The organism is Kribbella sp. NPDC050124 (genome assembly GCF_044460355.1).
GTDB lineage: Bacteria > Actinomycetota > Actinomycetes > Propionibacteriales > Kribbellaceae > Kribbella.
This window is the reverse complement of sequence record NZ_JBITJU010000019.1, coordinates 112,484-166,824: the sequence shown is the minus strand read 5'-3', so window position 1 is coordinate 166,824 and position 54,341 is coordinate 112,484. Positions and strand designations below refer to the sequence as shown.

The window sequence follows — 54,341 nt, the reverse complement described above, 5'->3', positions numbered from 1 at the left end:
GCTGGCCGCTGCTCTCTCCCGGATCCTCAGATCGACCACGGCCGCGGACGGCGCGGTCTTCTGGGACGCGATCGTCCGGTGGTCTGCCAGATCGCCTCAAGAGGCGCGCTACTGGGCCTGGTCCGCAAACCAGAGCCTCGGCGACGGAGTCCGCCCGCCGTCGGCTCTGTGGGCGGTAGTCACGGCGGCCGACGTGACCGCGAAGACCCACAAGACCTTGTGCGACAAGATCGTGAACGGCGTACAGGCGCCGACGGACTGGGATATCACCCGCCTGCCCCTGACCGGCGCGGTCCACGAGATCTTCGCGAGCGAGACAACCCTGAGACTCGGCACGATCCCGTACCTGCTGAGCACCCCGACACAGTGGAACGGCCTACTCGCCTTCGACACCCTCGTGGACCGTCTCAGAGGCTACGGCCGCACGTCGGCAGGCCCGACGGATCTCTTCCTCGCACTACTCCGCCTCGAACCCACTCCACCCGACCGCACGCCCCAACTCGACGGATTGTCACTCGACCTGTGGTCTCCGGGATCCGGGTCGCGTACGGCGAAACACCCCGGAGATGCGGTCGACCTGCTGCGACAGTGGATCGAAGGCGGCGGACTCCCGGAGCTCGTCACTCGCCATGACGGAGCAACTGTGACCGTCGAACCGGTCCGCCTTCCGATCGACATCAGCCTCATCCCAGGCATCCCGGCTGGGCTCCTCGCCGGTCACACGAGCGGTACCCACCGCGAGTACTACGAGTGGTCGATCAGAGCCGAAACCGCATTCGGGATCGTGCCGGCCTGGCCGGACCTGTTGGCCGCCAAGACACAGACGCAGTACGACCAAGCCGCGCGGCGCCCACCACGCTGGTTGCCGATGATGGCATACGCGCCCGGCCCCGGCCTCCGCCGTCCAGCATGACATCGCGGCCACGCTGTGCCACGCCGACGAGGATCAACGGCTCCTCGCCGTGGAAGCAGCGCTGGCGCTGATGGGCCGCGGTCGGTGGGACAGCACGGCGTACACCGAGTGCTGTCTGCATCTCCTCACTGACGGCGTGCTGCGTCTCGGTCGCCTTGGCCACTCGTGGGAGCAGCTGATTCTCGCGGGTGGGCTGCAACCACTCTGGCCGACCGCGATGACCGTGCTCGGCAAGGCTTCGGTGCTCGAGCGGAAACCCGCTGGGCTGGCCGAGCTGTACGGCGTACTGCGTCGCTACGTCAGCGCGGTCCCCGATCCACAGATCCCCGAATCCGTCCTGGAGCTGGCGGGGTCGAAGGGTAGTAGCAAGGCACGGGTGGGGGCGGCCGCCTTCGTGGCAGCAGCCGCACAGGAAGAAGGCAGAGCGTGACGATCGAGGCCGGTTATCGCACTGATTCGACACTCGTACGGCGTACCGATCGCAGCGCACTGCTGGAGCTCGAGACAGCGCTCGGTGCGACTCCCGGCGGACTCGTCGAGCAGCCGCGATTCTTCAGCGGAATGCTGGCGCGGCCGGACGTGACCGCGGCCGGCATCCTGGCGGTCGCCGACGTGGCCAACAGCCGGTACTTCGACGCGGGTCTCGTCCACCGCCTCAGCAACCTCGATCCCGTGGTCACCGCCTCGGGCGACCGGCTGCGGTTCGAGTCGTTCTCACTCTGCAACGGAGTCCACGCCCGACTCGATCTGCTTGCCGACGGCATCGACTCGGGCGAGGTCGCGCACGGGACCACCAACGTGGACATCAACCAGCCGCTGCGCACCGCACTCGCCGGAGTCGGCGGCGCCGAGCTCGTCCACCTCGACGTCGGAACCGAAGGCCTCTCGGTGGCCACGCTCGACGAGACCCACCACGAACGGAAGGTCGATCTCCCGGACCGCTGGATCAGGGGCTTCGCCGAGACGCCCGTGCTCGCCGCGCGGATGACGCAGCGGGCAGAGCTCGCCGGACCGGCGGCGGCTCGATGGCTCGCCGCGCTGCCCAAGTCTGCGCCGGGTCCGTCGTACCACCTGCTCCCGGCGCCAGGCGGACTGCGACAGTCGACCCGGCCATCGCCTGGGTCCGTGCATCTTGCCGGAGCCGCGCGGCTGGCAGCGGCGGCGCGGGTCGCGCGCTTCACGCACCGCCTGCGCGTGTTCGGTTCCGACGATCACGCCAGCGCGTGGGTGTTCGAACTGCCGGGCGCGCGGTTGACGCTGCTGCTTTCCCCAGAGCCGTACCGAGGCTTCTCGGGTGAAGGCGGCCTGCTGACCACCTTGACGGCGTCTTCGGCCGAGTCCGCTGCCGCCCGACTACTCGAACATCTCGCCTGGCAGCCGGTCATCGATCGCGATCGGCTGGCCACGACGACTGACCTTCCCCTCGCGGACGTCGACGCGGGCATCGGCTACCTGGCCGTGTCCGGCAAGGTGGGCTACGACCTCCACGAGAGCACCTGGTTCCACCGGGAGTTGCCGTGGAACAGCGAACGGATCGAGCGTGACAACCCTCGACTGAAGGACGCCCGCCAACTACTGCAGGACCGAGCGGTCGCACCATCCGTCGACGGCTGGTCGATCACCTCCGGCAACCACCGCCATTGGGTCAAAGGCGATCCCTACACCTGCACCTGTCTGTGGTGGGCCAAGTACCACGGCCAACGCGGCCCCTGCAAACACGTCCTGGCAGTCACCCTGTACGTCCAGGCACAGCACTAGCAGACCTTTCGGTACGGATATGGCGGGGCGCGTTGTGCCGGGAGATGAAGTCGGCGATTGGGGCGGCTACGGCTGCCGGGTGCGTGGTGACTGAGAAGTGGTTTCCGTCGGCGAGGATGGCCTCCTCGCGGTGTGGGAAGAGGTTGTAGAGGAAGGCTCGGGTTGCGGGGTTGATCGGGTTTTCCGAGGCGGCGCACCAGGAGAGCACCGGGCTGTTGATGGTTGCGGCCTGCTCGGGCCCGAAGGTCCAGTCGACCAAGGCGGAGGCTTCTACCTCGATGAAGGTTGCCGCGTCCTTGATGCCCTGGTCGGCGACGCCGGGGCCCACGGCTTTCGACGCCGTGCGCCAGTCCAGGCCGGTTGGGTCGAAGAGTGCATCGAAGGCGCCTGCGACGTCCCCCGCCTGGTAGTGACCCACCATCGCCTCGAACGCGGGTCCCAGGATGCCCAGCAAGTCCGCGAAGTCGCTCGTGGCCAGCCAGTCGCTCGACGGCAGCGGCTCGAGAAGGGCCAGGGATCGCACCCGGTCGGGGTAGGAGGCTGCGAGTACGAGCGCGATCATCGCGCCCTCGGAGTGGCCGACGAGGTGTGCCCGGTCCAGCTCGAGGTGGTCCAGCAGGGCAACGATGTCGGCCGCCTGAAGGTCGAATCCACCGGCCGGTCCGCCGCTCTCGCCGTACCCGCGTCGGTGGTAGCGGATCCGCTGGAATTCGCTGAAGGCCGGCTGTTCGGCCAACGGGCGAAGGAAGTCGGCCCAGATGGCGCCGTGGATGAACAGCACCGGTTCCCCCTCGCCCTGGACCTGGTAGGCCAACTCGATGCCGTTCACGGTTGTCGTCTTCATCAGAACCCCCTGGTTTCGTCGGACGGCTTCTGATTCGAGACTGGCCGACCGTGCCGCCGGGGGGATCGGCAATGGCTGCCACCCTGGATCCGAGGGCGTGGGTACAACTACCCAACTCCGATCCGCCGGGCCATGCTGAAGCCATGGAAGCCGTCGCCACGGCACACCTGGCCCGCGCACGGGAGCTTCACCGGGCCTCCCGGTGGGAGGATGCGTGCGTCGAGTACGCCGCAGCAGACGCCGAAGAGCCGCTCGCGGTCGAGGATCTGGAAGCGTTCGCCGAGGCGGCCCAGGTCTCTGCCCGCGGCGACGAGGCGGTCGCCCTCCTGCACCGGGTCTTCGACCTCCGAGTCAGTGCCGGCGAACTCGATGCCGCAGCGCAGGTCGCGTTCTGGCTGTGGTGGGTGCTCCTGAACACCAACCAGGTCGTCCAGGCGAACGGCTGGCTGAAGCAGGCGGCCCGCACCTTGGGGCCCGCTATGGCCACCAGCCTGTGGCTCAGGATCCCCGAGGCGATGTTCCAAGCGACGACGGGCCACCGCTCTCGCGCTGAAGAGCTGCTGGGCGCCATCGTCGACGAAGGTCGGGGCGAGGTGGTCCCCTGGGCCTTGAGCATGTGGGGTCAGTCATTGATCGACGAGGGGCGGCTCCAGGACGGGCTCGATCGCCTGGAGGAGGCGATGGCGATCCTCCTCGACAAGGGGCTGTCGCCACGCGTCACCCCATGGGTCTACTGCGCCGCCGTCCGCGGGTGCTGTCTGGCACGCGACTTCGCTCGCGCCCGCGCCTGGAACCGGTCGATGGCCAGGTGGCTCGATTCGCTGACCAGTCTGGGCGGCGCGTACCTCGGGAACTGCCGCATCTACCGATCCCGGTTGATGTGTCTCAATGGCGCCTGGCCTGAGGCCCTCGACGAGATCGCCGAGGTCTGTGACGATCTCGACGGCTACACCGGTTGGGTCTGCGGCCACGCGTACTACCAGCTCGGTGAGGTACGGCGGCTACGTGGCGAGTGGGATGCCGCCGAAGCTGCCTACCGCCGCGCGGCAGAACATGGCTGCCCGACCCAGCCGGGACTCGCCCTCCTCAGACTCGCCGAAGGTGACGTCGACGCCGCGTCGGCCGGGGTACGTCGAGCGCTGACCGAGGTGACTGCGAGACCCGACCGCCTAGACCTGTTGAAGGCCGCGGTCACCATCCACCTCGAGCAAGGAAACATCGAGGCGGCCCGGGATGCCGTGACCGAGTTCGAGGAGCTCACGAGGGGACTGACGACGGCCGTCATCGAGGCCGAGACGTCCGCCGTCAGAGGCGCGCTGGCGCTCTCCGAGGGTGATCCCGCAAGCGCGCTGCCACTCCTCCGGCTGGCTGCCGGAATCTGGCAGGAGCAGGATGCCCCGCACGAGAGAGCCAAGCTGAACGTCCTGATTGGGCAGGCCTGCCGCGCGCTAACTGACCACGATGGCGCACGGCTCGAGTTCTCAGCGGCCCGGGAGACCTTCGAACGGCTCGGCGCCGTTCCGGATCTGGCCCAGCTGGACCGGAGCCTCGCGACCGCGGAGGTCGCCTCCGGCACACACGGGCTCACTCCACGCGAGATCGAGGTCCTCTGCCTCATCGCCCGAGGCAAGGCGAACCGTGCGATCGCCAACGAGCTGCACCTCAGCGAGCGCACGGTCCATCGCCACGTGTCGAACATCTTCACCAAGCTCGACGTCGACTCGCGGACTGCCGCCGTCGCCTACGGAATCAGCCACCGCATCGTCGAGGCGGGCACCCTCTGAGCGAAGGCAAGGCGTGCCGTCTTGTGAGTTCGAGGGGTACGGGCGGGGTACGGGCAGTGGTGTGCGGGTGGGGATTCGTAGGGTCCGGGGTGTGAAAAATCGATTGCTTCGTAAGGCTGCTGTGCCCGTGTTGGGCGCGGCGTTGGTGTTCGGGGTTGCGACGCCGGCTGCGGCAAGCGGGTCGTATTCCGGGCTGTCGTTCGTCTACGGGAGCGGTGGGGTGTCGGACGACTTCGATGACGAGGGCGTCGTCAACGTGTCCACGCACCGCTCGTCGAATGTCACCTGTCTTTGGCAGACCATTCTGTGGGCCAACGGCTACCTGCCCTCGTCCGGGATCGATGGGGTCTTCGGCGACCAGACCGATGCCGCGACGAGGAACTTCCAGCGCGACAAGGGCCTTAGTGCGGACGGCTCCGCCGGTCGGAACAGTTGGACCAAGGCCGGCGACCGGCTCGTGCAGCACGACAACCTGCAGGGGTGGCTGCACACACCCCTACCTGCTGACCGCCCGAGCCTCGGCAATCCGGACGTCACGGGCTGAGGCCCGCGACGTCCGGATGCGGGGCCTTTTCGGGTGGTTGGGGGCGTGAGACGGTGGGGTGGTGGGTAGCGCGCTGCTGATCTTGGGTGGGTTGGTGGGGTTGCTGGGTGGGGCTGAGTTGGTGGTTCGGGGTGGGACAGGGCTGGCGCTGCGGTTGGGGATCGCGCCGATTGTGGTCGGGGTGACGGTGGTGTCGCTGGGCACCAGCATGCCGGAGTTGGCGATCGGGATTGATGCCGCGCGGCAGGGCAGTGCCGGTCTGGCCGTCGGAAACATCGTCGGGACGAACCTGGTCAACCTGCTGTTGATCCTCGGGTTGAGTGCGTTGATCGCGCCGATCGCGCTCGACACCCGGACGGTGCGGTTCGATCTGCCGAGTATGACGGCGGTGTCGGTGGTGCTACTGCTCGTGGCACTCGACGGGACTCTCGGCGCGCTCGACGGCCTCGTACTCCTCCTGCTCGGAATCGCTTACACAGTGGGAGTACTGCGCACCAGCCAGCGGGAATCGCCGACCGTGCAGGAGGAGTACGAGGCCGACTACGAGACAAAGAAGACGCGCCCGTGGGTGCACGTGGTGAGCCTCCTCGTCGGGATCGCCGTGATCGTGGTCGGCGCGACGTTGCTCGTCGACGGCGCCGTCGACGCCGCCCGGGCGTTCGGGGTGAGCGATGCGGTCATCGGACTGACGATCATCGCGATCGGTACGTCGGCCCCCGAACTCGTCACCACCCTCCTCTCGACGATCCGCGGGAACCGGGACATCGCCCTGGGCAACCTGCTGGGATCGAGCGTCTACAACATCGCGATCATCCTCGGAATCACGATCCTCGCCGCCCCCGGCGTCGTCCCGGTGCCCGACGAAATCCTCCGCGGCGACCTCCTGCTGATGGTCGGCGCGGCGATCGCCTGTGTGCCGGTGTTCGTGTCGGGCCGCCGGATCACCCGCATCGAAGGTGGCGCGTTCGTGGCGGCGTACGTCGTCTACCTCACCTGGCTACTCATCTCCCAGTAGTCCCCGGCAGGACCGCGCGGTCTGGTGCTGGGCAGGGCTCGGCGCAGACAACTCGGTGCGGACGGTGGTCGCCCAGTACGAGGACAAGGCAACGTCCAGGGGGCTGATGGGCGACCTGCTCACCCGCATCTACTTCGACGTACGCCGGTCCTGACTCAGGCAGGTACGGCGATGGTCGCGAGCGCAGCCGTCAGTCGTTGCAGGTGGGATTCGGGCGCCTCGAGGAGCGGGCGACGTACTGTCGCGGAAGGGATGATGCCCAGCTCGGCGAGGGCTGCCTTGGCCATGACGGCGCCTCCGGACGTGCGCATGATGGCGTCTGCCAACGGGAGCAGCTCACGCTGGATCGCCTGCGCCACGTCGAGGTTGCCGGTGCGGATCGCCCGGATCAGGTCGGCGTTGCGGTTGGCAACGATATTGCCGACGACGCTGACCACGCCGGTCGCTCCGGACGCGAGGTAGGGCAGGTTGAGCTCATCGATACCGCAGTAGTAGGCCAGCGACGTACGGGCCATCACGTTCATCGCCTCGAACAGGTCGCCCTTGGCGTCCTTGACCGCCCGGATCTGCGGGTGCCCGGCCAACTCGATCAGCGTTGGCGCCTCCATCGCGAGGCCTGTTCGCGCGGGTACGTCGTACAGCATGACGGGCAGCGCGGTCGCGTCGGCCACGGCTACGCAGTGGGCGACCACACCGGCTTGGCTGGGCCTGGAGTAGTAGGGGCAGACGAGCAGGAGTGCGTCCGCACCGGCAGCCTCGGCAGCACGGGCGCGGTCGATGCTGGCGGCCGTGTCGTAGGTGCCGACGCCGGCGATGACCTTGGCCCGCTTGTCGGTCTGGGTCGCCACGGCTCGGACGAGTTCAGCCGCCTCGGTGTCGGTCAGTGTGGGGGCTTCGCCAGTGGTGCCGCCGACGACGAGGCCATCGCAGCCGGTGGCCAGGAGGTGGTCGACCAGGCTGGTCAGGCCGGGCTGGCTGATCGCGCCGTTGGGGTCCATCGGGGTCACCAGGGCGACGAGGTTCGCGCCGAAGAGTTGGTCGGTCATGGTTCGATCCTGGCGGGCACGATTGGTACGGTCCAGCGATGCTTTTTTGGCGATATTGCTTAGCCTGTCTTCATGATTGATGTGGGAGCCTTGCAGGCGTTGCGGTCGGTGGCAGCGCTCGGGACCCTGGCGCGCGCGGCCGACGAGCTCGGGTTCACGGCGTCGGCGGTGTCGCAGCAGATCAAGCGGCTGGAGCGCCAGGTCGGCGTACCGGTGCTCGCGCCGGCCGGTCGCGGGGTCGTGCTGACTCCGGCCGGACAGGCAATCGTCGACTCGGCGCCGGACGTATTCCAGGCGTTGGAGCGCTGTGCCGAGGCGGCTCAGTCGGTCGCGGAGGGCTCGCCGCGGGGCATGCTCCGAGTGGTCGCGTTCTCGACGGCGATCCGTGGTCTCCTCGCGCCCACGCTCCGGCGACTGTCAGCGCGCTGCCCTGATCTCCTCGTGCACATCACCGAGCAGGACCCGGACGAGGCCCTTCGCAGCGTCGATGCCGGGACCGCCGACCTGGCTCTCATCCACGACGCTGACGGAATCCCGGCCGTCATGCCGCCCGCGCTGACCCAGCGCCGGCTGCACACCGACGTCGGCGACGTGGTCATGCACCGGACGCATCCGCTCGCCAGTCTGGACGCACCACTCACCGGCGCCAACCTTGCCGGTCAGGCGTGGGTGACCAGCCCGCCTGGGACGGTGTGCCACCAGTGGTTCCGGCGCCTGTTCGCCGACGTCCCCGAAGAACCCGACGTACGGCACCTCGTCGACGACTTCGCCACCCAACTCGCACTCATTGCCTCAGGCAACGTCATCGCCCTGATCCCCCGCCTCGCCCGCCCACCGCTCGGCGCCGACCTAGTGGCCCTCCCCCTCCGCCGCCCACCCAAGCGCGAAGTCCACGCCGCCTGGCGCCGCAGCGCCAACACCAGCCCGGCAATCCAGGCGGCGCTCGCCGAGCTGTCCGCCTAGTGCCACGCGGGGCACTAGGACCGGTTCGTGGCGATGGCGGCGTCGATCGAGGTACGGGCGCGATCGAGAACCTTGGGGTCGCCGAACAGGACGTGGTAGTAGTTCGCCAGCTCGACGGCCGCGGTCAGGTCGAAGACAAGTTGGGGTACGTCGGTGGCGCGCTTGAGCTGCCCGAGATCCCGAGCTTCGGCGGCGAAGGATTCGAGCAGCTCCGTCCAGCCCTGCTGGTCCGAGGCGACCGCGTCGTGGGCCGCCGTACCGGAGCGGGCGTCGAACTCCGCGAGCATCCCGGCGAAGAAGCAGCCGCCCGGGAAGACGCGTCGCTCGATGTAGGACAGGTAGGACGCGCAGATCTGCTCGAGCCGCGGCAGACCTTCTTCGGCAGCCAGGGCCGGCTGGATCACCTCGCGCTCGAAGATGTCCCGGGCCGCCTGGATGATGTCCAGCTCGAGCTGCTGCTTCGACCCGAAGTGCGCGTACAGGCCGCTCTTGCTCACCCCGGCCTCCTCGGCGAGCCGGCCGATGGTGAGGCTGCTCAGGCCCTCGATCGAGGCGAGGCGAACGGCCGTCTCGAGGATGGCGGCGTACGTCTGCTCGCCGTCGGAGCGCCGGAGGCGGTTCACCCTTGACAAGATAGCACGACCGTGCCATCTATGAAGATAGATAGCACGGTCGTGCTGTCTGTCGGGAGGGGTCGCAGATGTACGACGTGATCGTGGTCGGGGCGAGTATCGCGGGATCGACGGCGGCGACCCTGCTCGGACAGGCGGGGTTGCGGGTCGCGCTCGTCGAGAAGCATCACCGCATCGACACCTTCAAGGTGCTGTGCACGCATCACGTGATGGCCTGTGCGACGCCGACGATCCGGCGGCTCGGTCTGGACCGGACGATCGAGGCGGCGGGCGGGATCCGGAACGGGCTCGACTGCTACACGCCGTGGGGGTGGGTGGCGAGTCCGCCCGGCAGTCCGCACGGGTACAGCATTCGCCGGGCCAAGCTCGATCCGATGGTCCGGGAGCTGGCCGCCGGGACGAGCGGCGTCGATCTGATGCTGGGGCACCGGGTGATCGGGCTGCTGGACAACGGTGGTGTCCGGGTTCGGGGCGAGGACGGGAGCGAGCGGTCTGTGCACGGGCGGCTCGTGGTCGGCGCGGACGGCGTGAACTCGGTCGTAGCGCAACTCGCCGGCGCCGAGCAGCGGGTGGCGCCGAACGAGCGGTTCATCTACTTCGCCGAGTTCACGGGTGTTCGGCAGACGTCGGGCTCGAAGACCCAGATCTGGCTGCACGAGCCCGGGATCGCGTACGCCATGCCCAACGACGACGGCATCACCGTGCTGGCGTCGATGCCGGTCAAGGCAGCACTTCCGGCGTACCGATCGGACCGGGAGTCCGCGCTCCTGGCCGATCTGCGACGGCTGCCGGACGGCCCGGTGTTCGATGCGGCCGACCGCAACTCACCGATCGTCGGGGCCACCGACTGTCCGCTCATCACCCGATCCTCGGTGCCGCGTGCTGATGTTGCGCTGATCGGCGATGCGGCGATGACTTCGGACCCGTCGCAGGGTGTCGGTTGTGGGTGGGCGTTCCAGACCGCCGAGTGGTTGGCCGATGCGGTCGCGCCGGCTTTGCTTGCAGACCGTCCGCTCGAGCCGGCGCTTCGGCAGTACGTACGGCGTCGCAAGGCGCTCACCGGACACCAGTCGACGATCGAGGATCAGGCGAAGGCCGGTCCGCCGACACCTGTCGACCGGCTGCTGCTCGGTGCCGCCGTACGTGACGAGCGGACCGCGGCTCACATGCTTGCCTTCGTCAACCGAACCATCGGTCTCCGCCAGTTGCTGGCGCCGGCGGCCATCGCGCGGGCTGCTTGGGTGATGCTCCGACGGAACTGGCTAGTGGTAGGTGAGGTTCGTGATCAGAGCCGCTAGGGAGGTGGTGAAGTAGAGGGTCCAGGCGGCTAGTTGGTGGTCGTGGGCTTTGAGGTGTACGGCGAGGGCGGCCAGGAAGTAGAGGACGAGGCCGGCGCCGGCGAGGAAGCCCAGAGGTGGGATGGCCAGGCCGGCCAGGAGGCCTAGGGAACCTGCGGCCAGGAGGGTGCCGAGGGGGCGCATCCAGGTGTGGGGGACGTTGAGCTTGTCGGCTTGCGCCTTGGGGTAGGCGTGGCCGATGAAGTTGGCCACGGCGGCTGAGGCGGTCAGGGTTGCGGCGAGGAGGGTGGCTGCGAGGTAGACGGCGTACATGAGGTTCCGTTTCGTCCGCTGGTGGGTGGGCGCCTCACGGACGAGACAGGTGGCTGGAGCGTGACAGGTCTGGTTTGGTGAGTCAGATCACAACACCTGTGAGCTTCTCCGGGTTGCTGACGACGTGGATGGTCTCGATGGCGCCGTCGACGAGGTGGAAGGTGGCTGCGATCACCGGGGTGGCGCCGGAGTAGATGACCAGGCCTGGAGCGCCGTTGACGTGCCGCAGTACGACGTTGGAGTCGGCGGGGCGGCGTTGGGACAGCAGGATGATCGCCTGGGCGACGTATTGCGGGCCGTGGATCGGCTTGCGCGGGGCACCGGTCAGGCCGCCGCCGTCGCTGATCAGGGTGACGTCTGGCGCGAGTACGTCCATGAGCGCCTTCAGTTCTCCGCCCAGGCAGGCGTCCAGGAATCGCTCGGTGACTTGCTGCTGCGTTGACGGGTCTGCGTCGTACTTGCGGCGGCGGTTCGCGACTGCCGTGCGGGCACGGTGGGCCAGTTGGCGGACGTCTGCGTCGCGTCGGCCGAGGATGGTCGCGATCTCCGTGAGGTTGTAGCCGAAGGCCTCGTTGAGGACGAAGACTGCGCGTTCGGTGGGCGACAACGCCTGCAGGACAAGGAGCATCGCGGTCGAAACCGAGTCGGCGCGGACGACGTCGTCGGCTGCGTCCGGGGTGGTGAGCATCGGCTCGGGCAACCACGGGCCGACGTAGGACTCACGCCGTACGGCGGCGCTGCGGACTCGGTCGATCGAGAGCCGGATGGTGACTTTGACGAGGTAGGCCTCGGGGTCGTCGATTGTTGCCTGATCCACTTTGTTCCAGCGGATCCAGGCGTCCTGTACGACGTCCTCCGCGTCGGCGACGCTGCCGAGCATGCGGTAGGCGACGGCGTACAGGAGTCCTTTGTGCTCGGTGAAGCGCGTCACTTGGGCAGACCGGCGAGGTCGGCCATCAGGATCATGTGGTGGTCGAAGTACTCGGCGCGGGCCTCGATCATGTCGTCGAGGCGGCCGAAGACCTCGAAGTTGAGGACGCCGAACAGGTGCGTCCACGCGACCAGAACGCGGTCGAGCCGCTCCTCGAGCAGGTCGCCCTGGCGCTCGTCGATCAGACGGCGGAGGTCGGCGCGCAGCGGCATGGTCAACGGTGAGGCCTTGATCGAGTCGAGCCGGCCGAGGCCGTCGGTGACGATGCCGACGAGCAGCAGGATCACCTTCGAGGCCGGCTCGACGGTGTCCTGCGGGGCGGCGTAGTCCGGGACCGGGGCGCCGTAGATCAGGCCGTACTCGGCGGGGTGGGCGAGGGCCCAGGTGCGTACGGCCCGGCAGACAGCCAGCCAGCGGTCGCGGAGGTCGTCGCGGGGTACGGCGGACTCCGCCTCGGTCGCGGCGGCGGCGAGGGCCTCGTAGGCGTCGATGATCAGGGCGGTGAGCAGGGCGTCGCGGCTCGGGAAGTAGCGATAGAGGGCGGAGGCGACGATGTCCAGGTCGCGGGCGACTGCTCTTAGGGAGAGGTTCGCGCCGTCGCTCGCCAGGTGCCGGCGGGCGACGGCCTTGATCTCCTGGCTCATCTCCGAGCGGACGCGGGCGCGGACCGATGGTGCGGACATGGGGTCAGTCTGACACAGGACCGAGAACACTGGAACGTTTCGAGAACAGTGTTCTTGACCGGGGCTGCGCGGCCTGAGTACAGTGAACCTATTCGAGAACACTGTTCTCTCACCCGAATTCCAGGAGAGGTCGCCCACCATGTCCCTGCACGTCGTCGTCGGAGCCGGCCCGGTCGGATCAGCCACCGCCCACCTCCTCGCCGCTCGCGGCGAGCAGGTCCGCCTGATCACCCGCACCGGCCGCGGCCCCCAACCCCTCCCGCAGCAGCCCCACCCCCAGCAATCCCTCCCGCAGCAATCCCTCGTGCAGCCAGATGGGGCGGACGGGATTGAGTGTGTGGCGGGGGATGCTTCGGATGGGGAGTGGTTGGCGGGGGCGGTCAAGGGGGCGGCGGGGTTGTACTCCTGTGCGGGGCCTGCTTACCACCGGTGGGTTACGGACTGGCCGCCGATTGGGGCGGCGTTGGTGCGGGCGGCTGAGGAGACGGGCGCCGTACTGGTGACGACGGGGAACTTGTACGGGTACGGCGACGTGGACGGGCCGATGACCGAGGAGACGCCGTTGCGGCCGAACTCGGTGAAGGGTGAGGTGCGCGCGAAACTGTGGACTGATGCGCTGGCCGCCCACGAGGCTGGGCGGATTCGGACGGCTGAGGTGCGAGGGTCGGATTATCTGGGCGCGCACGCGGTGACGCCGTTCAGCGTGATGGTTCTGCCGAAGGTGATCAAAGGGGGGCGCGCTACGGCGCCTGCTGATCTGGACGCACCGCACAGTTGGACGTACGTCGGTGATGTTGCGCGCACGCTGGTTGCAGTTGCAGCGGATGAGAAGGCGTGGGGGCGGCCGTGGCATGTGCCTACTCCCCCGCCGCAGTCGGTCCGCGAGCTGGCCACCCGCGCGGCTGAGCTCGCGGGAGCGCCAACCGCGCGGGTCGGCAAGATGCCTGGGTTTGCGTTGCGGCTTGCCGGGCTGTTCAACCCGACCGCGCGGGCGATGGTCGAGACGCAGTACCAGTGGCACCGCCCGTTCGTGATCGACTCCACCGCCGCAACCGTTGCCTTTGGCATCGAACCCACCCCCACCGACGAAGCCCTCCGCGAAACCATCGCCGCCCTCCGCTGATCCGAGACCGCCAGGGGGTGGTTTGGGGGGCTGGCCTAGGCTGTGCGGGTCTACGGGGGCCGCCAGGGCCTTGTGGGCCGGGATTGCCAGGAAGGGCTGGAATGGGTTTGAGGAGACCGCGTCGGTGGTTGCGGCGTTTGGTGGTCACCGTTGTGGTTCTGGGGTGTCTTGTGGTGGGCGCTGATCGGGCGGCGGCGTGGGTGGCCGAGGATCGGCTGGCGACGATGGCGGCTGACGAGGCTGCGAAGTACGACGTGCAGGCTGCGGACACCAGCGTCCGGATCGGTGGGTTCGGGTTCCTGCCGCAGGTCGCGCGGGAGGAGTTCAAATCGGTCACGCTGACGATGCAGCAGCCGACGTTCTCGGACGTCCCCGCCGAGGACCTCACGGTGACGATGACCGGCGTACACGTGCCGCGCGCGTTGGTGACGGGCGGTTCCGGCGCAGCGGTCACCATCGACTCGACGGACATGAAACTCCGGTTGTCACCGGCAGAGCTGACCAAGCTCGCCGCCCGGGCGACCGGCGTCGACGACCTGACCCTGCGCGTCGTGGACGAGAAACTGCACGCGCAACTGGCGGTTCGCGGTGTCGACGTCGACGCGACACTCGTCCCGAAGGTCGAGAAGGGTCGCATAGTGCTCGCCGTCGACCAGCTCTCCGACGCAGTCCCGTCAGCCCTCCGCACCGTCGTCAGCCGGTTGCTCGCCCGAGGCATCACCCTCCCCGAGCTCCCGTTCGGCGCCTCCCTCAAGCAGGTCGCCGTCGAAGGCAGTTCCGTCGTCCTCGTCGCCACCGCTGACGACATGAAGTTCGCTGCCTGACGGGCGATCAGGAGTTGCGCAGTTCAGTCGGTGGTACGCCGTACGTCGCACGGAACACCCGCGTGAAGTGAGCGGCGCTGGTGAAACCCCAGCGGGCGGCGATCGCACTGACCGGTACGGCGCGCAGACCTCGGTCGACCAGGTCGCGGTGACAGCGGGCCAGCCGGCGCCGCCGGATCGAGGCGACCACAGTCGTCTGCTCGGCTTCGAACAGCTTGTGGAGATAGCGGACCGAGATGTAGTTGGCGGCCGCGATGCTCCGCGGCGACAGCGCCGGATCCGACAGGTGTTGCTCGATGAACGCGTGGATCTGGACCAGCAGCGCTCGCCGCCGCGTAGCGGGCGGGACGCTGCGACCGTCGCCGAGCCGTTCGGCCAGGACCACGGTCAGCAGGTCGAGCATCGCCGTACCGAGTCGTCCGCCGTCGGCGTCGTCGAGGTGCTTCGGAAGCCGAAGCGCCAGCGAGGGCACGAGCGCACCAAGCCCGTCGTCGCCCGCGATCCGGACACCTGTCAGCGAGTCCAGATCCCAAGCAGGCAACAGAGATCGCGGAAACGCCACCGCCACGAGACCAGCCGCCGGGCTGTTCGCCCACCCACAAGGCCGCGACAAATCGACAAGAATGAAGTCACCCGGCGCACAGCGAGCCTCCCGCCCGCCGTGCGCGATCAGACCGTGGCCGCGAGCCTGGACGTCGATCTTGAACAGCTCAGGATCCGAGCTGCTGATATGCGTACGACGACGAGTCGCCCGGCTCGACTCGCCCGTCGACAACTCGACCACCCGCACCGGACCGAGTTCGCCGACCCGCAGGCGATCCCGGGCGTCCAGCGACGGTGGAGCCGCCAGGTCCAGGCGCGCGAGCGTGTCGCCGACCACCTGATGCCAGTAGTCGGCTCGTGCGTTCACCGGCTGGTCGTCGGCCCGGAACACGACGCTCATCCGCCCACCGTAACCACCCACCAGCGACCAGTACACCGATCCTCAACACCTGTGCACTCCTGGTCATGTCCACGCCGCGCAACCGGTGTGAACGTGGCCGAATGACCACGAACCAAGACCAGCTGCTCTTCGGCGCAACCGTGACGAAGGTCGTCAGCGCGGCCGCCGAGCTCAACCTGGCGGACCTGCTCGAGGACGGCCCACGGTCCAGCGCCGACCTGGCGAAGATGCTCGACGCCGACCAGCAATCCCTCCGCCGCCTGCTGCGCGCCTTGGCCGGACTGGGCCTCACTCAGCAGACGGACACCGACCAATTCGAGCTCACCGAGGCCGGTGGATGCTTGCGCAGCACAACCGACGACTCGATCCAGGCGCTGTCCGCGATGCTGTGGGACAAGGCGTCCTGGCTCAGCTGGGGTGAACTGGTTACTGCGATCCGAACCGGCGTCCCCGGCTGGTTGCAGGCCCACGGCATGTTCTGGATCGACTACTACACAAGCCATCCGAAAGCATCGGCCACCTTCAACAAGGCGATGTCGCAACACTCCCGCGCGGCCGCACCCGGCCTGGTCGACGCCATCCGCCCACAGCGCTTCAACACCATCCTCGACGTCGGCGGCGGTGACGGCACCCTGATCGCCGAGCTGCTCACCGCTCAGCCAACCCTGCAAGGCATCGTCTTCGACCTCTCGTCCGGCCTCGAGGACGCTGCGACGACACTAGAAGCACGAGCTGTCGCGGACCGCTGCCGCCTGGAGCCCGGCAACTTCTTCGACGAGGTGCCCAAGGGGGCGGACGCTTACCTGCTCAAGCAGATCCTGCACGACTGGGACGACGCCGCCGCCCTGCAGATACTCCGCAACTGCCGGGCCGCGATGCCGCCGACCGCACACCTGCTGATCCTCGAACGAATGCTCCCCGAGCTCGCCAGTCCGAAGGACGTGCCGACACTGCTGGTCGATATCCACATGCTTGTCGTGACCGGTGGCCGTGAGCGCACCGAGGCCGAGTTCCGCAGCCTCCTGTCCCAGGCAGGCTTCACACTGACTGCCGTCAGCGATGCGATCCCGCCGTACGACTACCGGGTGATCGAAGCGACCTGAGGGTGGTACTCACAGGGCACCCCTGACCTGGAACGCCCGCGCTAGCCTCGAAAGCGTGGACAACCGCAGTGAGATCCGCGAGTTCCTGGCCAGCCGGCGCGCGAAGGTCACGCCGGAGCAGGCCGGACTCGGCGGCCTGCACTCGGGGCACCGCAGGGTGCCGGGTCTGCGTCGCGAGGAGGTCGCGCTGCTCGCAGGGGTGAGTGTCGAGTACTACGCCCGCCTAGAGCGCGGCCAGCTCGGCGGAGTGTCCGACAGCGTGCTCAACGCGATCGCCGACGCCCTCCAACTCAACGAGGCCGAGCGCCAGCACCTGTCCGACCTGGCCCGCACCGCCGGGGCATCCCCGCGTACGGCGCGACGTCGCCGTACCACTGAGGAAGTCCGTCCCGGCATCCTGGCGATCCTGGAGTCGCTGACCGAGTCGCCGGCGTTCGTACGCAACGGCCGGCTCGACCTGCTCGCTACGAACGAGCTCGGCCGGGCGATGTTCGCCCCGGTGTTCGCCGAAGCCGCTCGCCCGGCCAATCTGGCCCGCTTCAACTTCCTCGACCCGGCCGCGCAGACGTTCTACCCGGACTGGAACCGCTCGGCGAACACCACAGTCGCTCTGCTGCGCACCGAGGCCGGTCGCGACCCCTACAACAGCAAGCTGACCGAGCTGATCGGCGAGCTCACTACTCGCAGCGAGGAGTTCAGCAGGCGCTGGGCCGCGCACGACGTCCGCCTGCACCACACCGGCGTCAAGCACTTCCAGCACCCGGAGGTCGGCCCGCTGGAGCTGCGGTTCGAGGCGATGCCGCTGCCCGCCGATCCGGGTCTCACCCTGACCGTCTACACGGCCGAGCAGGGCTCACCGACGTACGACGCGCTCCGGCTGCTCGCGAGCTGGCGGGCGACCATGGAGGCGGCCGAGGAGTCAGCCGGCTGAATCCCTTGGGTTGCGATCGTTCGCGATATATCGTCGAACTATCGCATTCTCAGCCGAGGGACGGGTGGTCGGGATGACCGGATCGACGTACGCGGCGGGGTGGCCCTGGCAGCACCTCGCCCGGCACTGTTCAGCGTTCGAGGACCTGAAGGAAGAGTTGTGGGCCGCGATGAGCGGCGGCCGCAAGACCCATCACGGACATCAGCACCCGTTCGGGGGCCAGTGGGGCATGTTCGGTGGGCAGTTCTTCGGGCCGCCGTGGGGTGGGCCGCCGCCCCGCTGGCGCGGACCCAAGGCCCGGCGCGGTGACGTCCGCGCGGCGATCCTCGCCGTACTGGCCGAGCAGCCGATGAACGGCTACCAGCTGATCCAGGAGATCGCCGAACGCAGCGGTGGCGTGTGGAAGCCGAGCCCCGGCTCGATCTACCCGACCCTGCAGCAGCTCGAGGACGAGGGCCTGGTCACGGCCGACGCCGAGGTCGGCCGCCGGACCTTCACGCTGACCGACGAGGGCCGGACGTACGTCGCCGAGCACGCCGACGAGGTCCGGGCGCCGTGGGAGGCCATGGGCGCGCCGCGGTCGGACGACGACGAGAACGGGCTGAAACCGATGCTCGGCCAGGCCGCGGCGGCGATGTGGCAGATCCTCGCGACCGGTACGCCGGAGCAGCAGGCGCAGGCCAAGGACGCGCTGGCCGAGCTGCGGCGCAAGCTGTACGGCATCCTGGCCGACGACGAGCCGCAGGACCGGTCATGAACCCGTACCTCCCCGAGCGCCATGGCCCGGTCCGGATCGGCGACGCCGAGCGCGACCAGGCCGTGGCGATGCTCAGCGACCACTTCGTCGCCGGCCGGCTGACGCAGGAGGAGTTCGAGGACCGCAGCGAGCACGCGACTCGCGCCCGGTACGCCGACGACCTCGTGCCACTGTTCGACGACCTCCCGGACCCGGCCGAGCTCCAACTCGTCCGCGGGCCCTGGTCACCGGCCGGGAAGCCGGTTCGGCAGCGGCAACGGCAAGGCCCGCCGCCGTTCGTGATGCTTGCGCCGGTCCTGATGATCGGCCTCGTCGTCACGGCGGTCCTGCTGACCGCGCCGTGGCTGTTGTGGGGGCTGTTCTGGATCGCCTTGTTCAGCGGGGCGCACCGCCACCGCTGGCAGCATCAGCAGCACTACCACCGTCGCCGCTGACCCGCCGTCCCCGCTGCCGCGGGATCTCCTGAGCCAACTCGACCACGAACCCGTCGGGATCGGCCACGTGCACCGTCCGGTGTCCCCACGGACGGTCGGCCGGCCCGCTGAGCACCGTCACGCCCAAGCCGGCGAGGCGATCGGCGCACGCGTCCACGTCGCCGACCATCAGCACGATCTCCGCGGCCGGGCCGGGCGTCACCGCCCGCCCGGTCAGCCACTCCGCGCGCCGCCGCTCGTACAGCGCGAACCGCGTCGCGCCGGTCCCGAACTCCGCGTACCCCGCGTCGGTGAACTTGTACGGCAACCCGAGCACGTCCCGGTAGAACTCCACCGAGACGTCGAGGTCCTCGACGTACAGGATCACGTATCCAAGCTCCACGGCCCCACGGTATGTCGGCGCGGGGCACTAGCGTCGAGGGCGAGGAGAGGAGATCGGCATGTACGAGGGTGTGTTGATCCTGGAGAGTCTCCGGGTGGGGACCGAGTTGACGGAGATCCCGCTGTCGGTGCGGAAGATCAGCCGGTACGACGTGAGCAGCGCGTCGACCGACCAGCCGCCGGTGTGGTCGGTGCTGGAGTTCGAGGTGGAGGACTGGCACACCGAGACGCTGGCCAGAGAGCTGGCGGGCAGCCTGGACTCCCCCGGCTGGTACGCCGACTTCCACAGCGCCAAGGAGATCTTCGTGGTGTTCCCGGACCGCGTGTTCCGGTATCCGCGCGGTGACGCGGCAGCCCGGGCCGACGCGCAGGCGTTCGGGCGACGGCTGGGAATCCCCGAACCACAGCTGGACTGGACCGAGTAGTCGTGTCAAAGCAGCCGGATCGGCTCCGACCAGCGGGTGCAAGCACAACCTGAGGAGACTGCGATGGCCAAGGTTCGGGTCCACAACTTCACGATCACGGCGGACGGGTTCAGCGCCGGGGTGAACCAGCGCGAGGAGGCGCCGTTCGGGGACGGCATGGACGGGCTGCACGACTGGATGTTCGCTGCGCAGGAGCCCGGCGCGACCGGCATCGACGCCGAGCGGGTCGCCCGGTGGGACCAGGAGGTCGGCGCGACGATCATGGGCCGGAACATGTTCGGCCCGATCCGCGGTCCGTGGCAGGACGACTCGTGGAAGGGCTGGTGGGGTGACAATCCGCCGTACCACCACGACGTCTTCGTGCACACGCACCACCCGCGGGAGTCGCAGCCGATGGACGGCGGTACGACGTTCCACTTCACCGACGAGCCGGTCGAGATCGTGCTCGAGCGGGCGTTCGCGGCGGCCAAGGGCCAGGACGTGGTGATCGGGGGCGGCGCCGCAACGGTCCAGCAGTACCTGCGGGCCGGGCTGATCGACGAGCTGCACCTGGTTCAGGTCCCGCTGCTGGCCGGGGCCGGTGAGCGGCTGTTCGACAACGTCGCCGACGCTCTGAAGAACTACGAGGTGACTGAGATGATCAGCTCACCTGCTGCCACCCATCTCACCCTGAGGCGCCGATGACCGAGGTACTCCGCTACACGGCTTTCACCACCGACCCGACCGGCGGCAACCCCGCCGGCGTCGTACTCGACGCGAGCGGTCTGGACGACGCCGCGATGCAGGCGATCGCCACCGACGTCGGCTACTCCGAGACCGCCTTCGTGACCGGCGAGTATCAGGTGCGGTACTTCTCCCCCAAGGCGGAAGTCCCGTTCTGCGGGCACGCCACCGTGGCCACCGCGGTGGCGCTCGCCGAACGGATCGGCCCGGGTGAGCTGGTCTTCTCGACACCTGCCGGCGAGGTGCCGGTCGCTGTCGACGAAGGCTTGCGGGCGACGCTGACGAGTGTCGAGCCGTACGTCGAGGAGGTCGGCGACGTCAGCGAGGTCCTCGACATCCTCGGCTGGCGTGCCGACGAACTCGATCCCGCCCTACCGCCGGCCATCGGGTACGCCGGCGCCCGCCACCTCGTCCTGAGTACGTCGACCCGGCAACGGCTCGCGGACCTCGAGTACGACTTCGACCGCCTGCTCGCGTACATGCTCGAACGCGATCTCACCACCCTGCAGTTGGTCTGGCGGGAGTCCGCTACGACCTTCCACGTGCGCGATCCGTTCCCGGTCGGCGGGGTGGTCGAGGATCCGGCGACCGGCGCGGCGGCGGCAGCGTTCGGCGCCTACCTGCGCGACCGCGGTGTCGTCCAGGCGCCGGTCACGCTCACACTGCACCAAGGGGAGGACCTTGGCCGGCCGAGCTTGATCCACGTCGAGCTGCGGGCCGACGACACCAGGGTCCGGGTGAGCGGCAACGCCGTACCGATCACGGAACCCGGGTGAGCCAGTCCTCGGTGCCGAACTTGGTCGTCACGCGGTCCTCGGCGAGCTCGATGGTGGCGGGGTCGATGGAGCCGGGCTTGAGGCCGTAGCGGCCGGCGAACGACGCGGCCATCCGGTCGATCACCTCGGCGCGGTCGAGCCCAGTCTGGCTGCGCAGCGGGTCGACGCGCTTGTTCGCGCTAGTGGTGCCCTTGTCGGACAGCTTCTCCCGGCCGATCCGCAGCACCTCGAGCATCTTGGCGGCGTCCATGTCGTAGGCCATCGTGACGTGGTGCAGGACGGCGCCGCCTGCCAGCCGTTTCTGAGCGGCACCGGCGATCTTGCCCGCCGGCGAGGTGATGTCGTTGATCGGCTGGTACGTCGCCGCGATCCCGAGGTCATTGAGCGCGCCGATCACCCAGTCGTCCAGGAACGCGTACGACTCGACGAACGACAGCCCGGACACCAGCGACTCGGGGACGTAGAGCGAGTAGGTGATGGTGTTTCCCGGCTCGACGAACATGGCTCCACCGCCGCTGATCCGCCGTACCACTGTCACGTCGTGCTTGGCGGCGCCGTCGAGGTCGACCTCGTTGCTCAGCGACTGGAAGCTTCCGATGATGACCGCGTTCGACGCCCACTCCCAGACCCGGAGCGTCGGCGCGCGCTCACCGGAGCCGACCTGCTCGGTCAGCACCTCGTCGAGCGCCATCTGCAACGCCGGCTCCCGCGGTGCGTCGTGCACGAACTCCCACTCGTGGTCGCGCCAACCGGTTGCCCCGGTCAACGCACGCCGTACGGCGACCGCCACGGCGTCCGGTGAGAACCCGAGCATCTCGACGCCGTCGCCCAGCACGCCACGGACCCGGGCAGCCACCTGAGCCGCCGGTGTGGCCACCGGAAGACCGGCGAGTGCCCCGTTGATCCGCTCCAGCGCATCGTCCGGTTCCAGGAAGAAGTCCCCACTGATCTGCGCCCGTCGCACGTGCTCATCGACCACGTCGAGATCGGCGACAACCAACTTCCCACCGGGCACCTTGTACTCACCATGCACGTTCTGCTCAACCATCCGAGTGCACGGGATGTTCCCGCGGTCACGGCTGCAGAACGACCTCGATCCGGTCGCCGACCGCGGCGCCCGCGGATTTCAGCGCGGCTTTGCTGACGCCGACACAAAAGCCGCCGCCGGCCTCCAGCATGGTGCTGGCGGTGAATTCCGCACCGTTCAGCGTGCCGCTGATTCGTCGCTGTTTGCGTCCGCCCAGTTCCGCTACGAATTCGGCCGGTACGTCGACCACGGCAAGCCCGCCCGGCTTGTCGTCGCGCCATTGGCGCACGGTCCCGCGAAACGCAACTGCCATGTTCTCTCCGAATTCTGGTCTTTCAGCCTACACTCCGGATTCATGGTGGAAATGAGCATGAACCGGGCGATTCACGCGGCGATCCGGCGGGACCTGCGGCGATTCACCGAGGCGTTGAGCACATTCCCCGCGGGGGATCGGCAGCGGGCCGAGCAGTTGGCGACGGCCTGGGCGAACTTCGAGGAGCAACTGACGCACCATCACGAGGGGGAGCACGACATCGCCTGGCCGGCGCTGGAGTCGGTCGGGGTGAGCCACGAACTGCTCCTGCAGATGGATGCCGAGCACGAGACGATGACCACCGCGCTGAACGCGGCCCACACGTCGATCGCGACCTTGCGCACGACAGCGACGTCCGAGGACGCGGCGTTCGCGCTGGCGGCGATGCGGGAGCTGGAACGGGTGACGGTGCAGCACCTGGAGCACGAGGAAGCCGAGATCGAAGCGGTGTACCTGGAGAAGAAGAACTCGGCCGAGCTGAAGGCGATGGGGCGGGAGTTCGCGAAGATCGGGCCGTCGCAGGGCGGCACGTTCTTCGCCTGGGTCACCGACGGCGCCGGGCCGGAGGAGATGACCGCGATCACCAGCGGCATCCCGAAGCCGGTCTTCACCGTGATCACCGGGATCTTCGGCCGCCACTACCGCAAGACCGTCGCTCCCGTCTGGCGCAGCTGAGCCCCAAGCAGCCACCTGGGGCTCAGCACGGATCACGCCACCGGGGTCGCGCTCGGCGGTGTACCGGTGGGTGGCGTACCGGTGGGCGGCGTCCCCGTCGGCGGGGTGCCACCACCTCCGCCCGGCATGCTGAACGCGTCGTCGGCGCCGACCCCGGTGTCGGAGAGGTCGAGCGCGATGGCGAACGCCGCCTCGTAGCCGTTGCGGGTCTGCTTCGCTTGTAGCAGCATCTGGTCGCCGATGTCGGCGTAGTGAATATCGGCGTCGTTGGTGGTGTCCGGCGTGCCCTCGGCGGCGTACGGCGCCGTGGCCAGGTAGCCGGCCTTGAATTCCTCGGTGAAGAAGAGCTGCGAGGTGAACTCGTACGGGTTGCCGTCGGTGCCGGTGGTGCGCACCTTTACGTGGGTGTGGACGGTCCGGCCCTGGTACCAACCGGGCAGGATCGTGGTGAACTTGACGATCCCGCCGGAGTTGGTGACCTGGTAACCGCGGAGGAAGTTCTTGCCGGTGGTGCCTTCGGCCGCGATGTCGGAGTAGACCCCGGCCGCGTCACAGTGCCAGAGGTCGACAGTTGCGCCAGGCAACGGAGTGCAGGCCTTGCTGCCCACCTGCAGGATGTGCAGCACCAGCGTGAACGTCGTCCCGGCGACCCTGGACCCGTCCGAGGTGTCCACCCGCAGGTCCGACCGGTTGAGGCCTTCGTCCACGAAGTACGGGCCTTCGGTCATCTCCGGCTTCGCCACGCAGTCGACGGCCTTCGTCGTACTCGTCGACGCGTCGGCGGCGATCGCCGTACCCACCGCGGTGAACGTCACTCCGGCCGCACCGAACACGGCCAACGCCTTCCGCCGGGTCAGCACCCGGCCGACCGGCTTGTCGTCGTCTTCCACTGTCCTTCTCCTTCGTCGGTTCCGATCCCCGTGCGAAGGCAATGACGTTAGAAAGACCCGCTGGGAGAGCCCCTGGACTTTCCTGGCAGTACGCCGTGAAGGTCAGGTCACTCGGCCGGGGTGAGGTCGAAGGCTACGTTGAGGACTCGTTGGCGGACCTCGTGGATCTCGCCGGAGCCGTCGACCTCGCGGAGCAGGCCGCGCTCGTCGTACAGGTTGATCAGCGGGACTGTCTGGTCGCCGTACACCTGGAGGCGGCGGCGGATGACGTCCTCGGTGTCGTCCGAGCGGTGCTCGATCTCGGCCCGCCGGAGCAGCCGCGCCACCAGGGCCTCCTGGTCGACCCGCAGGATGACGGCCGCGACCAGGCCGCGGCCCTGGCCACCAAGCACCTCGTCCAGTACGGCGGCCTGCTCGAGCGTGCGCGGATAGCCGTCGAGCAGGAAGCCGGGACGGCAGTCGGCGGCGGCCAGGCGCTCGCGGACCATCGCGTTGGTCACCTCGTCCGGGACGTACTCCCCCGCGTCGAGGTAGCGCTGCGCCGTCCGGCCCAGGTCGGTCCCCTCGGCGACCTGGGCCCGGAAGATGTCGCCGGTCGAGATGACCGGCACCCCGAGACGGCCGGCGAGCAACTCGGCATGGGTTCCCTTGCCGGCTCCAGGCGGCCCCATCAGGATGACGGTGGTCACAGGCGGTGCTCCTGACTCTCGGTAGTCGATTCAGAGTAGGAGAACTTCCGCACCGGCGGTACGGCGTACATCACTTGATTTGCGGGGCCCTGATCACATCATCACGGGCCGTAGCTCCACCGTGTCACCAGGACCGGCGAACTGGGTGGCGATCTCCTCGGCGCGCTCCCGGGTGGCGAAGTCGAACAGGAAGAACCCGGCCAGCTGCTCCTTCGCCTCGGCGTAGGGCCCGTCGGTGCTGACCGGCCGCTTGCCCTGCCACCGGTAGACGGTCGACGAGCCCGGGGCACCGAGCGCCGCCGCGGACAGCAACTCCCCCGAGGCGTGCAACTCGGCCAGCAACGCGTCGAACTCCTCGTACATCCGCTTGCGCTCCTCCGCCGGGATCGCCCGCCCCACCTCGGTGTAGTCCACGGTCGGGTGCCCCCACGGCTGCGGGTTGGAGTGGATCAGAATCACGTACTTCACGACAACCTCCTGGATTTCAGAGCCAGTACGCCGGAGACGTCGGACCGGGCCCACCCCCTTCGACATTCTTCACCAGCCCACACCCCCGCCGTCCCAGCCCACCAGCCAGACCCCGGGTCGGCATTGGCAGTGTCCCCAGCCGGAAAGCGTGGGCTTGACCATCAACCGGTGGGCCCGGACAGGCAATTGCGGCTCTTGTGCTGGATGTGTGGGTGCTGCGGGCGCGTCGGGTCAGCGTGCAGCTCGACAGGTAGTGCACCGCGTGACGCCGTACACCCCGCCGACACCCACGCTCAGGTGCACTACCCGGGCCCGGACACCACCTGTCCAACTGCCCCCTTGCCCGATGCCGGGCCCGGTGCTGCGACAGTCACCGGGGGCTTGGACAGGAAGCCGTGGGAGCGGACCTGCTATGTCCTGTCCCCACCCACCAAACGGTGTTCAAGCCCCCGTCTTCCCCCGCCCTCTCCGCCGGCATCGGCCAGCATCCGGACTGACCGGCCGCCCCGGCAGGTTCACGCGGTGCCCGTCCAGCTCACACCCCTCGGCTGACACGCGAGCCGAACGCGGCCAGCGGCTGCGGCCGGCGGCTCCAGCTGCGGCTGGTGGGTTGGGTGGTGCCCGGCTGCGATGGCCGGGAGGACGGTGCCCGGTTGCCGGGGGCGCCCCGGGTGGGTGGTGGCCGGCGGCTGGCGCCTCGGCTAGGTGGTGGGTGGTGGGCGGGTGGGTGGTCACACTCGGGGGTTGGGGTCCGTCAGGAGGGTGAGAGGCAGATTCTGCGGATGAGTGGAGGAAACGTGGGGACGATGTTGGTGACCGGTGGAACGGGCACGCTGGGGCGGCAGGTGGTGCCGCTGGTGCAGGACGCGGGGTGGAAGGTGCGGGTGCTTAGCCGGCACGCGCAGGACCGGGGTGACGACGTCGAGTACGTCGCGGCAGATCTGATGCAGGGTGACGGTCTCGACACGGCTCTCGAGGGTGCCGAGGTGGTCGTGCATCTGGCGGGTGGGCCGAAGGGTGACGACGTCGCGACGCGGAATCTGGTTCAGGCGGCCGAGGGTACCGGCGTAAAAAACTTGGTGCACGTCTCGGTGACCGCGGTGGATCAGTTGCCGTTGACGTACTTCAAGTCGAAGCTCGGCGCCGAGCAAGCCGTACGGCGGTCGTCGGTGCCGTGGACCGTACTGCGACCAGCACAGTTCCACGACTTCGCCTTGAAGACCGTGCAGGCGATGGCAAAGCTGCCGGTGCTCCCTGTTCCGGGTGGGGTGCGGTTCCAGCCGGTGGATGCCCGGGACGTCGCCGAGCGGCTCGTCGAGCTCGCACTGGGCGAACCGGCCGGCTTGGTGCCCGACCTGGTCGGGCCGAAGGTCTACACCTTGGGCGAGTTGGCCCGTGACTACCTGAAGGCGACCGGCAAGCGCCGGCTGTCGCTCCCGGTCCGCGTGCCGGGCAAGATCGGCAAGGTGTACCGGTCCGGCGGCAACCTAACGCTCAGCGGGGCGGACGTCGGCACCCGCACCTGGGAGGACTTCCTCGCCGCGCAAACTTCCGTCAAACCCATCGGAGAGTAATGCTTGCCCCATGGCGATGGTGGGACGCCGGGGGGAACTGCGGGCGCTGCAGGGCTGGGTGGACGACGCACGCGCGGGACGCGGGCGCCTGGTCCTGTGCACCGGCGAGGCGGGGATCGGGAAGACCCGGCTGGCGCAGGAAGTCGCCGGCGTAGCCCTCGCCCAGGGAGCCGCTGTCGCCTGGGGACGATGCGCCGAGACCGAGGGTGCACCCGCCTACTGGCCCTGGCGGCAGGTACTGCGATCACTCGACCTGGACGCGGACGAGGTCTTCAGCGGAGACGACCGCTTCAGGCTCTTCGAGCAAGTCGCCGACGAGGTACGGCAAGCCGCCGGCGACCACGGTCTGGTCATCATCCTCGACGACGTCCACCGCGGCGACGAGCCCTCCCTGCTGGTGCTGCGCCAACTCGCCGGCCACCTTGCGAACCTCCGCGTCCTGGTCCTCGCCACCGCCCGCGAGACCACCGGACTCGGCGACCTCTCCACGGCCGAACGCCTGGACCTGCACGCGTTGGCTGCGCCCGAGGTCGCCGAACAGTTGTCACTGGCAACCACCGATCCCGGGCTCGCGGCAACGGTGTACGACGTCACCGGCGGCAACCCGCTCTTCGTCCGTGAGCTCGCCCGCGCGATCGCCGACGGCTCCTGGCGTCCGAACGAGCCACCACCCCGATCGGTCCGGGAGATCGTCCGCACCCGGCTCGACCGGGCCTCGGACGACTGCCGCCACCTGGTCCAGGCAGCAGCCATCGTCGGCCGCGACTTCCGCCTCCAAACGGTTGCCGCGACGCTGCAACGATCGGTCGACGACTGCCTGCCGCTGATCGACGAGGCCACCACGCTGGGCTTCGTGGACCGCCTCGACAACGACTTCCGGTTCGTCCACGCCCTCACGCGCGACGCGGTCGAGGCATCCCTGTCGACCACCGAACGGACGACGCTCCATCGTGCGGTCGCCACCGCGCTGGAGGCCGATCCCGGGGACCAGTTGGCCACGATCGCCAGTCACTACGCGGTCCTGGCGCAGTACGGCGATGGCGCGACGGCCCGGATGTGGATGGTCCGCGCGGCCGAGGACGCCGTACGTCGATTGGCCTATGAGGACGGTGTCCGGCTCTACCGGCAGGCGTTGACGACTCGGCCGCTCGACCCACCGGAGTGCTGCGAGATCTTGATTGCCCTGGGCAAGGCGGCGTACCTGGCCGGTGACCTCCAAGGGTGTTGTGCGGCGGCGGTCGACGCGGCGGCAGCGGCGCAGAGTCCGGAGCAGGCGGCCGAGGCGGCGTTGGTGCTCGAAGCCGTACCCGATCCGACCATCAACGCGACCGCGAAGCGACTGTGCGAGGAAGCACTGGCCCGCATTGGAGATCCTGCGCTGCGAGCGAGACTGCTGTCGCTGCGCAGCCATCTGGCCTTCTACGACGGTGAACAGACGCGGCTGGACGCGATCAGTTCGGAGGCGCTCGACCTGGCTCGGGCCGCCAAGGACGACCGGGCGCTGTCGGATGCGCTGCGTGCGCGGCAGGAGGCCTGCCCAGGTCCCGAAGGTCGAGCCGAGCGGTTGCAGCTCGCGGCCGAGATGCTCGAACTGGCCAAGCGGACCGGCAGTCCGCGGGCCGAGATGTGGGGCGAGATCTGGCGGCTCGACGCGCTGATCGAGAGCGGTCGGCTGGCCGCCGCAGCCGAGGAACTCCCCCGGCTCCGCGTTGCCGTCGATCGTCTCGGCGGTCCGGTCGCAGCCTGGCACCACGACCGGATCGCCGCTTGTATCGCGCAGGCTCGCGGCCTCTACACCGAAGCGGCCATCATTGCCCGGCGTGGGTTCGACCGGATGCGTCCGATCGAGCCGGCTCCGGCGACCGGCGCGTACTTCGCCCTGCAGATCGCCTTGGCCGGACACGTCGGCCCTAGCGAGGAGAGTCGTCGCTTCGCCGAGCAGCCGTTCACACCGCCACCGCGGTTCGTCACGCTGTCACTGCTGTCCCGGGCCCACCTCTTGCTCTGCACGAACTCGCCCGAGCAGGCGGCCGCGTCGTACCGGCAGGCAGGGCCGATCGACACGTGGTCACTGCCCGCGTTCTTTGTGCTCCCGGCGTACGTCTACGCGACGCTCGCCTGCCTCGGACTCGGCCGGTACGACGACCTCGCCGTACTGCTGGACCTGCTGCAACCGTTCCGCGGGGAACATGCCGTCGGCAACGGTGTCGCCTACATGGGACCGGCCGAGCTCGCGATCGGCCGGGCCGCCGCGGCCCTCGGGCGGCTGGATGCCGCGGTCGATGATCTCACCACGGCCGTCGAACTGGCCGAGACCGCCGGCGCGGCCGGGTTCGTGGCCGAGGCGCAGTACCACCTCGCCTCGACGCTGTTCACTCGGGATCGGCCGGGCGACCGCGATCGGGCTCGGCCGCCGGCCACCGAGGCGGCGCGCCTGATCGACCTGCTCGGCATGGCGGCCTACGCGGAGCGGGCCGGGGTACTCGTCGCGCGGGTGGGCGGTGGCGACGACCACGGCCTCAGCGCCCGTGAGCTCGAGGTCGCCGGACTCGTCGCCGAAGGGCTGACGAACCGGCAGATCGCCGAGCGGCTGGTGATCTCCGAGCGGACCGCGCAGAACCACGTCCAGCACATCCTCACCAAGCTCGGGTTCGCCACTCGAAGCCAGATTGCTGCCTGGTCCAGCCGGCGATGAGTACCCCGGATGAGTGATCTGGCGGATTCGCTGCGGCGGCGCGATCCCTAGCGTCATCGGTGTTGGCAAATCACCGAGGAGGAATCATGCAGTGGATCGCAGTCGCCACCCCGCCGTTCGCGGCGATCGAGCAGTTCGACCGGGTCCTGGACCAGCTCGGCGAGGAGCAGGTCGAGGGCCTCGAGGCCCGGTACGTCGGTACGACGGCCGACGGGCTCCGCGTGGTCACCCTGTGGACGACCAAGGAGCACGCCGACCGCTTCTTCACCGAACGCCTCGGCCCGGCGCTGGCCAAGGTCCTCGGACCCGAACCGGCCGGCCGCCCGGAGATCCTGGGCATCGACGTCGCCCGCTCCTACACCCGCCAGCCGGTCGGCTGATCCAACGTGGTGGGCGGGTAGAGCCCGCCCACCAGGTAGGGCCGGAGCAGGTCGCTCGGACGCGCGTGCATCCGGCGGGCGATGCCGGCCAGCAAATCGGCCACCTGGACCCGGGGATCGCGTCGTGAGTCGACCTGGGTGACCGTCAACAACGGCGTCGGAGCCGGGAACAGTGCACTGGCCAAGTAGGTCCGCAGCCGGGCCACGCGCCACTTGGTCAGCGCACTCTGCTCGTCGTGCACCACCGCGACCGACCGGCGGCCACCGCTCCAGAACAGCGCAGTCTCCGCAAGCGCGGGCACCAAGGGCTCGAGCGGTGGCGGAATCGCCGGGTCGTCGTCGATCAACCGCCGTACGACGTCTTCAACGTGCGCCCGGGTCAGCTCGCGCAGCGCCGGGACGCCGGGCGGCATGGTGGCGAAGAACCGGTCGATCAGACCGTGGTCGAGCAGCCGGATCCGCTTCGTCCGGGTCATCCGGAGGAACGCGTCCAGAAACTCGGTCCGGTTCACCGCCTGGTAGATGCCGAGCGCGGCCGCGTCGTGATCGGCGGCCAGGCTGGTGCCCGCGCCGTACGACGGTTCGGCTACGAGCAGCTCGATCACGCGGCGGGCGACGTACCAGGTCTTGTCGATGACGTGGACGTGCGCCCGCCCGCTCAGGGCGGTCAGGAACCACTCGAGGCTCTCGCGCTGCGCGGGCCGGAGCAGCACGTTGGACTTGTACTCGGTGGATCCACGGCGGCGGAACGACGACCGCAGTACGGCGACCACCTCGGCGGCCTCCGGTACGGCGAGATCCACGCCGGCATGGGTGATCACGGGCGAATCGGGATCCAGGAGGTTGCTCCCGGAGAATCCCGACTCGTCACAGGCGATCTCGACCCACGCCTGCGACGGCAGGGTGTGCATAGGTGATGAACTCCAAGGCTGAAAGGCTGCACGCTGAAGGGGCCCGTCGGGCGACGGGCGTGATCCTGCGCGGGGTGTCGCGCGATCAGTGAGCGGCAGCAGCCTTCGGAGTCATGCGGCCCATCATCGGCCACCGAGGGCCGGTGCACCAGTGATTTCGTCAGCACTTGCGCCCGGCCGCGACCTGGACTGCCTCGCGGAACCACTGACCGCAGGGGTCCCACCGGACGGGAGATCCGGGCGGCTTGATCGGTAAACGCTTGCCAAGCATCGGGCGCCGGCCACAGACTGAGCGCCACCATCCGGATCACCGCCCCGAACCACCGGAGGACCGCCCATGCACCGCCGTACCTTCCTCACCGCCGTCGGCGCCGGACTCGCCACCACGGCCATCGCCATCCCACCCGCCCAGGCACTCGCGAGACCGGCCCGAGCCCGAAGCCTCGACGAGCTCCGCAAGGCGATCGCCGCAGCCGGGCCAGGGGCCGAGATCGTGCTCGCCAACGGGACGTACGCCGTACCGGACGGCCAGACGATCGCCGTCCAGGGCAAGCGCGGCACCGCGGACGCCCCGATCACCGTGCGCGCCGAGTCGGTGGGCGGGGTGACGTTGACCGGCAGCCGCGGGTTCGTGTTCGGCGACTCGTCGTACGTCGCGGTGAGCGGGTTCAAGCTCCGGCAGGGTACGACGTTCGAGGTGCCGACCAGCTGTCATCACGTGCGGATCAGCCGCAACGACTTCCAGCTCGCCGACGTCGAGGGCCTGCACTGGCTGATGATCCGCGGCGACCACTCGACCGTCGAACGCAACCACTTCCACGGCAAGTCGACGCTCGGCGTCTTCCTCGGGGTCGAGGGACCCGGCTCGGACGGGATGGCCCGCGGCGTCCGGATCACCCGGAACTACTTCTCCGACCACACCTTCGCCGGTGACAACGGCGGCGAGCCGATCCGGCTCGGGCTGAGCGGGCGGTCGCTGAGCGACGCGGGCGCCGTGGTCGAGTACAACCTGTTCGAGCGCGTCGACGGCGATCCGGAGGCGATCTCGGTGAAGTCGTCGGCGAACATCATCCGGTACAACACGATCCGCGAAAGCCTCGGCGGGATCGTGCTCCGGCACGGCAACCGGACCCGGGTCGAGGGCAACTTCATCCTTGCCGGGAGCAACGGAATCCGGATCTACGGCAACGACCACCAGGTGCTGAACAACTACCTCGAGCGAGTTTTCGGCTCGGGCGTCGTACTGGGCAGCGGCAACGTCCAGGACCACAAGCCGGAGGACTCACCGGAGAGCCACCGCGGCAACGACGCCCCGGACCGGGTGACGATCGCGCTCAACACCGTGCTGTCCTGCGGTACGGCGATCAGCGGTGAGTCGCAGCGGACGCTGCCACCACGCGACTGCACGATTGCCGACAACCTGCTGATCGGCGACGCCGGCCGGCAACTGGTGTCTATGCCGTACCTGGACGGCATCAGCTGGTCCGGCAACCTCTGCTGGGGCGAGGCCGCTGACGGCAACATCCCCGGCGGCTTCAGCCGGAAGGATCCGAAGCTGGCGACCGGCTCCGACGGCATCCGCCGGCTGAGCTCGACCAGCCCGGCGATCAACGCCGCGAGCAGGACCTATCCGAACGGCACCCGCGACCTCGACGGCCATCCGCGCACCGGGCGGGCCGATGTCGGCGCCGACGAGTACAGCCCTTCCGCGCCGCTCAACCGCCCGCTGACTCCCGCGGACGTCGGGCCGCGATGAGTTTTCTCCGGCTCGCTCGTCTCAAGATGGGTAAGGACGAGCGAGCCGGAGGTTTGTGATGGCGAAGGTGCTGTACTCGGTGACGATGTCGGTGGACGGCTTCATCAGCGGGCCGGGTGGCGACATGCAATGGATGCGGCCGTACCTGGGTCCCAATCCGGAGGTCGAGGAGCTGATCCCGCGGATCGGGTCGCTGCTGGTCGGCCGACGGTCCCACGACGGGGACGACCCGCACAAAGGTGAGCAGGGCGAGGGCGAGGCGTTCGGCGGCGGCTGGGACGGGCCGCTGTTCGTCGTCACCCACCGCCCACCGGCCGACCCGGAGCCTGGAGTGACGTACGTCGACGAGTTCGCCAAGGCGCTCGCGATGGCGAAGGACGCGGCCGGCGACAAGTACGTCAACGTGATCGGCGCGAACATCGCCAAGCAGTGCATCGAGGCAGGCGAGCTCGACGAGGTCCTGCTCTGCTACGCGCCGGTGATGCTCGGCGACGGCACCCGCCTGTTCGAGCACACCGGCGGCCGGACCATCCGCCTCGACCGCGTGAGCCTGACGGAGAACCCGCTCGCCTCCAACCTCTGGTTCAAGGTCGTCAAGGACGGCTAAAGGTCGGCTGCGGTCGAGTGCATGACCGCGCGGATCTCCACCGAGCGTCCGGTGGTGCACGCGTCGGGCAGGAGCCGCGCGAGCTCGACCGCGCGGGCCCGGTTCTCCACGTCGATCAGGTAGTAGGCATCGATCGAGGTCGCGCGGGCTCGGTCGGGAACGATGACCGCCGACTGCGGATCGGCGAGCAGCTCGCCACCGACCAGCTCGCCGGCCTCGTACGCGACGTCCTCGAACTCGTCGCGGCACAGGTCCCCACTGGCGTCGCCCTGCAGGATCAGTAGGAATTTCATCGGCGCACTCCTCTCACTGACAGGACGGAGCCGCGGCAGCGGTTTTGACATCATGGCGGCATGTTCGTGCGAACCGAGCGGTTGGGATTGCGCCGTTTCACAACCGCCGACGCCGAGGCGTTCGCGGCGTACCGGTCGGTGCCGGAGGTCGCCCGCTACCAGTCCTGGGAGACCCCGGTGACCCTGCCGGCAGCGCTCGCGCTGGTGGACGACTACGGGCGTGGTGATCCGGGCGCGCCCGGGTGGTTCCAGTACGCGATCGATCTGGACGGCGTGCTGATCGGGGATCTCGGCCTCAACTTGCACGAGAACCTGATGCAGGCCGAGCTCGGGTTCACGCTGTCACCGGCGTACCAGCGTCAGGGATACGCAACCGAGGCCGTTCGTGGCCTGCTCGATCACCTGTTCGTCGACTGGAACCTGCACCGCGTCTCGGCAGAGTGCGACGCGCGCAACACCGCGTCGGCACGGTTGCTGGAGCGCGTCGGTTTCAGGCAGGAGGGGCTGAGACTTTCCAACAGTTGGTTCAAGGGCGAGTGGACCGACGACCTGCTGTTCGGCCTGCTGCGCAGCGACTACGTCAGCTGACTGCCTTTGCGGCGTACGCCCTCGCGGTCAGGCGGATCGAGCCGTCCGCCTCGATCGGCAGCCGAGCACGCGCTGCCTCCCGCAACTCGTCCTGATCCTTCTCGGCCAAGCTGCGCAGATAGGCCGGCGCCACCCCCTGCCCACCCAGGAACGGCTGCCAGTAGTCGTCGAACGAAGCAAACTCCGTCGGTACGACGATCGCGCGCGTACCGACCGTGGTGAACCCGGCCTCGGTGAACAGGCCCTCGAGTCCCTCCGCCGTACAGAACGGGAAGCGCAGGCCCTCGTCGTGGTCGCGGTCCTGCGGCCGGACGTCGATCATCGCGTCCCAGAAGTGCTTCATCAGTTGCATGCCATCGGCGTAGTCCCAGACGTAGACCGCGACCGTCGAGCCGATCTCGCGCATCCGGCGGAGCGCCTCGACCCGTTCCGGGATGAAGTTGAGCACGAGACCGGCGACGACTGCGTCGTACGGGCCGTCCGGGAGCTCGGCCGCGGACCTGACCTCGAAGCTCGCCCGCTGGTCGTCGACGGTCTGCCGGGCGTAGCCGATGAAGCCCTCCGACGGGTCGACACCGAGCACCGAGACGGGATCCGCCGTACGCAGGATCGTGCTGGTCAGGGCGCCGGTGCCGCAGCCGACGTCGAGCCAGCGCAGGCCGGCGGGCTGGTCCAGCCAGCCGAGGAACTCTGCCGCGACCAGCCGGCTCCACCGGCCCACGTACGACTCGTAGATGTCACCAGTCGACCACTCGCTCATCCCCGCAGCGTAGGTCCTACCTGACGCCGGTGGGGAGGGTGACGCCGGTGAGCTGTTCGGCGGTCTCCCACAGGCGGGTGTTGGTTTCGCGGTCGAGGGCTCGCTTCGGCGCCTGCACGAGGATGGCCGGGCCGACGAGACCGAGGCGGCCGGACGGGCCGTAGTACGCACCCGGCTTCGCGTCCGGGCTGGTTGCCGCGAACAACAGTGGCTCGGTGCCGATCTCGACGCCCTGGGTCGGAAGTGGGTTCAGCCGGTAGCCGAGCCGGTTGAGCAGCGACGGCTTGTCCCGGCCGAGTGCCGCGCCGGCGCTCTGCAGGTTGGTGCGGGTGAAACCGGGGTGGGCGGCGGTGCTGAGCAGCGGCCAGCCACGGTCGGCGGCGATCGTCGCGAGGTGGTTGCTGAGGATCAGGTCGGCGAGCTTGGACTGCGAGTACGCCGCCATCGGGCGGTACCGGCGTTCCCACTGCAGGTCGTCGAAGTTGATCCGGCCGAAGTTCGCGGCGCCGCTGGCGTGGGTCGCGATCCGTGGCGCCGGCGCGGACAGGACGAGCGGCAGCAGCCGGACGGTGAGCGCGAACGGGCCGAGGAAGTTCGAGCCGAACTGCAGCTCGAAGCCGTCCTTGGTGGCCATCCTGGCCGGTGGGTTCATCACCCCGGCGTTGTTCACCAGCAGGTCGAGGTGCGGCTCGTCGGCGCTGAGCTTCTCGGCGAACTCCTGGACCGAGGCGAGGTCGGCCAGGTCGATCCGCCGGACCTCGAGCTGGGCCCGCGGGTGCTCGGCGAGGATCTCGGCGCGCGCCGCCTCACCCTTCGCGACGGTGCGGATCGCCATCACCACGCGGGCGCCGGCGGCAGCCAGCCGCTTGGCGGCCTCCTTGCCGGTGCCGCTGTTGGCGCCGGTGACGACGGCGAGCTTGCCGGTCTGGTCGGGTACGACGTACATGATCGTCTCCATAAAAGACTGGTGGTCTGTTATGGCTTCGACAGTAACAGACCGGCGGTCCGTTAACAACAGACCGCCGGTCTGTAGACTGTGAGGGTGACGACATTCCAGCGCGCCCGGAGTGCGGAGCAGCGGGAGGCCAGGCGCCGCGCGATCCTCGGCACGGCCGCGACGATGCTGACCGAGATGCCGGTCGCCGACCTGAGCCTGAACGAGCTGAGCCGCCGCGTCGGCCTGGCCAAGTCCAACGTGCTCAAGTACTTCGAGTCCCGCGAGGCCGTCCTGCTCGAGCTCTTCGGCGCCGAGTTCGACGCCTGGGTCGACGACCTCCGGGCAGCCCTCCGCGACGCCAAGGGCAGCGAGGCTCAACGCAGTGTGCAGTTGGTGGACGCCGTCGTCAGCACGCTGGCCGCACGCCCGGTGTTCTGCGACCTGATCAGCGCCCAGGCGGCAGTGCTGGAGCGGAACGTCTCGACCGACGTCGCGCTGAACTTCAAGCGCCACGCCCTGCGGGGCTACGAAGGGCTGCTGACCATCGTCATCGCAGCCCTCCCCCAGCTCAGCGTCGAGAACGCGTCCCGCTTCGTCGCGAACGCCAGCATGCTGGCCGGCGCGATCTGGACCCACTCACACCCGACCCCCGCCATCCAAGCCGCGTACGACGCCGACCCCGACCTGGCCCCGATCCGTCTGGAGTTCGAGCCCAACCTCCACGACGCCCTCCGCAGCCTGCTGTACGGCCTACTCCCCCGCTGACCAGCGCGGGCCGGTCAGGGCAGGTAATAGTTCGGGTTCGGGAGCTTGAAGGTGCGGTCGGCGTACCCTCCCTTGAGGTCGCTGTACTGGTCGCCGAAGTTGGCGACGATGTCGTAGCCGAGCGACTCGATGTGGGCGCGGGTCGCGGACTTGTAGTGGATCGTGGTGCAGGACCCGTTCGGGTCGCCGGCGCACGCCTGCTCCAGGTAGTCGGGGTAGTCCGCGACCGCCGGCTTGGTGAACAGGCCGTCCTCGCCGTTCGGCAGCGTGGTCGGCTTCGGGAAGCCGGCGTCGACACCGACACCGTCCGCGGTCAGGTTGCCCAGGGTCGCCTGCTCCTGCGCGGCGCCGCGCCCGGTCAGGAAGAAGATCGCGTACCCCTCCCGCTCGGCCGTCGCCACCAGGTCGACCATCCCCGGTACGGCGGGGAATTTCTGGTCCAGCACATACGTCGCGTTGGTCGCCGGGTTGTACGCCCAGTTGCTGGCGATCTCGTAGTTCCAGGTGGCCAGCGAGGTGTCGTCGACGTCGAGCAGGATCGCCTTCGTCTTCTTGGTGTGGTGCGGCGCGGAGATCCAGCGCGTGCCCGCGGCGGCGACTGACTTCGCCTCCTTGGCGTGGTTGCTGTCCGCCCCGAACGTGCCGGTCCCGAGCGGGTCGCCGTAGTAGTTGCGCAACTGCTGGCGCAGCACGTCGATGTTGGTGACCTGCCGTTCGGTCCGCGGTGTCGACGTCTGGATGGCCGGCTGCTGGGACGCGACCCCGGCCGAGTACGCGACCCCGCCGACGACCGACGCGATCGCGACCGAGGCGACTCCGGTCAGCAGCAGCCGGCGCGACGGGCGGCGGAGAGAACGAATCTTCATGGGTGACCTCCACGGGGAAAGCTTGCGGAAGCAAACTAACTCCATTGGTGGCCGATATATCTCCCGGACGCCCAAGTTGAGGGGAATCCTGCGTTCAGACCTGCTTGACGTAGCGGTGGCAGGGCACCGGGATCGGGCCGGAGTCCGTGGTGGCCGGATAGTCGAAGGCGCCGGCGTCGGTCCAGCCGCTGCGTTCGTAGAACCGGCGGGCGCGGGCGTTGCCGGTGGCGACCGCGAGCCAGGCCTCGGCGTGCCCGTTGGCCTTGACCTGCCGTTCGGCCTCGGCGAGCAGTACGCCGGCGATCCCCGAACCCCGGTGGTCGCGGGAGACGTACACCTGCTCGACCTCGTCCTCGACCACCATCACGAACCCCGCGACGTCATCTCCCTCGACAGCCACCGTGGTGTCGGCGACCCGCTCCGCCGCCCGGGTCCAGAACGACTCCTTGGTCCGGATTGCGACCAGTTCATCGGGCACATGCCCGAGATGCCCGTCGCCCCACCCCGCATGCCAGATCGCCGCCACCGCATCGACGTCAGCAGCCTCAGCCGGCCGAATCAGAGCTGTCATGCAGTCAGGGTAAGCACCAACGAGTCCCCAACAGTCAGGTCAGTCCGCCGAGCGTGTCCGGGTTGGTGATCGCGTAGATGCCCGTCACCTGGTCGTCCTCGACGTCCAGCACGATCAGCGCGAACGGCGTGTCCCCCGAGAGCACCAGCGCCGCCGGGTCGCCGTTGATGGTCCGGTAATGGATCCCGATGTCCGGCAGCGGGCGCCGAAGCCGGTCGCCGATGATGAGCGGGGCGATCCGGTCGCGGCCGAGGATCGGGTGCAGGCCGGCCGCCCGCGCCTTGCCACCGCCGTCCGCCCACAACGTGACATCGGGCGAGAGCACGTCCATCAGGGCGTTCAGATCCCCGCCGGCCACGGCCTCGACGAACCGTCGCGTCACCTCGTGCTGCACCTGCGGATCCGCCGGGAACCGCGGCCGCCGCGCCTCGACATGCTCCCGCGCGCGATGCGCCAACTGCCGGACCGCCGCCGGCGTCCGATCCAGGATCTCCGCGACCTCGGTGTGCGCGTACCCGAACACCTCGTGCAGCACGAACACCGCCCGCTCCAACGGCGTCAGAGTCTCCAGTACGACGAGCACCGCCAGCGACACCGCCTCAGCACGCTCGACCGGATCGACCGGTGTGACCACGGGCTCAGGTAGCCACGGCCCGACGTACGACTCCTTGCGCCGGTTGATCGTCGTACGGCGGGCCAGCGCCGAGTTGACCGCGATCCGCACCAGGTACGCCCGCGGGTTGTCCACCGCCGACCGCGTCGACATGGCCAGCCAGGTCTCCTGCAGCACGTCCTCGGTGTCGGCGACCGATCCGAGGATGTTGTAGACCACCGAGAACAGCAGTTCGCGATGCCGCACGAACACCTCGGTGGCCGCGTCCGAACTCACTCCTTCGTGTGCTTTCACACCCCTATGAGCGCCGGCGGCCACCGATTTGTGACATCAGTCCGGGTCGTAGGCCAGGTTCGGGCGCAGCCAGCGCTCGACCTCGTCGACCGGCAGGCCCCGCCGTACGGCGTAGTCCTCGATCTGGTCGCGGCCGAGTCGGCCGACGCTGAAGTAGCGCGACGCCGGGTGCTGGAAGATCAGGCCGCTGACCGCCGCGGCGGGGGTCATGGCGAAGGACTCGGTCAGACCGAGACCGATCTGCTCCGCCTCCAGCAGCTCGAACAGGTCCTTCTTCTCGGTGTGGTCCGGGCTCGCCGGGTACCCGAGCGCCGGCCGGATCCCGCGGAACCGCTCCGCGTGCAGGTCCGCCAGCACCGGCTCGGCGTCCGGCTCGAACCAGGCCCGCCGCGCCTCCAGGTGGATCCACTCGGCGAACGCCTCCGCGAGCCGGTCGGCCAGCGCCTTGACCATGATCGCCCGGTAGTCGTCGTTCTTGGCCTCGTACGACGCCGCCAGCGCCTCGGCACCGTGGATCGCCACCCCGAAACCACCGAGGTGGTCGCCGGAAGGTGCGACGTAGTCCGCCAGGCACCGGTTGTGCCGTCCGGCCGGCTTCTCGGTCTGCTGCCGCAGCATCGGGAACGACGCGTCCCGACCGTCCAGGATGATGTCGTCACCCTCGCTGTGCGCCGGCCAGAACCCGTACACGCCCTCGGCGGTGAAGGAGCCGTTGGCAACGATCTCGTCGAGCAGCGTGTTCGCGTCGTCGAAGAGCTCCCGGGCGACCGGCTGGTCCAGGATCGCCGGGTACTTGCCCTTCAGCTCCCAGGCCAGGAAGAGGAACTGCCAGTCGACCATCGCCCGCAGCGTCTCGATCGACGGCGACACCCGCTTCAGCCCGGTGAACGCCGGCACCGGCGGCTCGGCGTGCTCGACCGGCTCGGCGTTGGCCCGGGCCGCCGCCAGCGACAGCAGCGGGCTGCGCTGCTTGTTCGCGTGCTGCTCACGCAACCGCTCCTGCTCCGCCGCGTTGCTCCGGGCAAGTTCCTCGGCGCGCTCGTTGTCCAGCAGGTCCGACACCACACCGACCACCCGCGACGCGTCCAAGACGTGCACAGTGGTCTGGTCGTAGACCGGGGCAATTCGCACCGCGGTGTGCTGCTTCGACGTCGTCGCGCCGCCGATCAGCAGCGGGAGCTTGAGGCCGCGACGCTGCATCTCGGTGCCGACGGCCACCATCTCGTCGAGGGACGGCGTGATCAGCCCGGACAGGCCGATCGCGTCCGCACCCTCGGCGACGGCCGTGTCCAGGATCCTGGCCGCCGGCACCATCACGCCGAGGTCGATCACCTCGTAGTTGTTGCAGCCCAGCACCACACCGACGATGTTCTTGCCGATGTCGTGCACGTCGCCCTTCACGGTGGCGAGCACGATCTTGCCCTGGCCGCGGACCATCTCGGCGCGACCCTCGAGCCGGGCTTGCTCCTTCTCGGCTTCCATGAACGGCTCCAGGTAGGCGACCGAGCGCTTCATCACCCGGGCGCTCTTCACCACCTGCGGCAGGAACATCTTGCCGGAGCCGAACAGGTCGCCGACGATCTTCATCCCGTCCATCAACGGGCCCTCGATCACCTCGAGCGGCCGCGGCAGCTTCTGCCGGGCTTCCTCGGTGTCGTCCTCGATGTAGTCGACGATGCCGTGCACCAGCGCGTGCGACAGCCGCTCCTCGACCGTCCCCTCCCGCCAGGACAGGTCGACCTCGCGCTGCTTGCCGCGGCCGCTGACGGTCTCGGCATGCGCGACCAGCCGGTCCGTCGCGTCCTCCCGTCGGTCGAACAGCACGTCCTCGACCAGCTCGAGCAGCGTCGGCTCGATGTCCTCGTAGACCGCGAGCTGACCGGCGTTCACGATGCCCATGTCCAGCCCGGCCTTGCCGGCGTGGAACAGGAACGCCGAGTGCATCGCCTCGCGCACCACGTCGTTGCCGCGGAACGAGAACGACAGGTTCGAGATACCACCGCTCACGTGCACGCCAGGGCAGCGTTCCTTGATCAGCGGCAACGCGTCGATGAACGACTTCGCGTACCCGTTGTGCTCGGCGATCCCGGTCGCGACGGCCAGCACGTTCGGGTCGAAGATGATGTCCTCGGGCGGGAAGCCGACCTTCTGGGTGAGCAGGTCGTAAGCCCGGGCGCAGATCTCCACCTTGCGTTCGGTGGTGTCGGCCTGGCCCTGCTCGTCGAAGGCCATCACCACCACGCCGGCGCCGTAGTCGCGGACCCGGCGGGCGTGCTCGAGGAACTGCTCCTCGCCCTCCTTCAGGCTGATCGAGTTGACCACGCCCTTGCCCTGCACGCACTTCAGCCCGGTCTCCAGCACCGACCACTTCGAGCTGTCGATCATGATCGGGATCCGGGCCACCTCCGGCTCGGTCGCGATCAAGTTGAGGAACGTGGTCATCGCCTGCTCGCTGTCGAGCAGGTCGGCGTCCATGTTCACGTCCAGCAGGTTCGCGCCGCCGCGCACCTGCTCCAGCGCGACGTCCACCGCGGCCTGGTGGTCATCGGACTCGATCAGCCGCCGGAAACGCGCCGATCCGGTCACGTTGGTCCGCTCACCGATCATCACGAACCCGGTGTCCGGCCCGATCCGGAACGGCTCCAGCCCGGAGAACCGGGTGGTCTCGTTCGGCGGTACGACGTTGCGCGGCGGCAGCCCGGCCACGTCCGCCGCGATCTGCTTGATGTGCGCGGGCGTCGTCCCGCAGCAGCCCCCGACGATGTTGACCAGGCCGGACTCGGCGAACTCCTGCAGCATCCCGGCCGTCTGGTCCGGCGTCTCGTCGTACCCGCCGAAGGCGTTCGGGAGACCGGCGTTGGGGTGGGAGGCGACGTAGGTGTCGGCGAAGCGTGCCAGGTCGGCCACGTGCGGGCGCATCTCGGCGGCGCCGAGGGAGCAGTTCACGCCGACGACCAGCGGCTTGGCGTGCTCGACCGAGCTCCAGAATGCCTCGACGGTCTGGCCGGACAGGGTCCGGCCGCTCAGGTCGACGATCGTCACCGAGATCCACAGCGGAAGGTGCGGCGCGACCTCACGGGCGGCCATGATCGCGGCCTTGACGTTCAGGGTGTCGAAGATGGTCTCGATCAGCAGCAGGTCGACGCCGCCCTCGGCCAGCGCGGCGATCTGCTCGGCGTACGCGGCCCGCACCTGCTCGAAAGTCACCGCCCGGTACGACGGGTCCTCGACCCGCGGCGACAGCGACAGCGTCACGTTCAGCGGGCCGATCGAACCGGCAACAAACTTGCCACCGAGCTCGTCGGCGGCCTGCCGGGCCAGCCGGGCGCCGGCGACGTTCATCTCGTGCACGTAGTCCTGCAGGCCGTAGTCGGCCTGGCCGATGCTGGTCGCGGTGAAGGTGTTCGTGGTGGTGATGTCCGCGCCGGCCGCGAGGTACTGGCGGTGCACGTCGAGGATCACGTCCGGCCGGGTCAGGTTGAGCAGGTCTGGATCACCGGTGACGTCGTGGGTGTGGTCGCCGAAGCGGTCGCCGTGGAAGTCGGCCGGACTCAGCTTCGCGCCCTGCAGCATGGTGCCCCAAGCGCCGTCCAGAACCGCGATCCGCTCGTCCAGCAGCTCCCGTAGAGCAGCTTCGCTCATCTGCCGTCACCTCCAGAAAATCTCCGGAGGCGCCCTTGCAACAGATACCCCGGGTCGAGCGTGGCGGACCTGAGCGTCCGTTGCAGCGCCTCTCGACCTGGCTGCACCATGTTAGCGGCGTCACACCGCGTGAACAGGGCCCCTGCCCACTTACTGAGACGACTGTTCAGTCAGTGGATGAGCGCCTGGAGACCCGGAGCGAACAGGTCGGCGATGGTCTCGGCGTCCGCGGTGGTGCTCGGGCCGGACTTGTCGATCGACATCACCGCGCCGAGCCCGAGCAGCTGGGCGGTGATCAGCTCGGCCCGCAGCCCGGCGTCGGCGCCGCTGAGCCGGGCGGCGAACGCCGCGGTCACCTGGTCGCGGAAATGCTCGCGGATCAGCGCCCGCTCGTCGCCGCTGCCGGCCGCGAAGACCACCCGGAGGAGCAGGTCGAGGCCGTTCTCGCGGCGGTAGTTCACCAGCGTCAGCACGGCGTGCCGGCCGAGCTCGTCGTCGGGTGCGTCGAGCAGCAGTTGCGCGGCCTCGCTGAAGTCGGCGACCTTCTCGAACAGCGCTTCCTTGCTGCCGAAGTGCTTGACGATCAGGGCCGCGCTGACGTTCGCGTCGGCGGCGATCCCGCGCAGCGTGACCGAGTTGTACGGCTGCAGCGCGAACGCCCGCCGCGCCGCCCGGAGAATGGTGATCCGCCCGGCATCCGTCACGTCGTACCCACCGGGCTCTCGAGGTGCACCGGCGCCTGCCGGCGAGCCGGGATCAGCAGCACCAACCCGGCCGCGACCGCCGCGGCCAGCCCGGCGATCACGAAGACGAGCAGGTACGCCGACAACGCGGGCGCGACCTGGTTCGCCTTGGTGATCGTCACGGTGGTCAGCACCGTCACCACGATCGCGCTGCAGATCGCAGCCCCGATCGTGCGCATCAGCGTGTTGAGTCCGTTCGCCGCGGCCGTTTCGGTCACGGGCACAGCATGCATGATCAGGGCCGGAAGTGCCGAGTAGGCGACCGCCGTCCCGGCCGAGACCACGGTCGCGCCGATGACGATTCCGGCGAGGTTCTCGCTGGTGAACAGCCGGACGACGTATCCGGCGGCCATCAGGACCGAGGCGATCGCGAGGGTGAACCGCGGACCGCGGGCGGACGAGATCCGGGCGGACACCGGAGACAGCACGACCATCGCGAGACCGCCGGGCAGCAGGCACAGACCGCTGACCACGATCGACGCGCCGAGCCCGTACCCGGTCCACGCCGGCTCCTGCACGAGCTGCGCGGTCGACAGCGAGTTGGCATAGAACGAGAACCCGATCAGCAGCGCGGACAGGTTGGTGAACAGTACGGCGGGCCGCGCGGACACCCGCAGATCGACCAGCGGGCTCCTGGTCCGGAGCTCGAACCAGCCCCACAACGGGAGGATCGCCGCGGAACCGACGTACAGGCCGATGGTCGCCGTCGGTCCCCACGTGCTGCCCTTCGAGACCGCCAGCAGCAGGCAGACGAGGAACACGCTGAGGCCGAACGCCCCCGGGATGTCGAATCGGCCGCGGGTCCGCACGGCCGACTCGGGCACGATCAGCAGCACCAGCACGACGTCCAGCAGACCGAGTCCGAAGTTGACCCAGAACATCGTGTGCCAGTTCGAGTACTGCACCACCAGCGTGGCCGCCGGGATGCCGAGCGCCGCGCCGACGCCCAGCGTCGAGCTCATGATCGCGATCGACGGCAGCACCCGGCGCGGCTCGAGCTCGTCGCGCAGGATGCTGATCCCGAGTGGTACGACGGCCACCGCGGCCCCCTGGAACGCGCGGCCCACGATCAGCACGGCCAGCTCCGCACTGCTTGCGCACAGCAACGACCCGATCACCATCGAGCCCAGCGCGATCAGCAGCACCCGGCGCTTGCCGTACATGTCGCCCGCCCGGCCGAGCAGCGGTGTGAAGACCGCTCCGGTCAGCAGCGTGACGGTGACCAGCCAGCTGACGTCGGCAGGCTCGCTGTGGGTGATCCGGGGCAGCTCCGGCAGCAGCGGCACGACGATCGTCTGGCTGATCGAGACCAGCACGCCGCAGAACGCGAGGGCGGCCAGCACGAGGCGCGGACGAGCAGGGCGGACGGTCGAGGGGCTGACGCTCACGCGGTGTCCTCACGATGGTGAACAACTGTTTACTTTCGCTCCAGCCTAGACCCGTGGCGATCGAAGTGGCCCATGGAATTGGTCACAGACTGGCCCCCGGCTGTTGCGCAGCGCTCGCCTAGCGTTGAGCACCATGCGGATCTTTCTCGCCGGCGCGACCGGAGCGATCGGGCGCCTGCTGGTACCACTGCTGCTCGCCGAAGGTCACCAGGTCACCGCGCTCACCCGACAAGATCCGTCGGCGATCCACGGCGCGACCGCCGTCATCGGCGACGTGTACGACGCCACACGCCTGCGCGAGGTCCCGGCGACCTGGCCAACCCGGACGACAGCCGCCGGGGAATGGTCGAGGCGGTGGCGGAACTGGAGGCGATCACCGCCGAGGCGCCGGAGTGGGTGGTGCTGCGGTACGGGATGTTGTACGGCCCCGGCACCTGGTACACGAAGGGCGCCCCTGATGGCGGACCTGGCCGCCGCCGGCGCCCTCCCCGCCGGCCCGGAGATCACGAGCTTCCTGCACGTCGAGGACGCCGCGATCGCCGCCGTACAGGCCCTGCATTGGCCGAGCGGCGCGGTCAACATCGTCGACGACGAACCGGCTCCGGCCTCGACTTGGGCGCCGGTCTTTGCGCAAGCCGTCGGCGCACCTACACCGTCAATCACCGACGGGACGCGCCCTGGCTGGGCCCGCGGTGCCTCGAACCTCCACGCCCGCACCCAGCTAGTGTGGACGCCGACTCAGCCGACGTGGCGCAGCGGCTTCGCGAGCTAGCAACAACGCGCAGGCGCTCACCCCGAGGACCACGGTTGCGAGACCTGAGACGCCGAGCGTTCCCCGCGGGCCCAGCGCTGTGGTCAACGGGCCACCGAGGGCCGTGCCGAGCGGTGCTGCAGTCAGGAGGACCGAGCTGCGAGCAGCGAGTACGGCGGCCAAGTGCTGCGGCGGCGACTTCGCCTGGACCAGCGTCACGGACAGCGGCACAAACGGGCCGTAGATCGCGCCACCGAGCATGAAGCAGGCGACAGTCACGGCGATCGGAACATCGAAGCCGAACGGCAGGAGCAGCAGGCCCCACAGCACGACGATGGCCACCGTGACCGGCCATAGCGGGAGCTGACGCAACGCGCCGATCGTGAGGCCGCCGAGAACCGCGCCGATGCCGAACAGCATCCAGTAGAGGCCGAGCAGCGTGCCCGGTGCGTTCAGGTCGTTGGTCACGTGCAGCGGCAGGGCGACCTCGACCGGTCCGTAGAGGAAGTTGAAGAACCAGGTCAGCGCCAGCAGGCCCAGCAGCTCGGGATGCGAACGAATGAAGGCGAGCCCACCACGCGAGGCCGGCTCCTCCACGTCATCCGCGACCGGCTGCGAGTCCGGGAGTCGCGTGCTCACCACGATCAGCGCCAGGAACAACCAGGACAGCGCGTCCAGACCGATCACCAGCGCGGAACTCACGTAGGTCACCAGCACCCCGGCGACAGCCGGCCCGGCGATCGTGGCCGCGAAGTTGATCGAGCTGACCAGCGTGTTGGCGGCCAGCCGCTGCTCCTCGGGCAACAGCTCGGCCATCAGCGTGTACATGCCCGCGCTCCCCCACGCGTGCAACAACGACGACCCCGCGAGCACCACGACCAGCAGCGGAGGCGTCAGCACCCCGGCGAACCAGGCGAGCGGTACGACGCCCAGGAACACACCACGTACGACGGTGTCGGCAAGCAGTACGCGCCTGGCCGGAAGCCGGCGGAGGCGACGGCCGAACACCAGCGCGCCGACGACACCCGGCAAGGTGTACGCCGCCACCGCGCCGCCGACCCACAGTCCTTCGGACGCTGCCGGCGCGAGCTCGATGGCGAGCCAGGCCACCGCGACGAAGCTCATCCCGTCGCCGAGGAACGAGACCGCGAAGCCGAGGATGAGCCGCCGGAGCATCCGGTTGGCGAGCACCGGGCGGTACGCGGCGGGGACGAGGTGTCGGGTGACCATGGCACTCACGCTAAGTGCGCCGTACCGTCCGGGGCTTCTCTATTCCTGACTGGTGTGGGCACAACAAAAGATCGGGCCCGGGCGCCTCGAGGGGTTGAGGTAGGAGGCGCCGGGCCCGATCGGTTCGGTCCGCTGCAGCGGGAGGGGGTAGCGCTGGGGTCAGCGGACCGGGCCTGTGATGAGTTCGATGGTTGCCTTGTGCTGCTGTCCGTTCTGGTCGACCCAGCCGACCTCGACCTTGTCGCCGGGGTGGTGCTGGTTCAGCAGCGTCGAGAGGGTGTCGGGCGACTCGACGGTCTCGCCGGCGAAGGAGGTGATCACGTCACCGGCCTCGATACCGGCCTCGTCCGCCTTGCCGTTGGCGAGGACGTCGCCGACCACGGCGCCGGTGGTGTCCGCGTTCGAGACCACCGAGACTCCGAGCATCGCCGACTCGCCGATGTGCACGGTGTCCGACGCCTTGCCGTCCTGGATCTGGTCGGCGATCTCCATCGCCTCGTTGATCGGGATCGCGAAGCCCTGCGTGGTGCTCTGACCCTGCCCGTCCGACCCGTTGCCGTTCCCGTTGTCCGACCCGTTGCCGTCACCGAAGGGGCCCGAGCCGTCACCGAAGGGGTTGTCGCCGAACGGTCCGGAGCCGGGATCGCCGTACCCGTTGCCGTCTGCGGTCGTGGTCGCCGTGCCGCCCGCCACCGCCAGGGTCGCGGTCGCCGCGGTGGCCGTGCTCGCGGCCGCCTGTCCGGGGCGCCCGGCGCCGCCGTTGTTGCCGCCCGAGCCGGCGGTGTCGACGCCGATCACCTGACCGGCCGTGTTCGCCAGCGGTCCGCCGGAGTCACCGGCCTGGATGTTGGCGTCGGTCTGGATCAGGCCGGTCAGGTTCTCCGGGTCCTGGCCGTTCTCGTCGGTCGCGGTGATCGACTGGTTCAGCGCGGTCACGGTGCCGGGTGCGTAGCTCGGCGTCCCGCCGACACCACCCGCGTTGCCGATCCCGACCACCTGGTCGCCGACCTTGACCTTGTCCGAGTCGCCGATCTTGGCGGTCTGCAGGCCGGACGCGTCCTTCAGCTTCAGTACGGCGATGTCGTGGTCCTCGTCGTACCCGACCACACTCGCGGTATACGTCTTGCCGTTGCCGATGTCGGTCACCGAGATCGACGTCGCGCCCTCGATCACGTGGTGGTTGGTCAGCACTTCACCGTCGGAGCTGAGCACGATGCCGGTCCCGGCAGCGCGGGCGTTCTCGTAGCCGAGCACCGTGTTGACGTCGACCAGCCCGGGCGAGACCTTCGCCGCGGCGGCGGCCGGGTCGAGCTGCTGCTGGGAGAGCTGGGACGAGTTGGCCGCTCGCTGGTCGATGCCCCAGGCAACCGATCCGGCGACCAGCGCGACCGCGAGCCCGACTGCCCCGGCGCCGAGCAGCCGGCGGCCCCGCTTCTTCGGCGGCCGCTGCTGCGGTGCGCTGTAATAGCCTGGGTAGTAAGGCATTCCGGGGTACGGCGGCTGCGGACCGGGCTGGTGCGGACCGCCGTAGTACGGACCACTCTGGTGCGGAACAGACTGCTGCGGACCCGTCGGCGGCCAGTAACCCGGCTGCTGTCCCGCGCCACCCTGTCCTTGCCCCTGCTGTCCCGCGCTGTCGTTCATGTCCCAGTGCCCTCCTCGGCCAGTTCCTTCTGCCTTCGAGTAGAGCGCGCCGAACTGAGAACTCCTTTTGGCCAAGCGATGAGTTCCCTGAGAATCACTAGTGGCGTGCGCCACACCTACTAGGACACGACGCGCCGGACTGCTTCGACGACGGCGGCGCGACGGGCGGCTCGGTCGGGTGCGGAAGCGCCGTACTCGGGGTTCATCGAGGACCAGCTGGTGGCGATCGCCTGAAGCAGGGCGAGCAGCTCGGCAGGCGTGAAATTCGCCGGTACGACGCCGGATCGCTGAGCCTGCTCGAGGTCGCTGAGGCGGCTCTGGTTGACCGCGACGATCGCCTCCAGCGCGCTGCCCTCGGGGCGCTCCAGCCGGTACCAGACGTTCAGCCGCTGGTGCTCGGGGTGCTCCTCGAAGTAGTCGAAGACGCGTCCGGCGTACCCGGGCAGGTCGGTGGTGTCGAATCCGACCTCGGCCAGGTAGATGTCGACGGCGACGGTGTAGACCGCGTCGAACAGCCCGTCCTTGCTGCCGAAGTACGCGTACAGCATCGCCTTGTTGCAACCGGCCACCTCGGCGATCCGGTTCACCCGCGCGCCGGCGATCCCGCGCGCGGCGAACTCCTCGGTGGCGGCGGCCAGGATCCGGCTTCTGGTCCGGTCGGCGTTTCTCTGCATGTTTCTCACCCTACCCGGGAATACAACCAACCAGTTGGTTGGTTAGCACCCACATGACCAAAACTTGGCTGATCACCGGCAGTTCCCGTGGGCTCGGGCGGGCCCTCACCGAGGCGGTCCTGGCCGCCGGCGACCGGGTCGTCGCAACCGCCCGCCGACCCGAGCAACTCAAAGACCTCGTCGACCAGTACGGCGACCAGGTCCGCGCGATCGCGTTGGACGTGACGGACGTGGCCGCCGCGCGCGCCGCCGTACAGACCGCTCTGGACGAGTTCGGCGGCCTCGACGTGGTCGCGAACAACGCGGGCTACGCGAACAGCGCCGCGATCGAGCAGACCACCGACGAGGACTTCCGGGCCCAACTGGAGACGAACCTGTTCGGGCTCGTCAACGTCACCAAGGCCGCACTCCCGGTCTTCCGGCAGCAGCGCAGCGGCCACTTCCTGCAGTTCTCGTCGATCGGCGGCCGGGCCGGCGGCACCCCGGGCATGGGCGCCTACCAGACCGCGAAGTACGCGGTCGAGGGGTTCTCACAGGTGCTGAGCAACGAGGTCGCGCCGTTCGGGGTGAAGGTGACGATCGTCGAGCCGGGTGCGTTCCGGACCGATTGGGGCGGCTCGTCGATGACGCTGGCGCCGGTCGATCCGGACTACGACTCGACCGTCGGCGCGATGAACCGCTACCGGCTGGAGACCGACGGCAAGCAGCCCGGCGACCCGGCCAAGGCCGCGCGCGCGATCCTCGACGTCGTCGCCCTCGACAGCCCGCCGCTGCGGCTGCTGCTCGGCAAGGACGCCCTGCAGCACGCCGACCAGGCCTCCCGCTCCCGCGCCGAGGAAGCCGCCGCCTGGGCGCACCTCAGTTCGTCGACGGACTACTGAGCTGAGTTGTCGGCCCCTCAGGGGTTGTCGGCGAGGAAGTCGTCGATCAGCGCGTTGACCTCGGCCGGTGACTCGAGCGCGGCGAGATGCGCGGACTGTTCGAGTACGACGAAGCGCGCGCCGGGGATGGAGTCCGCCATCTCCTCGGTCTCCGCGACCGGGAAGGTGGCGTCCTCGGCGCCCGCGACGACGAGCACCGGCGTCCGGATCCGCGCGAAGAGCCCGCGCTGATCCGGCCGCCGCGGGACCACGCTGGTGACGGCGTGCCGGCCGGAGGTGATGTCCACCCGGCGGACCGAGTCGTTGACTGCAGCAACGACCTCGGGCTTCTCCTGCTTGGCCGTCGGACCGAGGAACGCGTCGATCACCGGGCGGACCAGCGGCCCGCGGACACCTCCGAGGAGCTGAGCCGATCGAGTCAGCACGCCGTACTCGACCTTCTGCCGCAGGCCGGCCGGTGAGGCCGTCGCGTTCATCAGTACGGCGACGCCGATCCGGTCGGGGTGCAGGGCGGCGAACGTACCGCCGATCATCCCGCCCCAACTGTTGCCGACCAGATGCGCCTTCCCGACTCCGAGGTCGTCGAGGATCTCGTTGATCACCTGAGCGCACTGCTCGAAGCTGAACGGTCCGGTCAGCGGCGTGCTGTCACCGTGGCCGGGAGGATCGACCAGGACCACCTGGAACCGGTCCGCGAAGTGTGTTGCCTGCCCGGACCACAGCGTCCCGTCCATCATCAGGCTCGGCCAGAACACCATGACCGGTCCCGATCCGCCGACCCGCAACCGGATCCGGCCCAGCACCGTGTCGACGTACCGATCCTGCAAGCCGTCGAGAGACATGACCGAACGCTACCCGGAGGCCGGCAGCGCCGCGGTCAGGCGAGCGGTCAAAGTGCGGATCTCGGTGATCAGCTCGGGAGGCGACTCGACCTCGAAGGGATGACCGAGCAAGCCCATGTAGAGGAGGAGCTCGCTGAGGTTGTTGGCGCCGGTGTCCACCTGGGTCGTGTCCTCTGTGAGTGGCGTGAGGGTGGCGACGCTCGGCGACAGGCGGTCCGCGAGTTGTTCTGCGGACGCGTGGACGCGGAAGCGCGCCTGGTAGCGGTAGCCGCCGGACGCGACTCCGCGGGCGGTGAGGTTCGGGTCGGGGACCTCGCGGGGCGTGAAGCGGGGGCCGGTCGGGATCCGGGGCTCCAGCCGGTCGAGGCGAAAGGTCCGCCAGTCCTCGCGTTCGACGTCCCAGGCGACGAGGTACCACCGGCGTCCGGTGTGCAGCAGTCGATGCGGTTCCGTCGTACGAACGCTCGTCGTACCGTCATGGCTTCGGTAATCGAAGCGCATCCGCTGGCGATCGCGGGCGGCCGCGGCCACCGCGAGCAGGACGTCCGGCTGGACGACAGCTGCTCCGGACGGAGTCACGTCGACTGACTGGAGCAGGCTGATGCGATGACGCAGCCGGGATGGCAGGACCTGCTCGAGCTTGGTCAGTGCCCGGACCGACGACTCCTCGATCCCCGCCACGTTCCCGGTCGCGGCCGCTCGGAGGCCGATCGCGACCGCGACCGCCTCGTCGTCATCCAGGAGCAGCGGCGGCAGCGCCGTACCTGAGCCGAGCCGGTAGCCGGCCACCCCTGGAACGGCGTCCACCGGGTAGCCGAGGTTGCGCAGCTTGTCGACGTCGCGGCGGACGGTCCGGACGTCGACCCCGAGCTCGGTCGCGAGCGCAGCGCCGCTCCACTCCCGGGGGAGCTGCAACAGGGAGAGCAGCTTGAGCAGTCGAGCGGAAGTTTCGAGCATGTCTAGATTCTGTCAGTCAGCTAGGACTGAAGCTGTCCTAACCGGGTGACAGAGTCGAGACATGATCAAGCCATTCCGCATCGACATCCCGCAGAGCACCCTCGACGACCTGGCCGCCCGGCTGCGCAACACCCGGCTGCCGGCCCCGCTCCCCGGCGACGACTGGGACACCGGCGTACCGGTCTCCTGGCTGAGCGGCCTGGTCGACTACTGGCGCGACGAGTACGACTGGCGCCAGGCCGAGGCCGAGCTCAACGCGTACCCGCAGTTCACGACCGAGATCGACGGTCAGCTGATCCACTTCCTGCACGTGAAGTCACCCGAGCCGGACGCGCTTCCGCTGGTCCTGACGCACGGCTGGCCGGGCTCGATCGTGGAGTTCCTGGACCTGATCGGCCCGCTGACCGACCCGGTCGCCCACGGCGGCGAGGCTCGGGACGCCTTCCACCTCGTGATCCCGTCGCTGCCCGGCTTCGGCTTCTCGGGCCCGGTCAGCAAGGGCGGCTGGACGCGAGCGAAGACCGGGCAGGCATGGGCCGAGCTGATGGAGCAGTTGGGCTACGACCGGTACGGCGTCCAGGGCGGCGACATCGGCGGGGCGGTGTCCCCCGAGGTGGCTCGGGCGGCGAAGGACAAGGTGGTCGGCGTACACACCAACGGCGGCCCCAACCTGCCGACCTTCCCGCTGAGTGACGAGGAGCTGAAGAGCCTCACGCCGCTGGAGCAGGACCGGATCCGCCGGATCGGCGAGTTCATGCGGAAGGAGTTCGGCTACATCGCCATCCAGTCGACCCGGCCGCAGGCGCTCGCGTACGGGCTGACCGACTCGCCGGTCGGGCAGCTCGCCTGGATCATGGACAAGTTCCGGGCCTGGACCTACCCGATGGACACGCTGCCGGAGGAGATCATCAGCAAGGACCGGCTGCTCACCAACGTGATGATCTACTGGCTCACCGGCACGGCGGGATCGGCGGCGTACGTCGGTTACGCCCAGGAGCAGGCGTGGGGCGAGACCCGCGAGAACTCGGGTGTGCCGACGGCGGCGCTGGTGCTCGCGCACGACGTCGCGATCCGCCGGTACTCCGACAAGGACAACAACATCACCCGCTGGACCGACGTCGACCGCGGCGGCCACTTCGCCGCACTCGAGGTCCCCGACCTCCTGCTCGCCGACGTCCGCGAGTTCTTCCGCACCCTGCGCTGACGGTCAGCGGCGCGGTGGGACCCGGGTCCGGGTCAGGTCGGCTGCTACGACGAGGTCGCCGGAGAACTCTTCGGCGGCTTCGTCGTAGAAGGCCTGAGGGTCGAGGTAGCGCTGGGAGAAGTGGGTGAGGACGAGCTTGCGGACCCCGCACTCCTGCGCGACCCGGGCGGCCTGACGGGCGGTCAGGTGGCCGAAGCGGCGGGCCAGGGTCGACTCGGAGGACAGGTAGGTGGACTCGATCACGAGCAGGTCGGCGCCGTCGGCGAGTTTGAGCACGTTGTCACAGAGCCGGGTGTCCATCACGAACGCGAACCGCTGACCGGGCCGCGGCTCACTGACCTGCTCGATCGTGACCGTCCGCCCGTCGACGTCGATCGATCCGGCCTGCTGTAACCGCCCGACCGCCGGGCCTGCCACGCCGTACTCCGCGAGTTTGTCCGGCAGCATCCGCCGGCCGTCGGGCTCGATCAACTGGTAGCCGAAGGACACGATCGGGTGCTCGAGGCGGCGGGCCCACAGCTGCCCGAACGGCCCGACCGACAGCAGGCCGTCCTCCTCGACGGGCTCCTCCAGCAACTCGGCGCGCTCGTAGAACGAAGCGGCGTACCGCAGTCGGGTGAAGTACGTCTGGCCGGACGCCGGGTAGTGCGCCCGGACCGGGTGCGGTACGTCGTCCAGCGACAACCGCTGCACGATGCCGGGCACGCCGAGGCAGTGGTCGCCGTGGAAGTGCGTCACGCAGAGCCGGGTGATCGCGCCGGCTGGGACCCCGGCGTACAGCATCTGGCGCTGCGTGCCCTCACCCGGATCGAAGAGAAACCCGTCGGTGTCCCAGCGCAGAAAGTATCCGTTCTGCGTGCGTTCCCGCGACGGCACCTGGCTTCCGGTGCCCAGCACAACCAGTTCGCGCACGCGCCCAACAGTAGCTAACCCAGCGCCTTCTGGAACGCGGACAAGAAGTGCTCGACCTCGGGCGACTCCCAGATCAGCGGTGGGCGGATCTTCAGTACTCCGCCGCCGGGACCGGTCGTGCCGACGAGTACGCCGTACTCGCGCAACCGCTCGGCGAAGTCGATCGCGTTGGGTAGTTCCACGCCGACCATCAGCCCTTGGCCGCGGACGTTCGGCACCAGGGCTTCCAGGCCGGCCCGGAGTTCGGCGCCGACCTGGCCGGAGCGCTGGACCAGGCCGGTCTGCTCGATGACGTCGAGCACGGTCAGGGCCGCGACGCACGACACCGGGTTGCCGCCGAAGGTGCTGAAGTACTCGTCCACCTCGACGAAGGCTTCCGCGATCTCGCGGCGGGTGATCAGCGCCGCGACCGGGTGCCCGTTGCCCATCGGCTTGCCGAGCGTGACGAAGTCCGGCGTCAGCCCGAAGTCCTGGAACCGCCAGAGGTTCCGTCCACCGCGACCGAAGCCCGCCTGTACCTCGTCCGCCAGGAACAACCCGCCGGACGCCCGCGCCTCGTCCTGCAACCCACGCATGAACGAATCGGTCGGCGTCAGGATCCCGGCGCTGCTGAACACGCTGTCGACTGCGAGCAGGGCCAAGTCGTGCCCGGCCCGCT

The 54,341-nt window shown here is 69.2% G+C and carries 58 protein-coding genes and 1 riboswitch (2 of these 59 running past the window's edge); of the genes, 28 read left to right on the top strand and 30 right to left on the bottom strand.

Translation table 11 applies throughout. The annotated features are described in order from the left end of the window. The 3 genes in view from ACIBL3_RS33765 to ACIBL3_RS33755 are tightly spaced (at most 49 nt apart) and all read left to right on the top strand, a layout consistent with a single transcriptional unit that may run on beyond the window. Positions 1-913: the 3' portion of a hypothetical protein gene (locus tag ACIBL3_RS33765; RefSeq protein ID WP_396357868.1), read on the top strand. It extends 1,223 nt beyond the left edge of the window; only the last 913 of its 2,136 coding nucleotides appear in the window; its start codon lies off the left edge, out of view; it ends in the stop codon at positions 911-913. A 49-nt stretch (positions 914-962) separates the two neighbouring features. Beyond that, positions 963-1,343: a hypothetical protein gene (locus tag ACIBL3_RS33760; protein ID WP_396357867.1), complete on the top strand. Its 381-nt coding sequence runs from the start codon at positions 963-965 to the stop codon at positions 1,341-1,343. Continuing rightward, positions 1,340-2,671 (top strand): SWIM zinc finger family protein, encoded by a 1,332-nt coding sequence (locus tag ACIBL3_RS33755; protein WP_396357866.1) that lies wholly within the window; start codon positions 1,340-1,342, stop codon positions 2,669-2,671. Before ACIBL3_RS33760 ends, ACIBL3_RS33755 begins: the two co-directional genes overlap by 4 nt. On the opposite strand, the gene ACIBL3_RS33750 is transcribed toward ACIBL3_RS33755, so the two are convergent. Further along, the gene (locus ACIBL3_RS33750) at positions 2,643-3,515 is read right to left on the bottom strand and encodes an alpha/beta fold hydrolase (RefSeq protein ID WP_396357865.1); all 873 of its coding nucleotides are present in this window, start codon (positions 3,513-3,515) and stop codon (positions 2,643-2,645) included. The two genes, ACIBL3_RS33755 and ACIBL3_RS33750, sit on opposite strands and share 29 nt — an antisense overlap. 143 nt (positions 3,516-3,658) lie before the next feature. On the opposite strand from ACIBL3_RS33750, the gene ACIBL3_RS33745 reads away from it, so the two are divergent. From ACIBL3_RS33745 to ACIBL3_RS33735, 3 genes are all read left to right on the top strand, one after another. Continuing rightward, a complete protein-coding gene (locus ACIBL3_RS33745; RefSeq protein WP_396357864.1) occupies positions 3,659-5,299 on the top strand; it encodes a LuxR C-terminal-related transcriptional regulator in 1,641 nt (546 codons plus the stop codon). Between the two features lie 91 nt (positions 5,300-5,390). Continuing rightward, positions 5,391-5,843: a peptidoglycan-binding protein gene (locus tag ACIBL3_RS33740; protein ID WP_396357863.1), complete on the top strand. Its 453-nt coding sequence runs from the start codon at positions 5,391-5,393 to the stop codon at positions 5,841-5,843. Positions 5,844-5,904: 61 nt separating this feature from the next. Next, on the top strand, positions 5,905-6,858 hold the full coding sequence (locus ACIBL3_RS33735; protein WP_396357862.1) for a calcium/sodium antiporter: 954 nt from the start codon (positions 5,905-5,907) through the stop codon (positions 6,856-6,858). A 155-nt stretch (positions 6,859-7,013) separates the two neighbouring features. Here the strand turns inward: ACIBL3_RS33735 and dapA are convergent, their stop codons facing one another. Further along, positions 7,014-7,904 carry a 4-hydroxy-tetrahydrodipicolinate synthase gene (dapA, locus tag ACIBL3_RS33730; protein WP_396357861.1) on the bottom strand — a complete coding sequence of 297 codons (891 nt, stop codon included), beginning with the start codon at positions 7,902-7,904 and terminating at the stop codon, positions 7,014-7,016. A gap of 72 nt (positions 7,905-7,976) precedes the next feature. Between dapA and ACIBL3_RS33725 the strand changes: the two genes are divergently transcribed. Next, the gene (locus tag ACIBL3_RS33725) at positions 7,977-8,867 is read left to right on the top strand and encodes a LysR family transcriptional regulator (protein ID WP_396357860.1); all 891 of its coding nucleotides are present in this window, start codon (positions 7,977-7,979) and stop codon (positions 8,865-8,867) included. Between the two features lie 14 nt (positions 8,868-8,881). On the opposite strand, the gene ACIBL3_RS33720 is transcribed toward ACIBL3_RS33725, so the two are convergent. Then, positions 8,882-9,490, bottom strand: coding sequence for a TetR/AcrR family transcriptional regulator (locus ACIBL3_RS33720; RefSeq protein ID WP_396357859.1), 609 nt, complete (start codon positions 9,488-9,490; stop codon positions 8,882-8,884). Positions 9,491-9,567: 77 nt separating this feature from the next. Between ACIBL3_RS33720 and ACIBL3_RS33715 the strand changes: the two genes are divergently transcribed. Next, positions 9,568-10,797, top strand: coding sequence for an NAD(P)/FAD-dependent oxidoreductase (locus ACIBL3_RS33715; RefSeq protein WP_396357858.1), 1,230 nt, complete (start codon positions 9,568-9,570; stop codon positions 10,795-10,797). Here ACIBL3_RS33715 and ACIBL3_RS33710 read toward each other — a convergent pair. The 3 genes from ACIBL3_RS33710 to ACIBL3_RS33700 form a co-directional block, all read right to left on the bottom strand. Next, on the bottom strand, positions 10,762-11,109 hold the full coding sequence (locus ACIBL3_RS33710) for a DoxX family protein (protein ID WP_396357857.1): 348 nt from the start codon (positions 11,107-11,109) through the stop codon (positions 10,762-10,764). The genes ACIBL3_RS33715 and ACIBL3_RS33710 overlap by 36 nt on opposite strands. An 82-nt stretch (positions 11,110-11,191) precedes the next feature. Continuing rightward, positions 11,192-12,040, bottom strand: coding sequence for an RNA polymerase sigma-70 factor (locus ACIBL3_RS33705; RefSeq protein ID WP_396357856.1), 849 nt, complete (start codon positions 12,038-12,040; stop codon positions 11,192-11,194). Then, complete coding sequence (locus tag ACIBL3_RS33700) at positions 12,037-12,723, bottom strand: TetR/AcrR family transcriptional regulator (protein ID WP_396357855.1); 687 nt, start codon at positions 12,721-12,723, stop codon at positions 12,037-12,039. Before ACIBL3_RS33700 ends, ACIBL3_RS33705 begins: the two co-directional genes overlap by 4 nt. Before the next feature lie 139 nt (positions 12,724-12,862). Between ACIBL3_RS33700 and ACIBL3_RS33695 the strand changes: the two genes are divergently transcribed. Further along, positions 12,863-13,846 carry an NAD-dependent epimerase/dehydratase family protein gene (locus ACIBL3_RS33695; RefSeq protein WP_396357854.1) on the top strand — a complete coding sequence of 328 codons (984 nt, stop codon included), beginning with the start codon at positions 12,863-12,865 and terminating at the stop codon, positions 13,844-13,846. Positions 13,847-14,019: 173 nt separating this feature from the next. After that, on the top strand, positions 14,020-14,670 hold the full coding sequence (locus ACIBL3_RS33690) for a DUF2993 domain-containing protein (RefSeq protein WP_396357853.1): 651 nt from the start codon (positions 14,020-14,022) through the stop codon (positions 14,668-14,670). 7 nt (positions 14,671-14,677) lie between these two features. On the opposite strand, the gene ACIBL3_RS33685 is transcribed toward ACIBL3_RS33690, so the two are convergent. Further along, positions 14,678-15,613, bottom strand: a complete 936-nt coding sequence (locus ACIBL3_RS33685) for a helix-turn-helix domain-containing protein (RefSeq protein WP_396357852.1) — start codon at positions 15,611-15,613, stop codon at positions 14,678-14,680. 101 nt (positions 15,614-15,714) lie between these two features. Between ACIBL3_RS33685 and ACIBL3_RS33680 the strand changes: the two genes are divergently transcribed. From ACIBL3_RS33680 to ACIBL3_RS33665, 4 genes are all read left to right on the top strand, one after another. Next, the gene (locus ACIBL3_RS33680; protein ID WP_396357851.1) at positions 15,715-16,716 is read left to right on the top strand and encodes a methyltransferase; all 1,002 of its coding nucleotides are present in this window, start codon (positions 15,715-15,717) and stop codon (positions 16,714-16,716) included. A 55-nt stretch (positions 16,717-16,771) separates the two neighbouring features. After that, positions 16,772-17,647, top strand: a complete 876-nt coding sequence (locus ACIBL3_RS33675; protein WP_396357850.1) for a helix-turn-helix transcriptional regulator — start codon at positions 16,772-16,774, stop codon at positions 17,645-17,647. A 73-nt stretch (positions 17,648-17,720) separates the two neighbouring features. Continuing rightward, the gene (locus ACIBL3_RS33670) at positions 17,721-18,404 is read left to right on the top strand and encodes a PadR family transcriptional regulator (protein ID WP_396357849.1); all 684 of its coding nucleotides are present in this window, start codon (positions 17,721-17,723) and stop codon (positions 18,402-18,404) included. Then, positions 18,401-18,838: a DUF1707 domain-containing protein gene (locus ACIBL3_RS33665; RefSeq protein WP_396357848.1), complete on the top strand. Its 438-nt coding sequence runs from the start codon at positions 18,401-18,403 to the stop codon at positions 18,836-18,838. The genes ACIBL3_RS33670 and ACIBL3_RS33665 overlap by 4 nt, the downstream gene beginning before the upstream one ends. On the opposite strand, the gene ACIBL3_RS33660 is transcribed toward ACIBL3_RS33665, so the two are convergent. Next, a complete protein-coding gene (locus tag ACIBL3_RS33660) occupies positions 18,780-19,220 on the bottom strand; it encodes a VOC family protein (RefSeq protein WP_396357847.1) in 441 nt (146 codons plus the stop codon). The genes ACIBL3_RS33665 and ACIBL3_RS33660 overlap by 59 nt on opposite strands. Positions 19,221-19,278: 58 nt before the next feature. Between ACIBL3_RS33660 and ACIBL3_RS33655 the strand changes: the two genes are divergently transcribed. The 3 genes from ACIBL3_RS33655 (at position 19,279) to ACIBL3_RS33645 (ending at position 21,143) form a co-directional block, all read left to right on the top strand. Beyond that, the gene (locus tag ACIBL3_RS33655; protein WP_396357846.1) at positions 19,279-19,644 is read left to right on the top strand and encodes a hypothetical protein; all 366 of its coding nucleotides are present in this window, start codon (positions 19,279-19,281) and stop codon (positions 19,642-19,644) included. A gap of 63 nt (positions 19,645-19,707) precedes the next feature. After that, complete coding sequence (locus ACIBL3_RS33650; protein WP_396357845.1) at positions 19,708-20,328, top strand: dihydrofolate reductase family protein; 621 nt, start codon at positions 19,708-19,710, stop codon at positions 20,326-20,328. Next, complete coding sequence (locus tag ACIBL3_RS33645; protein WP_396357844.1) at positions 20,325-21,143, top strand: PhzF family phenazine biosynthesis protein; 819 nt, start codon at positions 20,325-20,327, stop codon at positions 21,141-21,143. Before ACIBL3_RS33650 ends, ACIBL3_RS33645 begins: the two co-directional genes overlap by 4 nt. Here ACIBL3_RS33645 and ACIBL3_RS33640 read toward each other — a convergent pair. Together ACIBL3_RS33640 and ACIBL3_RS33635 are read right to left on the bottom strand one after the other, a co-directional pair. Then, positions 21,127-22,191 (bottom strand): biotin/lipoate A/B protein ligase family protein, encoded by a 1,065-nt coding sequence (locus tag ACIBL3_RS33640; RefSeq protein ID WP_396357842.1) that lies wholly within the window; start codon positions 22,189-22,191, stop codon positions 21,127-21,129. The genes ACIBL3_RS33645 and ACIBL3_RS33640 overlap by 17 nt on opposite strands. A 25-nt stretch (positions 22,192-22,216) precedes the next feature. After that, on the bottom strand, positions 22,217-22,483 hold the full coding sequence (locus ACIBL3_RS33635; RefSeq protein ID WP_396357841.1) for a DUF1905 domain-containing protein: 267 nt from the start codon (positions 22,481-22,483) through the stop codon (positions 22,217-22,219). A gap of 42 nt (positions 22,484-22,525) precedes the next feature. On the opposite strand from ACIBL3_RS33635, the gene ACIBL3_RS33630 reads away from it, so the two are divergent. Next, entirely contained in the window at positions 22,526-23,158 is a 633-nt protein-coding gene (locus tag ACIBL3_RS33630) for a hemerythrin domain-containing protein (protein WP_396357840.1), read from the top strand. A gap of 32 nt (positions 23,159-23,190) precedes the next feature. Here the strand turns inward: ACIBL3_RS33630 and ACIBL3_RS33625 are convergent, their stop codons facing one another. The 3 genes from ACIBL3_RS33625 to ACIBL3_RS33615 form a co-directional block, all read right to left on the bottom strand. Further along, on the bottom strand, positions 23,191-24,048 hold the full coding sequence (locus ACIBL3_RS33625) for a hypothetical protein (RefSeq protein WP_396357839.1): 858 nt from the start codon (positions 24,046-24,048) through the stop codon (positions 23,191-23,193). Positions 24,049-24,155: 107 nt separating this feature from the next. Then, entirely contained in the window at positions 24,156-24,737 is a 582-nt protein-coding gene (locus tag ACIBL3_RS33620) for an adenylate kinase (protein WP_396357838.1), read from the bottom strand. 93 nt (positions 24,738-24,830) lie between these two features. After that, positions 24,831-25,205 (bottom strand): YciI family protein, encoded by a 375-nt coding sequence (locus tag ACIBL3_RS33615; RefSeq protein ID WP_396357837.1) that lies wholly within the window; start codon positions 25,203-25,205, stop codon positions 24,831-24,833. A gap of 782 nt (positions 25,206-25,987) precedes the next feature. Between ACIBL3_RS33615 and ACIBL3_RS33610 the strand changes: the two genes are divergently transcribed. The 3 genes from ACIBL3_RS33610 (at position 25,988) to ACIBL3_RS33600 (ending at position 29,854) form a co-directional block, all read left to right on the top strand. Further along, complete coding sequence (locus ACIBL3_RS33610; protein ID WP_396357836.1) at positions 25,988-26,779, top strand: SDR family oxidoreductase; 792 nt, start codon at positions 25,988-25,990, stop codon at positions 26,777-26,779. A gap of 10 nt (positions 26,780-26,789) precedes the next feature. Beyond that, on the top strand, positions 26,790-29,474 hold the full coding sequence (locus tag ACIBL3_RS33605; RefSeq protein ID WP_396357835.1) for an ATP-binding protein: 2,685 nt from the start codon (positions 26,790-26,792) through the stop codon (positions 29,472-29,474). A gap of 86 nt (positions 29,475-29,560) precedes the next feature. Continuing rightward, positions 29,561-29,854: a hypothetical protein gene (locus ACIBL3_RS33600; RefSeq protein ID WP_396357834.1), complete on the top strand. Its 294-nt coding sequence runs from the start codon at positions 29,561-29,563 to the stop codon at positions 29,852-29,854. Here the strand turns inward: ACIBL3_RS33600 and ACIBL3_RS33595 are convergent. Then, positions 29,830-30,765, bottom strand: a complete 936-nt coding sequence (locus tag ACIBL3_RS33595) for a DUF3800 domain-containing protein (RefSeq protein ID WP_396357833.1) — start codon at positions 30,763-30,765, stop codon at positions 29,830-29,832. The two genes, ACIBL3_RS33600 and ACIBL3_RS33595, sit on opposite strands and share 25 nt — an antisense overlap. Positions 30,766-31,102: 337 nt before the next feature. Between ACIBL3_RS33595 and ACIBL3_RS33590 the strand changes: the two genes are divergently transcribed. Together ACIBL3_RS33590 and ACIBL3_RS33585 are read left to right on the top strand one after the other, a co-directional pair. Then, positions 31,103-32,521 carry a polysaccharide lyase 6 family protein gene (locus ACIBL3_RS33590; RefSeq protein WP_396357832.1) on the top strand — a complete coding sequence of 473 codons (1,419 nt, stop codon included), beginning with the start codon at positions 31,103-31,105 and terminating at the stop codon, positions 32,519-32,521. A 58-nt stretch (positions 32,522-32,579) separates the two neighbouring features. Further along, positions 32,580-33,128: a dihydrofolate reductase family protein gene (locus ACIBL3_RS33585; RefSeq protein WP_396357831.1), complete on the top strand. Its 549-nt coding sequence runs from the start codon at positions 32,580-32,582 to the stop codon at positions 33,126-33,128. Here ACIBL3_RS33585 and ACIBL3_RS33580 read toward each other — a convergent pair. After that, a complete protein-coding gene (locus ACIBL3_RS33580; protein ID WP_396357830.1) occupies positions 33,125-33,421 on the bottom strand; it encodes a YciI family protein in 297 nt (98 codons plus the stop codon). The genes ACIBL3_RS33585 and ACIBL3_RS33580 overlap by 4 nt on opposite strands. 60 nt (positions 33,422-33,481) lie before the next feature. Between ACIBL3_RS33580 and ACIBL3_RS33575 the strand changes: the two genes are divergently transcribed. After that, entirely contained in the window at positions 33,482-34,009 is a 528-nt protein-coding gene (locus ACIBL3_RS33575; RefSeq protein ID WP_396357829.1) for a GNAT family N-acetyltransferase, read from the top strand. On the opposite strand, the gene ACIBL3_RS33570 is transcribed toward ACIBL3_RS33575, so the two are convergent. Both ACIBL3_RS33570 and ACIBL3_RS33565 read right to left on the bottom strand, forming a co-directional pair. Further along, positions 34,002-34,769 carry a class I SAM-dependent methyltransferase gene (locus ACIBL3_RS33570; RefSeq protein WP_396357828.1) on the bottom strand — a complete coding sequence of 256 codons (768 nt, stop codon included), beginning with the start codon at positions 34,767-34,769 and terminating at the stop codon, positions 34,002-34,004. The two genes, ACIBL3_RS33575 and ACIBL3_RS33570, sit on opposite strands and share 8 nt — an antisense overlap. A 16-nt stretch (positions 34,770-34,785) precedes the next feature. Further along, positions 34,786-35,727, bottom strand: coding sequence for an SDR family oxidoreductase (locus ACIBL3_RS33565; protein WP_396357827.1), 942 nt, complete (start codon positions 35,725-35,727; stop codon positions 34,786-34,788). An 84-nt stretch (positions 35,728-35,811) separates the two neighbouring features. Between ACIBL3_RS33565 and ACIBL3_RS33560 the strand changes: the two genes are divergently transcribed. Continuing rightward, positions 35,812-36,471 (top strand): TetR/AcrR family transcriptional regulator, encoded by a 660-nt coding sequence (locus ACIBL3_RS33560; RefSeq protein WP_396357826.1) that lies wholly within the window; start codon positions 35,812-35,814, stop codon positions 36,469-36,471. 14 nt (positions 36,472-36,485) lie between these two features. Here the strand turns inward: ACIBL3_RS33560 and ACIBL3_RS33555 are convergent, their stop codons facing one another. From ACIBL3_RS33555 to ACIBL3_RS33530, 6 genes are all read right to left on the bottom strand, one after another. After that, positions 36,486-37,337, bottom strand: a complete 852-nt coding sequence (locus tag ACIBL3_RS33555) for an HAD family acid phosphatase (protein ID WP_396357825.1) — start codon at positions 37,335-37,337, stop codon at positions 36,486-36,488. A 94-nt stretch (positions 37,338-37,431) separates the two neighbouring features. Then, positions 37,432-37,908, bottom strand: coding sequence for a GNAT family N-acetyltransferase (locus tag ACIBL3_RS33550; RefSeq protein ID WP_396357823.1), 477 nt, complete (start codon positions 37,906-37,908; stop codon positions 37,432-37,434). Between the two features lie 34 nt (positions 37,909-37,942). Next, the gene (gene sigJ / locus ACIBL3_RS33545) at positions 37,943-38,797 is read right to left on the bottom strand and encodes an RNA polymerase sigma factor SigJ (RefSeq protein ID WP_396357822.1); all 855 of its coding nucleotides are present in this window, start codon (positions 38,795-38,797) and stop codon (positions 37,943-37,945) included. 54 nt (positions 38,798-38,851) lie between these two features. After that, positions 38,852-42,457, bottom strand: a complete 3,606-nt coding sequence (gene metH / locus ACIBL3_RS33540) for a methionine synthase (protein ID WP_396357821.1) — start codon at positions 42,455-42,457, stop codon at positions 38,852-38,854. A 20-nt stretch (positions 42,458-42,477) separates the two neighbouring features. After that, positions 42,478-42,557: riboswitch (S-adenosyl-L-homocysteine riboswitch) on the bottom strand. A gap of 70 nt (positions 42,558-42,627) precedes the next feature. Then, complete coding sequence (locus ACIBL3_RS33535) at positions 42,628-43,161, bottom strand: TetR family transcriptional regulator (protein WP_396357820.1); 534 nt, start codon at positions 43,159-43,161, stop codon at positions 42,628-42,630. Further along, positions 43,158-44,588: an MFS transporter gene (locus tag ACIBL3_RS33530; protein WP_396357819.1), complete on the bottom strand. Its 1,431-nt coding sequence runs from the start codon at positions 44,586-44,588 to the stop codon at positions 43,158-43,160. Before ACIBL3_RS33530 ends, ACIBL3_RS33535 begins: the two co-directional genes overlap by 4 nt. Before the next feature lie 133 nt (positions 44,589-44,721). Here ACIBL3_RS33530 and ACIBL3_RS33525 point away from each other — a divergent pair, with 133 nt between their 5' ends. Continuing rightward, a complete protein-coding gene (locus ACIBL3_RS33525) occupies positions 44,722-45,360 on the top strand; it encodes an NAD(P)H-binding protein (protein ID WP_396357818.1) in 639 nt (212 codons plus the stop codon). Here the strand turns inward: ACIBL3_RS33525 and ACIBL3_RS33520 are convergent. The 3 genes from ACIBL3_RS33520 to ACIBL3_RS33510 form a co-directional block, all read right to left on the bottom strand. Beyond that, positions 45,310-46,569 carry an MFS transporter gene (locus ACIBL3_RS33520; RefSeq protein WP_396357817.1) on the bottom strand — a complete coding sequence of 420 codons (1,260 nt, stop codon included), beginning with the start codon at positions 46,567-46,569 and terminating at the stop codon, positions 45,310-45,312. The genes ACIBL3_RS33525 and ACIBL3_RS33520 overlap by 51 nt on opposite strands. Positions 46,570-46,728: 159 nt before the next feature. Further along, positions 46,729-48,213, bottom strand: a complete 1,485-nt coding sequence (locus tag ACIBL3_RS33515; protein ID WP_396357816.1) for a S1C family serine protease — start codon at positions 48,211-48,213, stop codon at positions 46,729-46,731. Between the two features lie 119 nt (positions 48,214-48,332). Beyond that, positions 48,333-48,887: a TetR family transcriptional regulator gene (locus ACIBL3_RS33510; RefSeq protein ID WP_396357815.1), complete on the bottom strand. Its 555-nt coding sequence runs from the start codon at positions 48,885-48,887 to the stop codon at positions 48,333-48,335. 53 nt (positions 48,888-48,940) lie between these two features. On the opposite strand from ACIBL3_RS33510, the gene ACIBL3_RS33505 reads away from it, so the two are divergent. Continuing rightward, positions 48,941-49,768 (top strand): oxidoreductase, encoded by an 828-nt coding sequence (locus tag ACIBL3_RS33505; RefSeq protein WP_396357814.1) that lies wholly within the window; start codon positions 48,941-48,943, stop codon positions 49,766-49,768. A 17-nt stretch (positions 49,769-49,785) separates the two neighbouring features. On the opposite strand, the gene ACIBL3_RS33500 is transcribed toward ACIBL3_RS33505, so the two are convergent. Further along, on the bottom strand, positions 49,786-50,610 hold the full coding sequence (locus tag ACIBL3_RS33500) for an alpha/beta fold hydrolase (protein WP_396357813.1): 825 nt from the start codon (positions 50,608-50,610) through the stop codon (positions 49,786-49,788). A 9-nt stretch (positions 50,611-50,619) separates the two neighbouring features. Next, positions 50,620-51,567: a helix-turn-helix transcriptional regulator gene (locus ACIBL3_RS33495; protein WP_396357812.1), complete on the bottom strand. Its 948-nt coding sequence runs from the start codon at positions 51,565-51,567 to the stop codon at positions 50,620-50,622. Between the two features lie 61 nt (positions 51,568-51,628). Here ACIBL3_RS33495 and ACIBL3_RS33490 point away from each other — a divergent pair, with 61 nt between their 5' ends. Beyond that, positions 51,629-52,771: an epoxide hydrolase family protein gene (locus ACIBL3_RS33490; protein WP_396357811.1), complete on the top strand. Its 1,143-nt coding sequence runs from the start codon at positions 51,629-51,631 to the stop codon at positions 52,769-52,771. A 3-nt stretch (positions 52,772-52,774) separates the two neighbouring features. On the opposite strand, the gene ACIBL3_RS33485 is transcribed toward ACIBL3_RS33490, so the two are convergent. Both ACIBL3_RS33485 and ACIBL3_RS33480 read right to left on the bottom strand, forming a co-directional pair. Beyond that, a complete protein-coding gene (locus ACIBL3_RS33485; protein ID WP_396357809.1) occupies positions 52,775-53,683 on the bottom strand; it encodes a ribonuclease Z in 909 nt (302 codons plus the stop codon). Positions 53,684-53,697: 14 nt separating this feature from the next. After that, positions 53,698-54,341: the final stretch of an aminotransferase class III-fold pyridoxal phosphate-dependent enzyme gene (locus tag ACIBL3_RS33480; RefSeq protein WP_396357808.1), read on the bottom strand. It continues 1,615 nt past the right edge of the window; the window shows 644 of its 2,259 coding nt (coding positions 1,616-2,259); its start codon lies beyond the right edge, outside the window — the gene reads right to left on this strand; its stop codon occupies positions 53,698-53,700.

Excerpts from the sequence above, each read along its gene's own strand:
- ACIBL3_RS33645 (WP_396357844.1), top strand. The coding sequence starts at position 20,325 with ATGACCGAGGTACTCCGCTACACGGCTTTCACCACCGACCCGACCGGC.
- ACIBL3_RS33595 (WP_396357833.1), bottom strand. The coding sequence starts at position 30,765 with ATGCACACCCTGCCGTCGCAGGCGTGGGTCGAGATCGCCTGTGACGAG.
- ACIBL3_RS33580 (WP_396357830.1), bottom strand. The coding sequence starts at position 33,421 with ATGAAATTCCTACTGATCCTGCAGGGCGACGCCAGTGGGGACCTGTGC.
- ACIBL3_RS33490 (WP_396357811.1), top strand. The coding sequence starts at position 51,629 with ATGATCAAGCCATTCCGCATCGACATCCCGCAGAGCACCCTCGACGAC.
- ACIBL3_RS33520 (WP_396357817.1), bottom strand. The coding sequence starts at position 46,569 with ATGGTCACCCGACACCTCGTCCCCGCCGCGTACCGCCCGGTGCTCGCC.
- ACIBL3_RS33745 (WP_396357864.1), top strand. The coding sequence starts at position 3,659 with ATGGAAGCCGTCGCCACGGCACACCTGGCCCGCGCACGGGAGCTTCAC.
- ACIBL3_RS33710 (WP_396357857.1), bottom strand. The coding sequence starts at position 11,109 with ATGTACGCCGTCTACCTCGCAGCCACCCTCCTCGCCGCAACCCTGACC.
- ACIBL3_RS33715 (WP_396357858.1), top strand. The coding sequence starts at position 9,568 with ATGTACGACGTGATCGTGGTCGGGGCGAGTATCGCGGGATCGACGGCG.
- ACIBL3_RS33605 (WP_396357835.1), top strand. The coding sequence starts at position 26,790 with ATGGCGATGGTGGGACGCCGGGGGGAACTGCGGGCGCTGCAGGGCTGG.
- ACIBL3_RS33515 (WP_396357816.1), bottom strand. The coding sequence starts at position 48,213 with ATGAACGACAGCGCGGGACAGCAGGGGCAAGGACAGGGTGGCGCGGGA.
- ACIBL3_RS33695 (WP_396357854.1), top strand. The coding sequence starts at position 12,863 with ATGTCCCTGCACGTCGTCGTCGGAGCCGGCCCGGTCGGATCAGCCACC.
- ACIBL3_RS33655 (WP_396357846.1), top strand. The coding sequence starts at position 19,279 with ATGTACGAGGGTGTGTTGATCCTGGAGAGTCTCCGGGTGGGGACCGAG.
- dapA (WP_396357861.1), bottom strand. The coding sequence starts at position 7,904 with ATGACCGACCAACTCTTCGGCGCGAACCTCGTCGCCCTGGTGACCCCG.
- ACIBL3_RS33505 (WP_396357814.1), top strand. The coding sequence starts at position 48,941 with ATGACCAAAACTTGGCTGATCACCGGCAGTTCCCGTGGGCTCGGGCGG.
- ACIBL3_RS33635 (WP_396357841.1), bottom strand. The coding sequence starts at position 22,483 with ATGGCAGTTGCGTTTCGCGGGACCGTGCGCCAATGGCGCGACGACAAG.
- ACIBL3_RS33640 (WP_396357842.1), bottom strand. The coding sequence starts at position 22,191 with ATGGTTGAGCAGAACGTGCATGGTGAGTACAAGGTGCCCGGTGGGAAG.
- ACIBL3_RS33665 (WP_396357848.1), top strand. The coding sequence starts at position 18,401 with ATGAACCCGTACCTCCCCGAGCGCCATGGCCCGGTCCGGATCGGCGAC.
- ACIBL3_RS33500 (WP_396357813.1), bottom strand. The coding sequence starts at position 50,610 with ATGTCTCTCGACGGCTTGCAGGATCGGTACGTCGACACGGTGCTGGGC.
- ACIBL3_RS33570 (WP_396357828.1), bottom strand. The coding sequence starts at position 34,769 with ATGAGCGAGTGGTCGACTGGTGACATCTACGAGTCGTACGTGGGCCGG.
- ACIBL3_RS33555 (WP_396357825.1), bottom strand. The coding sequence starts at position 37,337 with ATGAAGATTCGTTCTCTCCGCCGCCCGTCGCGCCGGCTGCTGCTGACC.
- ACIBL3_RS33600 (WP_396357834.1), top strand. The coding sequence starts at position 29,561 with ATGCAGTGGATCGCAGTCGCCACCCCGCCGTTCGCGGCGATCGAGCAG.
- ACIBL3_RS33525 (WP_396357818.1), top strand. The coding sequence starts at position 44,722 with ATGCGGATCTTTCTCGCCGGCGCGACCGGAGCGATCGGGCGCCTGCTG.
- ACIBL3_RS33510 (WP_396357815.1), bottom strand. The coding sequence starts at position 48,887 with ATGCAGAGAAACGCCGACCGGACCAGAAGCCGGATCCTGGCCGCCGCC.
- ACIBL3_RS33630 (WP_396357840.1), top strand. The coding sequence starts at position 22,526 with ATGGTGGAAATGAGCATGAACCGGGCGATTCACGCGGCGATCCGGCGG.
- ACIBL3_RS33680 (WP_396357851.1), top strand. The coding sequence starts at position 15,715 with ATGACCACGAACCAAGACCAGCTGCTCTTCGGCGCAACCGTGACGAAG.
- ACIBL3_RS33550 (WP_396357823.1), bottom strand. The coding sequence starts at position 37,908 with ATGACAGCTCTGATTCGGCCGGCTGAGGCTGCTGACGTCGATGCGGTG.
- metH (WP_396357821.1), bottom strand. The coding sequence starts at position 42,457 with ATGAGCGAAGCTGCTCTACGGGAGCTGCTGGACGAGCGGATCGCGGTT.
- ACIBL3_RS33670 (WP_396357849.1), top strand. The coding sequence starts at position 17,721 with ATGACCGGATCGACGTACGCGGCGGGGTGGCCCTGGCAGCACCTCGCC.
- ACIBL3_RS33590 (WP_396357832.1), top strand. The coding sequence starts at position 31,103 with ATGCACCGCCGTACCTTCCTCACCGCCGTCGGCGCCGGACTCGCCACC.
- ACIBL3_RS33495 (WP_396357812.1), bottom strand. The coding sequence starts at position 51,567 with ATGCTCGAAACTTCCGCTCGACTGCTCAAGCTGCTCTCCCTGTTGCAG.
- ACIBL3_RS33585 (WP_396357831.1), top strand. The coding sequence starts at position 32,580 with ATGGCGAAGGTGCTGTACTCGGTGACGATGTCGGTGGACGGCTTCATC.
- ACIBL3_RS33750 (WP_396357865.1), bottom strand. The coding sequence starts at position 3,515 with ATGAAGACGACAACCGTGAACGGCATCGAGTTGGCCTACCAGGTCCAG.
- ACIBL3_RS33610 (WP_396357836.1), top strand. The coding sequence starts at position 25,988 with ATGAGTGGAGGAAACGTGGGGACGATGTTGGTGACCGGTGGAACGGGC.
- ACIBL3_RS33650 (WP_396357845.1), top strand. The coding sequence starts at position 19,708 with ATGGCCAAGGTTCGGGTCCACAACTTCACGATCACGGCGGACGGGTTC.
- ACIBL3_RS33565 (WP_396357827.1), bottom strand. The coding sequence starts at position 35,727 with ATGGAGACGATCATGTACGTCGTACCCGACCAGACCGGCAAGCTCGCC.
- ACIBL3_RS33725 (WP_396357860.1), top strand. The coding sequence starts at position 7,977 with ATGATTGATGTGGGAGCCTTGCAGGCGTTGCGGTCGGTGGCAGCGCTC.
- ACIBL3_RS33575 (WP_396357829.1), top strand. The coding sequence starts at position 33,482 with ATGTTCGTGCGAACCGAGCGGTTGGGATTGCGCCGTTTCACAACCGCC.
- ACIBL3_RS33685 (WP_396357852.1), bottom strand. The coding sequence starts at position 15,613 with ATGAGCGTCGTGTTCCGGGCCGACGACCAGCCGGTGAACGCACGAGCC.
- ACIBL3_RS33700 (WP_396357855.1), bottom strand. The coding sequence starts at position 12,723 with ATGTCCGCACCATCGGTCCGCGCCCGCGTCCGCTCGGAGATGAGCCAG.